60 protein-coding genes, 1 tRNA gene and 1 riboswitch (2 of these 62 cut by a window edge) are annotated in these 55,238 nt (G+C 66.4%); of the genes, 30 read left to right on the top strand and 31 right to left on the bottom strand.

All coding sequences use genetic code 11. The features are described 5' to 3' along the window. The 6 genes from FOH10_RS29600 to FOH10_RS29575 form a co-directional block, all read left to right on the top strand. Positions 1-466: the final stretch of a TadA family conjugal transfer-associated ATPase gene (locus FOH10_RS29600; RefSeq protein ID WP_143983146.1), read on the top strand. The gene continues 722 nt to the left of window position 1, outside the view; 466 of the gene's 1,188 nt are visible here — the last part of the coding sequence; the start codon falls outside the window, past its left edge; it ends in the stop codon at positions 464-466. Positions 467-547: 81 nt separating this feature from the next. Then, complete coding sequence (locus FOH10_RS29595) at positions 548-1,360, top strand: type II secretion system F family protein (protein WP_143983145.1); 813 nt, start codon at positions 548-550, stop codon at positions 1,358-1,360. Between the two features lie 25 nt (positions 1,361-1,385). Then, complete coding sequence (locus FOH10_RS29590) at positions 1,386-1,982, top strand: type II secretion system F family protein (protein ID WP_143983144.1); 597 nt, start codon at positions 1,386-1,388, stop codon at positions 1,980-1,982. 78 nt (positions 1,983-2,060) lie between these two features. Then, a complete protein-coding gene (locus FOH10_RS29585) occupies positions 2,061-2,255 on the top strand; it encodes a DUF4244 domain-containing protein (protein WP_244961427.1) in 195 nt (64 codons plus the stop codon). 65 nt (positions 2,256-2,320) lie between these two features. Beyond that, entirely contained in the window at positions 2,321-2,638 is a 318-nt protein-coding gene (locus FOH10_RS29580) for a TadE family type IV pilus minor pilin (RefSeq protein ID WP_143983142.1), read from the top strand. Further along, positions 2,635-3,012 carry an Rv3654c family TadE-like protein gene (locus FOH10_RS29575; RefSeq protein WP_143983141.1) on the top strand — a complete coding sequence of 126 codons (378 nt, stop codon included), beginning with the start codon at positions 2,635-2,637 and terminating at the stop codon, positions 3,010-3,012. The genes FOH10_RS29580 and FOH10_RS29575 overlap by 4 nt, the downstream gene beginning before the upstream one ends. Before the next feature lie 414 nt (positions 3,013-3,426). On the opposite strand, the gene FOH10_RS29570 is transcribed toward FOH10_RS29575, so the two are convergent. Next, positions 3,427-5,808 (bottom strand): DEAD/DEAH box helicase, encoded by a 2,382-nt coding sequence (locus tag FOH10_RS29570; RefSeq protein WP_143983140.1) that lies wholly within the window; start codon positions 5,806-5,808, stop codon positions 3,427-3,429. A gap of 435 nt (positions 5,809-6,243) precedes the next feature. On the opposite strand from FOH10_RS29570, the gene FOH10_RS29565 reads away from it, so the two are divergent. The 5 genes from FOH10_RS29565 (at position 6,244) to FOH10_RS29545 (ending at position 11,638) form a co-directional block, all read left to right on the top strand. After that, the gene (locus FOH10_RS29565; protein ID WP_029925108.1) at positions 6,244-6,447 is read left to right on the top strand and encodes a cold-shock protein; all 204 of its coding nucleotides are present in this window, start codon (positions 6,244-6,246) and stop codon (positions 6,445-6,447) included. A 244-nt stretch (positions 6,448-6,691) separates the two neighbouring features. Then, positions 6,692-9,628 (top strand): type I DNA topoisomerase, encoded by a 2,937-nt coding sequence (topA, locus tag FOH10_RS29560; RefSeq protein WP_425326110.1) that lies wholly within the window; start codon positions 6,692-6,694, stop codon positions 9,626-9,628. 97 nt (positions 9,629-9,725) lie between these two features. Beyond that, positions 9,726-10,229 carry a mycothiol transferase gene (locus FOH10_RS29555; RefSeq protein ID WP_143983139.1) on the top strand — a complete coding sequence of 168 codons (504 nt, stop codon included), beginning with the start codon at positions 9,726-9,728 and terminating at the stop codon, positions 10,227-10,229. A 58-nt stretch (positions 10,230-10,287) separates the two neighbouring features. Next, complete coding sequence (locus tag FOH10_RS29550) at positions 10,288-11,499, top strand: DNA polymerase III subunit delta' (RefSeq protein WP_143983138.1); 1,212 nt, start codon at positions 10,288-10,290, stop codon at positions 11,497-11,499. 63 nt (positions 11,500-11,562) lie between these two features. Beyond that, positions 11,563-11,638, top strand: a tRNA-Thr gene (locus FOH10_RS29545). Positions 11,639-11,717: 79 nt separating this feature from the next. Here the strand turns inward: FOH10_RS29545 and FOH10_RS29540 are convergent. The 17 genes from FOH10_RS29540 to FOH10_RS29460 form a co-directional block, all read right to left on the bottom strand. After that, positions 11,718-12,989: a site-specific integrase gene (locus FOH10_RS29540; protein WP_244961425.1), complete on the bottom strand. Its 1,272-nt coding sequence runs from the start codon at positions 12,987-12,989 to the stop codon at positions 11,718-11,720. A gap of 50 nt (positions 12,990-13,039) precedes the next feature. Then, a complete protein-coding gene (locus tag FOH10_RS29535; RefSeq protein WP_143983136.1) occupies positions 13,040-13,273 on the bottom strand; it encodes a hypothetical protein in 234 nt (77 codons plus the stop codon). Between the two features lie 22 nt (positions 13,274-13,295). Further along, complete coding sequence (locus tag FOH10_RS29530; protein ID WP_143983135.1) at positions 13,296-14,252, bottom strand: hypothetical protein; 957 nt, start codon at positions 14,250-14,252, stop codon at positions 13,296-13,298. Next, positions 14,249-14,659: a hypothetical protein gene (locus FOH10_RS29525; protein WP_143983134.1), complete on the bottom strand. Its 411-nt coding sequence runs from the start codon at positions 14,657-14,659 to the stop codon at positions 14,249-14,251. The genes FOH10_RS29530 and FOH10_RS29525 overlap by 4 nt, the downstream gene beginning before the upstream one ends. Before the next feature lie 38 nt (positions 14,660-14,697). After that, positions 14,698-15,681 (bottom strand): toprim domain-containing protein, encoded by a 984-nt coding sequence (locus FOH10_RS29520; protein ID WP_143983133.1) that lies wholly within the window; start codon positions 15,679-15,681, stop codon positions 14,698-14,700. A 6-nt stretch (positions 15,682-15,687) separates the two neighbouring features. Then, positions 15,688-16,065 carry a hypothetical protein gene (locus tag FOH10_RS29515; protein WP_143983132.1) on the bottom strand — a complete coding sequence of 126 codons (378 nt, stop codon included), beginning with the start codon at positions 16,063-16,065 and terminating at the stop codon, positions 15,688-15,690. Between the two features lie 6 nt (positions 16,066-16,071). Further along, positions 16,072-16,458, bottom strand: coding sequence for a hypothetical protein (locus FOH10_RS29510; RefSeq protein ID WP_143983131.1), 387 nt, complete (start codon positions 16,456-16,458; stop codon positions 16,072-16,074). A gap of 3 nt (positions 16,459-16,461) precedes the next feature. Next, entirely contained in the window at positions 16,462-16,884 is a 423-nt protein-coding gene (locus tag FOH10_RS29505) for a hypothetical protein (RefSeq protein WP_143983130.1), read from the bottom strand. Further along, on the bottom strand, positions 16,884-18,452 hold the full coding sequence (locus FOH10_RS29500; RefSeq protein ID WP_143983129.1) for a hypothetical protein: 1,569 nt from the start codon (positions 18,450-18,452) through the stop codon (positions 16,884-16,886). The genes FOH10_RS29505 and FOH10_RS29500 overlap by 1 nt, the downstream gene beginning before the upstream one ends. Positions 18,453-18,488: 36 nt before the next feature. Then, entirely contained in the window at positions 18,489-18,869 is a 381-nt protein-coding gene (locus FOH10_RS29495; RefSeq protein WP_143983128.1) for a hypothetical protein, read from the bottom strand. 30 nt (positions 18,870-18,899) lie between these two features. Beyond that, positions 18,900-19,484, bottom strand: coding sequence for a hypothetical protein (locus tag FOH10_RS29490; RefSeq protein ID WP_143983127.1), 585 nt, complete (start codon positions 19,482-19,484; stop codon positions 18,900-18,902). Between the two features lie 36 nt (positions 19,485-19,520). Further along, the gene (locus FOH10_RS29485; protein WP_143983126.1) at positions 19,521-21,539 is read right to left on the bottom strand and encodes an ATP-binding protein; all 2,019 of its coding nucleotides are present in this window, start codon (positions 21,537-21,539) and stop codon (positions 19,521-19,523) included. Further along, a complete protein-coding gene (locus FOH10_RS29480) occupies positions 21,536-22,615 on the bottom strand; it encodes a hypothetical protein (protein WP_143983125.1) in 1,080 nt (359 codons plus the stop codon). The genes FOH10_RS29485 and FOH10_RS29480 overlap by 4 nt, the downstream gene beginning before the upstream one ends. Then, positions 22,612-23,109: a hypothetical protein gene (locus tag FOH10_RS29475; protein ID WP_143983124.1), complete on the bottom strand. Its 498-nt coding sequence runs from the start codon at positions 23,107-23,109 to the stop codon at positions 22,612-22,614. The genes FOH10_RS29480 and FOH10_RS29475 overlap by 4 nt, the downstream gene beginning before the upstream one ends. Next, the gene (locus FOH10_RS29470; protein ID WP_143983123.1) at positions 23,106-23,444 is read right to left on the bottom strand and encodes a hypothetical protein; all 339 of its coding nucleotides are present in this window, start codon (positions 23,442-23,444) and stop codon (positions 23,106-23,108) included. The genes FOH10_RS29475 and FOH10_RS29470 overlap by 4 nt, the downstream gene beginning before the upstream one ends. Next, positions 23,441-23,743, bottom strand: a complete 303-nt coding sequence (locus FOH10_RS29465; RefSeq protein WP_143983122.1) for a hypothetical protein — start codon at positions 23,741-23,743, stop codon at positions 23,441-23,443. Before FOH10_RS29465 ends, FOH10_RS29470 begins: the two co-directional genes overlap by 4 nt. 145 nt (positions 23,744-23,888) lie before the next feature. Then, positions 23,889-24,119, bottom strand: a complete 231-nt coding sequence (locus FOH10_RS29460; RefSeq protein ID WP_143983121.1) for a helix-turn-helix domain-containing protein — start codon at positions 24,117-24,119, stop codon at positions 23,889-23,891. 188 nt (positions 24,120-24,307) lie between these two features. Here FOH10_RS29460 and FOH10_RS29455 point away from each other — a divergent pair, with 188 nt between their 5' ends. The 3 genes from FOH10_RS29455 (at position 24,308) to FOH10_RS35065 (ending at position 27,266) form a co-directional block, all read left to right on the top strand. Further along, entirely contained in the window at positions 24,308-25,168 is an 861-nt protein-coding gene (locus FOH10_RS29455; protein ID WP_221937893.1) for a DUF5919 domain-containing protein, read from the top strand. After that, positions 25,165-25,980 carry an inositol monophosphatase family protein gene (locus tag FOH10_RS29450; RefSeq protein ID WP_143983119.1) on the top strand — a complete coding sequence of 272 codons (816 nt, stop codon included), beginning with the start codon at positions 25,165-25,167 and terminating at the stop codon, positions 25,978-25,980. The genes FOH10_RS29455 and FOH10_RS29450 overlap by 4 nt, the downstream gene beginning before the upstream one ends. A 296-nt stretch (positions 25,981-26,276) precedes the next feature. Beyond that, positions 26,277-27,266 (top strand): hypothetical protein, encoded by a 990-nt coding sequence (locus FOH10_RS35065; RefSeq protein ID WP_186000622.1) that lies wholly within the window; start codon positions 26,277-26,279, stop codon positions 27,264-27,266. A 239-nt stretch (positions 27,267-27,505) separates the two neighbouring features. Here the strand turns inward: FOH10_RS35065 and FOH10_RS29440 are convergent, their stop codons facing one another. Beyond that, on the bottom strand, positions 27,506-28,954 hold the full coding sequence (locus FOH10_RS29440) for a serine/threonine-protein kinase (RefSeq protein WP_143983117.1): 1,449 nt from the start codon (positions 28,952-28,954) through the stop codon (positions 27,506-27,508). A 270-nt stretch (positions 28,955-29,224) separates the two neighbouring features. Between FOH10_RS29440 and FOH10_RS29435 the strand changes: the two genes are divergently transcribed. The 5 genes from FOH10_RS29435 (at position 29,225) to FOH10_RS29415 (ending at position 34,504) form a co-directional block, all read left to right on the top strand. Further along, the gene (locus FOH10_RS29435) at positions 29,225-29,683 is read left to right on the top strand and encodes a hypothetical protein (RefSeq protein WP_143983116.1); all 459 of its coding nucleotides are present in this window, start codon (positions 29,225-29,227) and stop codon (positions 29,681-29,683) included. A gap of 204 nt (positions 29,684-29,887) precedes the next feature. Further along, positions 29,888-30,517, top strand: coding sequence for a P-loop nucleotide/nucleoside kinase family protein (locus FOH10_RS29430; RefSeq protein ID WP_143983115.1), 630 nt, complete (start codon positions 29,888-29,890; stop codon positions 30,515-30,517). A gap of 584 nt (positions 30,518-31,101) precedes the next feature. After that, the gene (locus FOH10_RS29425) at positions 31,102-31,764 is read left to right on the top strand and encodes a hypothetical protein (RefSeq protein WP_186000621.1); all 663 of its coding nucleotides are present in this window, start codon (positions 31,102-31,104) and stop codon (positions 31,762-31,764) included. A gap of 299 nt (positions 31,765-32,063) precedes the next feature. Further along, complete coding sequence (locus tag FOH10_RS29420) at positions 32,064-33,203, top strand: MrcB family domain-containing protein (RefSeq protein ID WP_143983114.1); 1,140 nt, start codon at positions 32,064-32,066, stop codon at positions 33,201-33,203. A 533-nt stretch (positions 33,204-33,736) separates the two neighbouring features. Further along, a complete protein-coding gene (locus FOH10_RS29415; protein WP_143983113.1) occupies positions 33,737-34,504 on the top strand; it encodes a DUF3800 domain-containing protein in 768 nt (255 codons plus the stop codon). 878 nt (positions 34,505-35,382) lie between these two features. On the opposite strand, the gene FOH10_RS29405 is transcribed toward FOH10_RS29415, so the two are convergent. After that, positions 35,383-36,876 (bottom strand): GNAT family N-acetyltransferase, encoded by a 1,494-nt coding sequence (locus FOH10_RS29405; protein WP_143983112.1) that lies wholly within the window; start codon positions 36,874-36,876, stop codon positions 35,383-35,385. A 536-nt stretch (positions 36,877-37,412) separates the two neighbouring features. Next, the gene (locus tag FOH10_RS29400) at positions 37,413-37,904 is read right to left on the bottom strand and encodes a DUF6326 family protein (RefSeq protein ID WP_244961423.1); all 492 of its coding nucleotides are present in this window, start codon (positions 37,902-37,904) and stop codon (positions 37,413-37,415) included. A 156-nt stretch (positions 37,905-38,060) separates the two neighbouring features. Between FOH10_RS29400 and FOH10_RS29395 the strand changes: the two genes are divergently transcribed. From FOH10_RS29395 to FOH10_RS29385, 3 genes are all read left to right on the top strand, one after another. Beyond that, positions 38,061-39,200, top strand: a complete 1,140-nt coding sequence (locus FOH10_RS29395; protein WP_143983111.1) for a sensor histidine kinase — start codon at positions 38,061-38,063, stop codon at positions 39,198-39,200. Beyond that, the gene (locus FOH10_RS29390; RefSeq protein ID WP_143983110.1) at positions 39,197-39,853 is read left to right on the top strand and encodes a response regulator; all 657 of its coding nucleotides are present in this window, start codon (positions 39,197-39,199) and stop codon (positions 39,851-39,853) included. Before FOH10_RS29395 ends, FOH10_RS29390 begins: the two co-directional genes overlap by 4 nt. Before the next feature lie 163 nt (positions 39,854-40,016). Beyond that, a complete protein-coding gene (locus FOH10_RS29385; protein ID WP_143983109.1) occupies positions 40,017-40,448 on the top strand; it encodes a hypothetical protein in 432 nt (143 codons plus the stop codon). Between the two features lie 831 nt (positions 40,449-41,279). Here FOH10_RS29385 and FOH10_RS29380 read toward each other — a convergent pair. The 4 genes from FOH10_RS29380 to FOH10_RS29365 form a co-directional block, all read right to left on the bottom strand. Further along, positions 41,280-41,591 carry a putative quinol monooxygenase gene (locus FOH10_RS29380; protein ID WP_143983108.1) on the bottom strand — a complete coding sequence of 104 codons (312 nt, stop codon included), beginning with the start codon at positions 41,589-41,591 and terminating at the stop codon, positions 41,280-41,282. 210 nt (positions 41,592-41,801) lie between these two features. Beyond that, complete coding sequence (locus FOH10_RS29375) at positions 41,802-42,146, bottom strand: hypothetical protein (protein WP_143983107.1); 345 nt, start codon at positions 42,144-42,146, stop codon at positions 41,802-41,804. Positions 42,147-42,431: 285 nt separating this feature from the next. Then, positions 42,432-43,496, bottom strand: coding sequence for an NAD(P)H-dependent amine dehydrogenase family protein (locus FOH10_RS29370; RefSeq protein ID WP_143983106.1), 1,065 nt, complete (start codon positions 43,494-43,496; stop codon positions 42,432-42,434). Between the two features lie 25 nt (positions 43,497-43,521). Beyond that, positions 43,522-44,310 (bottom strand): SDR family oxidoreductase, encoded by a 789-nt coding sequence (locus FOH10_RS29365; RefSeq protein ID WP_143983105.1) that lies wholly within the window; start codon positions 44,308-44,310, stop codon positions 43,522-43,524. 140 nt (positions 44,311-44,450) lie between these two features. On the opposite strand from FOH10_RS29365, the gene FOH10_RS29360 reads away from it, so the two are divergent. Next, positions 44,451-45,098 (top strand): TetR family transcriptional regulator, encoded by a 648-nt coding sequence (locus FOH10_RS29360; RefSeq protein ID WP_143983104.1) that lies wholly within the window; start codon positions 44,451-44,453, stop codon positions 45,096-45,098. Between the two features lie 16 nt (positions 45,099-45,114). On the opposite strand, the gene FOH10_RS29355 is transcribed toward FOH10_RS29360, so the two are convergent. Both FOH10_RS29355 and FOH10_RS29350 read right to left on the bottom strand, forming a co-directional pair. Next, positions 45,115-45,348, bottom strand: a complete 234-nt coding sequence (locus tag FOH10_RS29355; protein WP_143983103.1) for a DUF6374 family protein — start codon at positions 45,346-45,348, stop codon at positions 45,115-45,117. Between the two features lie 50 nt (positions 45,349-45,398). Next, positions 45,399-45,779 carry a hypothetical protein gene (locus FOH10_RS29350; RefSeq protein WP_039808920.1) on the bottom strand — a complete coding sequence of 127 codons (381 nt, stop codon included), beginning with the start codon at positions 45,777-45,779 and terminating at the stop codon, positions 45,399-45,401. Positions 45,780-45,899: 120 nt separating this feature from the next. Between FOH10_RS29350 and FOH10_RS29345 the strand changes: the two genes are divergently transcribed. Beyond that, on the top strand, positions 45,900-46,349 hold the full coding sequence (locus FOH10_RS29345; RefSeq protein WP_143983102.1) for a DUF2752 domain-containing protein: 450 nt from the start codon (positions 45,900-45,902) through the stop codon (positions 46,347-46,349). 52 nt (positions 46,350-46,401) lie between these two features. Continuing rightward, on the top strand, positions 46,402-46,590 hold the full coding sequence (locus tag FOH10_RS29340) for a hypothetical protein (protein WP_029925138.1): 189 nt from the start codon (positions 46,402-46,404) through the stop codon (positions 46,588-46,590). Between the two features lie 55 nt (positions 46,591-46,645). Here the strand turns inward: FOH10_RS29340 and FOH10_RS29335 are convergent, their stop codons facing one another. Next, positions 46,646-47,956, bottom strand: a complete 1,311-nt coding sequence (locus tag FOH10_RS29335) for an aminotransferase class V-fold PLP-dependent enzyme (protein ID WP_143983101.1) — start codon at positions 47,954-47,956, stop codon at positions 46,646-46,648. A 46-nt stretch (positions 47,957-48,002) separates the two neighbouring features. Then, positions 48,003-48,116: riboswitch (SAM riboswitch) on the bottom strand. Between the two features lie 183 nt (positions 48,117-48,299). Here FOH10_RS29335 and FOH10_RS29330 point away from each other — a divergent pair. Next, positions 48,300-48,956 carry a biliverdin-producing heme oxygenase gene (locus FOH10_RS29330; RefSeq protein ID WP_143983100.1) on the top strand — a complete coding sequence of 219 codons (657 nt, stop codon included), beginning with the start codon at positions 48,300-48,302 and terminating at the stop codon, positions 48,954-48,956. Positions 48,957-48,969: 13 nt separating this feature from the next. Here the strand turns inward: FOH10_RS29330 and FOH10_RS29325 are convergent, their stop codons facing one another. Next, positions 48,970-49,434 carry a flavin reductase family protein gene (locus FOH10_RS29325; RefSeq protein WP_081592176.1) on the bottom strand — a complete coding sequence of 155 codons (465 nt, stop codon included), beginning with the start codon at positions 49,432-49,434 and terminating at the stop codon, positions 48,970-48,972. 188 nt (positions 49,435-49,622) lie between these two features. Next, positions 49,623-50,096 carry a YbaK/EbsC family protein gene (locus FOH10_RS29320; protein WP_143983099.1) on the bottom strand — a complete coding sequence of 158 codons (474 nt, stop codon included), beginning with the start codon at positions 50,094-50,096 and terminating at the stop codon, positions 49,623-49,625. A gap of 136 nt (positions 50,097-50,232) precedes the next feature. Here FOH10_RS29320 and FOH10_RS29315 point away from each other — a divergent pair, with 136 nt between their 5' ends. Next, positions 50,233-51,054: a crotonase/enoyl-CoA hydratase family protein gene (locus FOH10_RS29315; protein ID WP_143983098.1), complete on the top strand. Its 822-nt coding sequence runs from the start codon at positions 50,233-50,235 to the stop codon at positions 51,052-51,054. Positions 51,055-51,190: 136 nt separating this feature from the next. Here the strand turns inward: FOH10_RS29315 and ppa are convergent, their stop codons facing one another. Further along, complete coding sequence (ppa, locus tag FOH10_RS29310; RefSeq protein WP_143983097.1) at positions 51,191-51,682, bottom strand: inorganic diphosphatase; 492 nt, start codon at positions 51,680-51,682, stop codon at positions 51,191-51,193. Positions 51,683-51,833: 151 nt separating this feature from the next. On the opposite strand from ppa, the gene dacB reads away from it, so the two are divergent. The 3 genes from dacB to tilS all read left to right on the top strand — a co-directional run. Further along, positions 51,834-53,294 (top strand): D-alanyl-D-alanine carboxypeptidase/D-alanyl-D-alanine endopeptidase, encoded by a 1,461-nt coding sequence (gene dacB / locus FOH10_RS29305; protein ID WP_244961422.1) that lies wholly within the window; start codon positions 51,834-51,836, stop codon positions 53,292-53,294. Positions 53,295-53,307: 13 nt separating this feature from the next. Further along, entirely contained in the window at positions 53,308-54,453 is a 1,146-nt protein-coding gene (locus tag FOH10_RS29300; RefSeq protein WP_143983096.1) for a zinc-dependent metalloprotease, read from the top strand. A gap of 79 nt (positions 54,454-54,532) precedes the next feature. After that, positions 54,533-55,238, top strand: the 5' portion of a protein-coding gene (gene tilS, locus FOH10_RS29295) for a tRNA lysidine(34) synthetase TilS (RefSeq protein ID WP_143983095.1). It continues 281 nt past the right edge of the window; the window shows 706 of its 987 coding nt (coding positions 1-706); the start codon lies at positions 54,533-54,535; its stop codon lies beyond the right edge, outside the window.

Here is a 55,238-nt window from a genome sequence, read left to right as displayed (position 1 = left end):
GGTCCGGCTGGTGGCGCGCACCCCGAATGTCGAAGGGGTGGGCGAGGTCACGGTTCGCGACCTGGTCCGCCAGGCGCTGCGCATGCGTCCCGACCGCATCGTCGTCGGCGAGGTTCGCGGCGCGGAGGTGGTGGACCTGCTGACCGCGCTCAACACCGGCCACGACGGCGGCGCGGGCACCGTGCACGCCAACTCGCCCGGCGAGGTCCCCGCCCGCCTGGAGGCCCTGGCGGCCCTGGGCGGTATGGACCGCCTCGCCCTGCACAGCCAGCTGGCCGCCGCCATTCAGGTCGTCCTGCACGTCCACCGCCGCCCCGACGGCTCCCGTGCCCTCCGTGAGATCGGCGTCGTCACCCGTACCCCCTCCGGGACCGTCCACATCGAGCCCGCCTGGACCGCCACTACCCGCCCCGCCCCCGCGGCTCCCATCCTGACCCGGCTCATCGACGAACGTCTCGATCGATGAGCACCCCGGTACGGCGTCCGACCCAATGCCATCCGGCACGGGACGAGTGGTCGGTCGCGAGACGACGGACGGAGCGATCCGATGCGTGAACTGCTCGCCTATCCGAGCCCGGCGCTCGCCTGCCTGGCGCTCGCGCTCGTGACGTTGCCGCCGCCACCCGCACGCCGTAGGTGCGCGGCGCTCTTCGGCCCACCGGTACCGAAGCGGAAAGCGTTGTCGCCGTTCGTCCTCCGGGTGGTGGTGCCACTGATCCCGCTCAGCCTGTGGCTGGTCGGTTTCGGCACCATGCTCGCCGCGGCCGTACTCGCCGCGACCTTCGCGGTCCGCCATCACCGTCGCCGGCACGCCCGCCGCCATGCCGCCGAACTCGCCCACCTGCTCGACGGCCTGGAGGTGATCATCGGTGAGCTGCGGGTGGGAGCCCACCCCAGCGCCGCCGCCGAGATCGCCGCCCGCGAGACCGCCGGGGACGCCAGCCACGCCTTCGCGGTGAGCGCGGCCCGCAGCCGCCTCGGCGGCAGCGGCGCCAGCGGCCTCCGCCACCCGAACAGCGCCATAACCCACGACCTTTCCCGGGTCGCCGATGCCTGGCAGGTCGCCGAATCCCACGGCTTGGCGCTCGCCGAACTGCTCACCGCCGCCCGCACGGACCTGCTGGGCCGCAAACGCTTCCAGGCCCGCACCCGTGCCGCCCTGGCCGGAGCCCACGCCACCGCCGCTGTCCTCTCCGCCCTGCCCCTCCTGGGCCTGGCCCTGGGCCACCTGATGGGCGCCGCCCCGCTCCACATCCTCCTCACCACCCCGCCCGGCCAACTCCTCCTCCCCCTCGGCACCACTCTCACCTGCACCGGCCTCCTCTGGACGGACGCCATCACCCGAAAGGTCCTGCGATGACCACGCTTGGACGGAAGTCACTGCCATGAGCGCGTACTCGACGCCACTCCTGCTCGTGGCCGTCGCCTTGGTGCTGCTCCCGGGCCGGGATGTGGGGCGGCGGCGATTGGGTGGGCTGGTCGACCGGCGGCGGCCGGATCGGGGAACGGCGGTACGGGCGCGGCCGGACCCACTGGGGGTGGCGGCGGCATTGGATCTGTTCGCGGCGTGCCTGCGAGCCGGGCTGCCGACCGCGGCGGCCGCGGATGCGGTGGCGGTGAGCGCGCCCGAGCCGGTGCGCACGGTCTTGCGGCGGGCGGCGGATCTGCTCGCGCTGGGAGCCGATCCGGCGGTGGCCTGGGAGCGGGCGGGCGCCGGAGTGTGCGATGCGGCGGTGACGGCCCTGACCCGGCTGGCGCGCCGGTCCGCGCGCTCGGGAGCTTCCCTGGCCGTCGCCGTCGGCGAGTTGGCGCAGCAGCGGCGGGGCGAGGTGGAGGACGCCGCGGCCGCACGGGCCGAGCGGGCCGGCGTGCTGATCAGCGGCCCGCTCGGACTGTGCTTCCTGCCCGCCTTCGTCTGTCTGGGCATCGTGCCGGTCGTCATCGGGCTGGCCGGTCGGGTCATGGCGGGCGGACTGCTGTGAACACCACGACTGTGCCGGTGCGGATTCGCCGCACCGGACCGAGGAGAGGAACACCGCATGCGATCCACGGTTCGAAACATGACTCTGCGCTTGCGAACTCGTCTACTGCTGGCGGCGACGGCCGAGAACGGGATGAGTACCGCCGAGTACGCCATCGGAACGATCGCCGCGGCCGCGTTCGGGGCCGTGCTCTACGCGGTGGTCACCGGCGACAGCATCGTCAACGCGCTCACCCGGATCATCGACAAGGCGTTGAAGACCTCGGTCGGTTGACGAGATCGCGGGCGTCCTCGGGGGTTTCGCGCCCGAATCCCCGCGGATGCCGCGCCGACGCCGGGATGGCGACGGTCGAAGCGGCGCTCGCCCTGGCGACGATCCTGCTGGGCATGGCGCTGTGCATCGGTGCGCTGCTGGCCGCCTCGGCTCAGGTGCGCTGTGTGGACGCCGCGCGCGAGGCGGCCCGCCTCACCGCCCGGGGTGCGCAGTCCGAGGCCGTCCCGACCGCCGGGCGCGTGGCCCCGCCGGGAGCCGACATCACCGTGCGCGCGGACGCGGACCTGGTCGTCGCGACGGTGACCGCCCGCCTGCCGCTGCTACCCGGCCTCGAACTGCGCGCCACGGCGGTGGCGGTCAGCGAGCCGGGAGTTCGGTCATGAGCGACGTATCGCCCGCCCGACTTCGAGCCGATGCGGGCTCGGCCACGGTCACCGCCGCCTGGGCATTGGCTGCGCTGCTGACCGTGACACTGCTGCTCGCGCAGCTCGGTGTGGCCGTGGTGGCGCGACATGAGGCCCAATCGGCGGCGGACCTGGCCGCACTGGCCGCGGCGGGCGGCCTGGACCGGGGCACGGACGCGGGCTGTGCGGAGGCGAACCGAGTCGGGCAGCGCATGGGGGTACGGATTCGGGGGTGCGTGGTCGCGGGCTGGGATGTGACGGTCACCGTGGAGTCGGGGATAACCCTCGGCCCGCTGGGTACGCGGATGGTGCGGGCCTCGGCTCGTGCGGGTCCGGTCGTGGGCCCGGGTTAGCTCGGCGACCGCCCGGCGGTCGCAATACCGGGAGGTTGGTCTACAAATACCGAACGGTTGGTGATGGAAAATTGATGATCACCATCACATCCGGCGCTGTTGTGCACGACACAAGCTCATGATCAATCTCTAATTCCGGTCCGGCCGTGCCGTTCATTAATGCTGGAAATGATCAGAACGCATTACATGCGCAAACCGCGATTCGAATAAATGCACAGGTGAATACCCGTCTACATTCGAGACCGAGAGCAACGGGTCAGTTAACAGGATCACATCCCTTTTTATTCACATGCGGGCTGCGCTGTGCATGACTCGCGGCGAACCGTCCGGATCGTCCGACCCGGCCCCGACTCGCCGCCACGACACGCCGAAGCGTGCAGGTGGCGAAACGATCTCACCCCGACGACGGCCGCGTCACGATTCGGCGTGACCGTCGTCACCATCGCGCAGCTGTGCCAGCACTGCCGCCAACAGCCGCTCGGCCCCCGCCTTGTCCAGCGGGTTGTTGCCGTTTCCGCACTTCGGAGACTGTACGCAGGACGGGCATCCGTTCGCGCATCCGCAGGACCGGATGACCTCCAGCGTCGCCGTCAGCCAGTACCGCAGCCGCGCGAACCCGCGCTCGGCGAAGCCCGCCCCACCCGGGTGACCGTCGTAGACGAAGACCGTCGGCAGTCCGGTATCGGGATGCTCCGCGGTCGACACGCCGCCGATATCCCACCTGTCGCACGTCGCGACCAGCGGCAGCATGCCGATCGCCGCATGTTCGGCGGCATGCAGCGCCCCCGCGACACGCCCGGCGTCGATCCCGGCGTGTTCCAGTAGTTCCGGGGTGACCGTGTAGAGCACCGCCCGTGTCGGCAGCGGCTGCGCGGGCATATCCAGCGGCACCATGTCGAGCACCTCGCCGCTGGGCAGTCGCCGCAGATAGCCCACCACCTGCCGGGTGACCAGCACGCGCGCCAGCGCGGTCGTCACCGCACCGTGAATCCGCTGGTCATCGACAGCTTCCACCTCGACGGTCGTGACCGCCCGGGCACTGGTGGTCCAACTCGGCGTCTCGGCGTGCACCAGCGCCACCCCGCCGTCGAGATCCAGTTCGTCCACCACGTAGCTCTCGCCCTGGTGCAGGTGAACGGCCCCTTCGTGCAGGGTGGCCGGGGCGCGTCCGGCATCGGTGGTGCCGAGCAGCCGCCCGCTCTCCCCGTCCACGACCGCCACCGTGGTGCCGATGCCGCCGCGGACGTCGACCGCGTCGTGCGGATGCGCGTCGGCGGTCACGAACCAGCGGGCGCCGCCATCGCGCGCCGCCCGGGCGCGCCGCCGGATCAGCCCCTGTTCCGCCAGGTCGGACAGCAGTTCCCAGGCTCCGAACGCATGGACTTCGGCATCGCTGAGCGGCTGTTCCATGGCCGCGCACAGCAGATGCGGCCCGAGTACATAGGGATTGTGCGGGTCGGTGATGGTGGCCTCGATGGGCTTGCCCAGCAGCGCTTCGGGATGGTGCACCAGATAGGTGTCGAGGGGATCGTCCCGGGCGATGAGCAGCACCAATGCCCCCTGGGTGCGCCGCCCCGCCCGCCCGGCCTGCTGCCAGAAGGAGGCCACCGTGCCCGGATAGCCGGTGACCACCACGGCATCCAGCCCGGCGATGTCTACGCCCAGTTCCAGGGCGTTGGTGGTCGCCACGCCGAGCAGTGAGCCGTCGGAGAGGGCGGCCTCCAGCGCCCGCCGATCCTCGGCCAGATATCCGGCCCGATAGGCGGCGACACGCGAAGTGAGCTGGGGATCGACCTCCGAGAGCAGGTGTCGCGTGTCCATCGCGACCAGTTCCGCGGACCGCCGCGACCGCACGAAGGCGAGCGTGCTCGCCCCCTCGGCCACGAGTTCGGCCATCACCCGCGCCGCCTCCGCGCCCGCCGAGCGTCGCACCGCGGCCCCGTTCTCCCCGGTCACGCCCTCGATCAGCGGTGGCTCCCACAGCGCCACGGTGCGAGCGCCCTGCGGCGAGCCGTCCGCGGTCACCGCCGCGCACGGTGCGCCGATCAGCCGCGCCGCCGTCGCGGCCGGTTCGGCGGCGGTGGCCGAGCACAGAATGAAGACCGGATCGGACCCGTACCGCTGGGCGAGTCGCCGCAGCCGCCGCAGCACCAGTGCCACGTGGGAGCCGAAGACACCCCGGTAGGTGTGGCATTCGTCGATCACCACGTAGCGCAGATTGCGCAGCAGCCGGGCCCAGCGCTGATGTCCGCGCAGGATGCCGAGGTGCAGCATGTCGGGATTGGTGAAGACCCAGCGGCTGTGCGCCCGCACCCACTGTCGGATCTCGCCCGGCGTGTCGCCGTCGTAGGCGGCGGGATGGATATGACGGAGCGGCCCGTCGGTCAGCTCGGTGGCACAGCGCAGCTGATCGGCCCCCAGCGCCTTGGTGGGGGACAGGTACAGGGCCGTCGCCTTGGGGTCCGCGTGCAGCGTGGTCAGGACGGGCAGTTGGTATCCGACCGATTTGCCGGAGGCGGTGCCGGTGCTGACGACCACGTTTCGACCGGAAAAGGCCAGCTCAGCGGTATCGGCCTGATGGGTCCACGGCGTGTCGACACCGGACGCCTGTAGCGCTTCGACCACGTCCGGCGATGACCATTGCGGCCATTCCGTGACCTGTGCCGCACGGGACGGTAGCTCGCTGATATGGGTGAGTCTGGCGTCACCGTTTTCGAAGCCGATCAGGACACGATTCAGCAACGATCTACCGTAGCTCGTACCGTCGATGTGCACTGCTCGAGCTGCCGGTTTCATCGAACATGCCCCGCGACACGCGGGCGGGGTGCGAACGGTGTGTACGTCTGTGGGTCTACCTGCCATTTCACTACAGAGTAGCGACCCGCGTCACAGCCTGTTTGCCGGATGCTCGCTCGGTTATCACGAAGCAAACCTACTTCAAGTACGGATTTGGGCATTATGCCCCTCACCTGCGCATTCGCAAGATCAACTTTTTTGCAAATTGTGGGTAACTCCGCTGTTGAATTCACCGAAGACATGGTTCACTGGTTCCTGGTCGCAAGCTTCTGTGTTCGAGGGACGGATCCAAAGTCCAAACCATCAGCAGGATCGATGTTGCGAACGGTGTGCTTGGTGCTTTCCTGCAGGGGGAACAAGAGTACAGCGCTCGGAACGGACCCGGTGGACGAACCTCGTTGTCCGCCGTTCCGGTATGGAAAGAGAAGGAACAGAATGGCACAGGGAACTGTGAAGTGGTTCAACGCGGAGAAGGGGTTCGGCTTCATCGCGCCCGAGGACGGGTCCGCTGACGTCTTCGTCCACTACTCCGAGATCCAGGGTTCGGGCTTCCGCACCCTCGAGGAGAACCAGAAGGTCGAGTTCGAGGTCGGGCAGGGCACCAAGGGCCCGCAGGCCACTGGTGTTCGCGCGCTCTGATCTGAGCGGGCCTACCCAACAGGTATCCGTCCCCCACCGCCACCCGGCGGTGGGGGACGACCCATATCCGGACCCATTACACTCGATCACAACCCGGGGCCACATCGCCGCTGCGCCCGAGACGCAGCGCTTCAACACGGTATAAACGTTGCTGGCAGCGATATATGTAGTCGCAGCCGCTTGCCCCAGCCGCGTATCGCGCGCACCAGCGCCACGCGGATCGACAGGAAAGGTGTGTTCGCCGGTGGCAACACGAGACCGCGGTGCAGCGCCGAACTCCAACGCAGCGCCCGACCGGGGGCGCCCCCTGCGTCGTCTCGTGATCGTCGAGTCGCCGACGAAGGCCCGCAAGATCGCCCCCTACCTCGGTCGCAACTATGTCGTGGAGGCGTCGGTCGGTCACATTCGGGACCTGCCGCGCGGCGCGGCGGATGTGCCCGCCAAATACAAAGGACAGGACTGGGCGCGCCTGGGCGTCGACGTCAACAACGACTTCGAGCCCATCTATGTGATCAGCCCGGATAAGAAGGCCAAGGTCAGCGAGCTCAAGAGCCTGCTCGCCGACGCCGACGAGCTCTACCTCGCCACCGACCCCGACCGCGAGGGCGAGGCCATCGCGTGGCATCTGCTGGAAACCCTCAAGCCGAAGGTTCCGGTCCGGCGCATGGTGTTCCACGAGATCACCGAGCCCGCCATTCGCGCGGCCGCCGCCGACACCCGGGATCTGGACCAGGATCTGGTCGACGCGCAGGAGACGCGGCGCATCCTGGACCGTCTCTACGGCTACGAGGTCAGCCCCGTGCTGTGGAAGAAGGTCATGCCGAAACTGTCGGCGGGCCGGGTGCAGTCGGTGGCGACCCGCGTGATCGTGCAGCGCGAGCGGGAGCGCATGGCGTTCCGTTCCGCGGAGTACTGGGACATCGCCGCCAAGCTGGACGCCGGCGGCGAGAGCGAGGCCGGGAACCCCCGGGTGTTCGGCGCGCGGCTGGTGAACGTGGACGGGGCGCGGGTGGCGTCCGGTCGCGACTTCGGGCCGGACGGTCTGCTCAAGACCGCCTCCGGTGTGGTCGTGCTCGACGCCGATCACGCGCGGCGCCTGGCCGAGGGGCTGCAGGGGGTGGACCTGGCGGTCACCTCCGTCGAATCCAAGCCCTACACGCGCAAGCCCTACGCGCCGTTCATGACCTCGACCCTGCAGCAGGAGGCGGCGCGCAAGCTGCGCTTCGGCTCCGAGCGCACCATGCGGGTGGCGCAGCGGCTGTACGAGAACGGCTACATCACCTACATGCGTACCGACTCGACGACCTTGTCGGAGTCGGCGATTCAGGCGGCGCGGGCGCAGGCCACGCAGTTGTACGGTGCGGAATTCGTGAGTCCTACTCCGCGCCAGTACAACCGGAAGGTCAAGAACGCGCAGGAGGCGCACGAGGCCATCCGCCCGTCGGGCGACACCTTCGCCACGCCGGGGCAGCTGCATTCGCGGCTCGACAATGACGAATTCCGTTTGTACGAACTGATTTGGCAGCGGACCGTGGCCTCGCAGATGGCGGACGCACGCGGTACCACGCTGACGGTCCGCATCACCGGTGTCGCGAATACCGGTGAGGAATGCGTGTTTTCGGCGTCGGGCCGCACCATCACCTTCCCGGGCTTCCTGAAGGCGTATGTCGAGAGTGTCGACGAGGAGGCGGGCGGTCAGTCCGACGACGCCGAATCGCGGTTGCCCGCGCTGTCCGAGGGGCAGGGCGTCACGGCCGTGGAGCTCAACCCCGACGGGCACACCACCAATCCGCCGCCGCGATTCACCGAAGCCTCGCTGATCAAGGCGCTCGAAGAGCTCGGCATCGGTCGCCCGTCGACCTATTCGTCGATCATCAAGACCATTCTCGATCGCGGGTACGTGTACAAGCGCGGCAGTGCGCTGGTGCCGTCCTGGGTGGCGTTCGCGGTGGTCGGCCTGCTGGAGGCGTACTTCGGCCGTCTGGTCGACTTCGACTTCACCGCGGCCATGGAGGACGATCTCGACGCCATCGCAGGCGGGCGGGAGCAGCGCGGAAACTGGTTGTCCAGCTTCTATTTCGGCGGCGATCACGGTGTCGAGGGTTCGGTCGCGCGCAGTGGCGGGCTCAAGAAGATGGTGGGCGAGCAGCTCGACGACATCGACGCGCGACTGATCAACTCCATCAAGCTGTTCAGCGATGCCGAGGGCCGCGACGTGGTGGTCCGGGTCGGCCGGTACGGGCCGTATCTGGAGCGCATGGTCGCCAATCCTGATGACCCGCAAGGGGATCCGGTCTCGCAGCGGGCGAATCTGCCCGACGAGCTGCCGCCGGACGAGCTGACCCCCGAGGTCGCGGAGAAGCTGTTCGCCACTCCGCAGGAGGGCCGCCGCCTCGGCAAGGATCCGGAGACCGGACACGAAATCGTCGCCAAGGAAGGACGTTTCGGGCCGTACGTCACCGAGATCCTGCCGGAGCCCGAGGCCGATATCGACACCGGCGGCAAGAAACCCGCCAAGAAGGCGGCCGCGCCGAAGCCGCGCACCGGGTCGCTGTTCAAGTCGATGGATCTGAGCACCATCACCCTCGACGACGCGCTCAAGCTGCTGTCGCTGCCGCGGGTGGTGGGCGTCGATCCGGCTTCCGGCGAGGAGATCACCGCGCAGAACGGACGTTACGGGCCGTACCTGAAGAAGGGCACGGATTCGCGGTCGCTGGCGGGGGAGGAGCAGATCTTCACCGTGACGCTGGAGGAGGCGCTGAAGATCTACGCCGAGCCCAAGCGGCGCGGCGGGCAGGCGGCGAGTGCGGCACCGCTGCGTGAGCTGGGTGTCGATCCGGCGTCGCAGAAGCCCATGGTGATCAAGGACGGTCGGTTCGGACCGTATGTCACCGACGGCGAGACCAATGCCAGTCTGCGCAAGGGCGACGAGGTCGAGTCCATCACCGATGAGCGCGCCTCCGAACTGCTCGCGGATCGGCGGGCGCGCGGGCCGGTGAAGAAGGCCGCGAAGAAGTCGGCCAAGAAGGCCGCGGCGAAGAAGACCACCGCCAAGAAGACCACAGCGAAGAAGGCCGCGGGCACGACGGGCGAGGGCGCGGCGGCCAAGAAGACGGCCGCGAAGAAGACCGCCGCCAAGAAGGCTCCGGCGAAGAAGGCGACGGCTGCCACGAAGTCCTGACCGATGCGTCCTGACCCCTCGTTTCGGGGGGTTCTCGCTGTCGGTGCGTTCCCGTAGCGTGTGAGCACGCCGAAGCGCACCACCGGAAGGACTCTCGATGACCGTCGACCGCGAGCGTGAAGACCTCATCGCCAATCTCGCCGAGCAGCGGCGGCTGTTCGGCATCACCCTGCGCGGTATCGACGACGACCAGGCGCGGCAGCGGACCACGGTCAGCGAGCTCACCCTGGGCGGGCTGCTACATCACCTCGTCGACACCGAACGGCATTGGGTCACGGTCGCCGTCGAGCGCGACGAGAACGCGAAATTCGATCTGTCCGACATGGATTCGCGGTATCGGCTGGGGCCGGACGAGACGGTGGCCGGGCTGCTCGCCGAATGGGATGTGGTCGCCCAGCGCACCGAGAAGCTGATTCGCGAGGTGGACAGCTTCGACACCCCGATCCCGATTCCGACCGCGCCCTGGGCGCCGGAGCGGGAGTACTGGCCGGTACGCAATATCCTGTTCAATATCTTCCGCGAGATCGCCCAGCACAGCGGGCACGCCGACATCATCCGTGAGGCGCTGGACGGGGCGAATACGACGTATCAGCGGGTCTGACCGCTGGGTGCCGCGATGACGGCGAAGGCTGTCGGCACCAGCCGCTAGGGTGTACGACGTGGCGGGTGTCTTCGATCGACTGGTGGGCCAGGACGCGGTCGAGTCCGAGCTGACGGCCGCGGCCGTGGCAGCACGGAACGGGACCGGATCGTCCTCGGCCATGACGCACTCCTGGTTGTTCACCGGGCCGCCCGGTTCGGGACGCTCGGTGGCGGCCCTGGCGTTCGCGGCCGCCCTGCAATGCACCGATCCGGAGCGTCCCGGCTGCGGGAAGTGCCACGCCTGCACCACGACCATGGCCGGAACCCACGGTGACGTGCGGCGCGTGGTGCCGGAGGGCTTGAGTATCGGCACCAAGGAGATGCGCGCGATCGTGCAGGTCGCCTCGCGGCGGCCGAGTACCGGGCGCTGGCAGGTCGTGGTGGTGGAGGACGCCGACCGCCTGACCGAGGCCGCCGGAAACGTCCTGCTCAAGGTGGTGGAAGAGCCGCCGGAGCGGACCGTCTTCCTGCTCTGCGCGCCCTCGGTGGATCCGGAGGACATCTCGGTGACCCTGCGTTCGCGCTGCCGCCACGTGCATCTGGTCACCCCGTCGGTGGACGCCATCGCCCGGGTCCTGGTGGAACGCGACGGGCTCGATGCCAAGACGGCCGGGTGGGCGGCGTCCATCAGCGGCGGTCACGTGGGCCGGGCACGTCGGCTGGCGACCGACGACGAGGCGCGCGGCCGCCGCAAGCGGGCGCTGGCACTGGTCGGCGCGACCGCACGACCCGGTGCCGCCTACGCGGCCGCCGATGCCCTGGTGAAGTCCGCCGACGAGGAAGCCAAGCAGGTCAGCGCCGAACGCGACGGCAAGGAACGCGAGGAACTGGCCACCGCGATGGGCGCCGGTGGCACCGGCAAAGGCACCGCCTCGGCCACCCGCGGTTCCGCCGGAGCCCTCAAGGACCTGGAACGCCGCCAGAAATCCCGCGCCACCCGCACCGGCCGCGACGCCCTCGACCGCGCCCTCATCGACGTCGCCGGTCTCTATCGCGACGCCCTCGCGGTCCGCCTGCGCGCCACCACCCCCGACGCCCAGGGCGTCGCCCTCACCCACCCCGACATGTCCGACCAGATCCGCGAACTGGCCACCGAAGTCCGCCCCGAGGGCCTACTCCGCTCCATCCAAGCCGTACTCGAATGCCGCGAAGCCCTCGATACCAACGTCAAACCCCGCTTCGCGGTCGCCGCCATGGTCGCCACCCTCATAGCCGCCCGCTCCACCTAGCCCCCGACCACCGGTTTTCGCGATCCAGCCGCGAGACGATAGACTCGCACCGCCGAAAGGCACGCCGCCTTAGCTCAGTCGGTAGAGCGCTTCACTCGTAATGAAAAGGTCGGGGGTTCGATTCCCCCAGGCGGCTCCAAAGCAGCAGGTGGCGAGCAGGTTCCTCTCGCCACCTGCTGCCGTTTCGGGGTTCGAATCCCACCTATATCCCAACAAAGTCACTCGACGTGCACCGCCTTGTGCAGTGCTTCGGCTGCTGCGGGGTGCACTCGGCCGCGGGCCATGTATCGGCGCTGGGTCATCGACGGGTCGGCGTGACCGAGGACATCGGCGGTGACTCGCGCGGACAGGCCGGCGTCATCGAGGATGGTGGCGACCGCGCCGCGGAAGCTGTGAGCGGTGATGTCGTCCGGAATACCGAGCGCGTCGCGTACCCGCTGCCATTGGTGCTGGACATTGTTCGGGTCGCGCAGTGTCCAGTTCTCCGAAGGGAATACCAGGTCGTACTCGGGGGGCTTGGCGGGCGGGTGCGCCTTCTTCCGGTTCTCCAGCATGGCCTTGCGTTGGGTCAGCATCACAACGGCGAAGTCCGGCAGGGCTATCCGGCCCTTGCGGTTCTTGGGATCGTTCTCGATCTCCTGCCGGACGAGTCCTACGTTGGTGATTCTGACCACTTTTCCGGACGTCCGTAGCGTCTTGCTCTCGAAGTCGATGTCGGACCACAAAAGGGCGAGTATCTGGCTCCGGCGTAGGCCGGTGCCGGCGAGCAGGGTAACCCAGTCTGTGAGGTCGGCCGATGTGCAGAAGTCGGCGACGGTCGGCGGGGCGTAGGACCTGATCGGCGTCGGGCGCTCGCGCTCCTTCTTCATGAGTCTGCGCGGGCAGGGCAGGATCGAGGTTCTGACCGCGGCGAGGATGAACCGGAGTTCGTCAATGGTGATGTCGCGTGCTCCGCCAGCCCGCCCCTTGGGCTCGAGGTTCTCGGGCAGCTCGACCTCTCGGACGGGATTGACGGCGAGTGGAGTCTTGCGGACGGCGTACTTGAACATGCCGGACAGGACCGATCGCGCGGTGTCCATGGATCCGGGCCCTTGCGTCTTGCCGACCTCGATGAGGAACTTTTCGGCGGCGGCCGTCGTGACCTCATGTAGACGGAGGTCACCGAATGCCCTGTTGAACATCGTCGCGACATCGTCGTAGCGGTCCAGTGTGCTGGCGGCGCGTTCGAGCGCGACCAGATGATTGCGGTAGAACTCCCAGAGCTTCCGCACCGATATCGAGTCGGTCAGCTCTCCCTGGACTGCAACACGGATCTCCCGGGCTGCGGCGAGTACGGCTTCACTGGCGCGAGAGCCATTGCGGTCCGGCACCTTTCGCCCGCGTGTGTCCAGCCTGAGCGGAGATCGGCGCGTGACCTCGCGCCGCTTACCGGAGCCGTCGCGGACCAGGACGCGAGCCTCGAAGTGGCCGGGCGCAAGCTCGGTGAGCATGACGGCGCCCGGAACTCCGATGGGCCGCGGCGGTCGGCCACGAGGCATGGTTACTGGCCTTCGTCTCGGTCGACCTGGGCGTCGATAGCTGCATCGAGTTCGTCCAGGTCCCAGAGGAGGTTCTTGCCGACTCTGCGTGGCAGGGGCAGCCAGGGATGTTCGGCGCGCTGCCGATGCCAGCGGCGCAGTACCTCTGGGTGCCTGTGGATATGTGCCGCAGCGTCTTTCGTGCTCGCCCATCGGCGGGTATGGGCCTGACCGCTGCTGTTGGTGGCGGTGGTCATCGTTTCTCCTTTCGCGGATCGCTCAGTGGTGCAGGGAGTTCGAGCCGGCCATTGCTTGGCCTGGTTCTGTGGTGTCGCCTGAGTTGGTCTCGCCGGGTGTGGTGTCGGTGCTGTCGGGTTGGGCGACGATTTTGGCGACGGTCGAGTGGTGGAGGCCGAACGCATCGGCAACGATGCGGGTGGACCGCACGGTGCGGTACATGGCGCGGATGCTGTTGTCGCGGTCGCTGTCGGCGGACTTGTCGCCCACTGTCGCCTTCGCGTCGGCTGTCGTGTCGCCGGTGATGCCGACGGCGTCGGGTACCGAATCCCTAGTGTCGGGTGGGGTGTCGACTACAGCGGACGTGGTGTCTCGGGTGTCGCCTGCGGTGTCGGCAGGGTCCGGATCGGGTTGTGCCGGTGTGGATTCGGACAGCAGGGCGAATCCGCAGATAACCATGAATCCGTCGATGGCGAGTGGGCCGACGCGGGCGCCTACGCTGTCGTAGCCCCAGGACAGTAGGACGTGGTAGACGTGTCCGTAGCTGATGATCGCGGAGCCGAGGGCCACGGTGCCCGCTCCGGCGTAGCGCGCGAGTTTCCACCACAATCCGGGGAGCCAGCGAACGCGCAGCAGGACTTCGACCGAGAGCATGAGCACGATCGGCCAGACCGCGGAGCCGATCTGGGGTGCGATGCCGGGACTCCAGCCGTCGGGTTGGGTGTCGGCGGGCAGCCAGGTGTAGAGCCAGTTCGCCATCACGGACAGCACGGCGCCGAATCCGAAGCCGAGCCAGGCGACCGTCCGGCCGCCGGTGGGTGCGTGCGGGTGTCGGGTCTCCTGTCGGGTGAGGCGACGCTGTCGCCTCGGTGGTGTCGGGTCCGCGACGGCGTCGGGCGGGGCGGCGGTGTCGGTGTCGGGGGTGTCGGCCGGTGGGCGGCTATGGTGCACGGCGTCGTTGCCGTGCACCACGAGCGAACCGGCGCCGTTGCCGGTCACGCCTCACCTCCGCCCGCGGTGGTGGGGGTGTAGGCGGCGGTGTAGAGGCGGGCGCGGTCGTCGGCGGGGTCGGTGCCGGTGTAGGTGACCGACAGGGTCGCGCCGATTTGGAACTCGGCGCCGGCCTTGCTCAGGGCGGTACCGATGGCGCGTTCCATGCGCGGGGTCGGGTACAAGTTACGCAGCCCCGCCGGGGTGTCGAGGGTGATGTACAGCTGCATCACCGGGTTGCCCTGCTTGTCCTTCTGGACCTCGCCGGGGGCGCCGTTGAACTTCAGCCGCGGCTGTTCACCGATTTCGGTGATACGTCCGTACACGGTGGTGCCGGGGGTGGCGTTCTTGCCGAACGCGCTCGGCGGTTTGGCGGCGGCGGCCTTGAAACGCTGTCCGTAGTCGATTCCGGTCATGATGTGGATTCCTTCCTGATCTATCGGGGATAGGTGGGTCAGCGGCTGCGGGTGATGGCCCGTGTCCGCTGTGGGGGTTGGCGGTAGTGCCGATCCAGGTAGGGGACGCGTTCGAGGGCGTCGATGCCGTGGCCGGCGTCGAGGTGGTCGGACAGGTCCTTGCCCGCGGCGGCTTGCAGCACCCGGATCTCTCCGACGTGCCCGTGCAGGGTCTCGGCGACGCGGGCGGCGTGCCGGTAGCCGGGCCGGTCGCGGTCGGCGACCACGATCACCCGCCCTGCTCCGTGCAGCCATCGGGCGTGTTCGGGGGTCCAGGAGCCGGCGCCCATGGCGTTGCAGGTCGCGATCTGTCCGGTGTCGAACGCGCGCACAACGTCCTTCTCGCCCTCGCAGACGTAGATCTCTCGCCCAGCCGCGACGGCGTCGACGAGTTCGGGCAGCCGGTACGGGATCGGGGCGAAACCGGTGTGCTCCCATTGGTTTCCGGTCCAGCGGGCCTGCCAGAACCCTTTGCTGTAGCCGCGCTGGTGCGGGGTGCGCTGACGGGCGACGGCGCCTTCGACGCGCCCGTCCGGCCACCGGTAGACGTAGGTGCACACCGTTTCCACCGGTCCGACCGCCTCACCCAACTGCGGCTTGTGCGGCGGCGGGAACTGGGCGTAGTCGATAGCCTTGTCCACCAGCGACATTCCCGCCCCCTGCGGCCGCGGCCGTGGTGTCGGCGGCTGGTTGCGGCGGTGCGGGTCACGCTGTGGGAGTTGGTCCCACATGTCGCGGACCCGCAGGTTCAGGCGCGACAGGACGTCCTGGTCGTCGCAGCCGGCCCAGCACCGCAGGATGGTCTTTCCCTGGGCGGGGTCGTAGCGGACACCGAGCGACGGATTGTGATGCTGGCCGTCGTTCTCATGAACCGGGCAGTAGTAGTTCGTCCATTTCGGTCCCGCCCTGCCTGGCCCCATCTGCGCGGTGAGGGCTGAGGTGATCAGCTCCCACGAACGCCCGTGTGTCGGTTGCGGTTCCATGCCCGATCACCGCCCCCGCTCGATTCCGGGCCGGTGGGTGCGCTGCTGGGAGCGCTCCCAGTGGGCCAGGTCGCGGGCCTGGTGCAGGCTGCGGCGTTGGATGTCGGTGACGCCGGTGTCCCAGCCCTGAGCGCGGTTGTGTTCGACGTCGTCCAGGAGCCGGTTCATCGTGTCTGGGCGGGCACGCCAATCGGAGTAGGCGTCGGTGAGGTACTGCCAGTGTTCGGCGTGCGGGCCGGTCTGCCACCGCTGGTCGCATTCGTTGGCCGTGCGATAGATCTCGTCCAGCTTGGCCTCGGTGACGTCGGGTTCGTATGCCGTCCGCCACCGTTCGGCCTGGGCGGCGAACTCGGTACGCATGGCCTCTTCGTATTCACGTTCCATGGCTGCTCACCGCTCCCGCTGCACCGGAAGCTGCTGCGACGGGCTGTGGGCCCGGATCGCGGAGCGTTCCTCGTTGGCGATGTTGCGGGCCTGGTCCAGGCTGCGCCGCTGGATGTCGGTGAATCCGGCACCGTGGTAGACGTCGCGGTGGGCATCGATGTCGGCGACGAGCTTGGCAGTGTCCTCGGGGTAGTCGCGCCAGTCGGTGTAGGCCGCACACAGGAAGTTCCATTCCCGGGCATGCGGGCCGGACTGCCACCGCTGGTCGTACTCGTTGACACGGGCGTGGATCTCGTCGGTGTCGATGGTCGTGCTGTGCCGCATGGTATGCCAGGACAGGGCGATGCAGTCGGAGAACTCGGCGCGCATGGCTTCTTCGTGTTCGTGGTGCATGGCTCACCGGTTTCTTTCGATCCGGTGGCGCAGGAGCGTGGTGGGTGGCCAGGTGCCGTTGCCGGTCAACTCTCGGGCCTGCTGGCAGGTGCGCCAGTCGATCGGCAACATCCCCGGCTCTCGACCGCCTTCGGTGACCTGGTCGTGGAGGCGGTGCATGAGCTGGGGTGTCCGCTCCCACCGGCTTACAGCGTTGTCGAGCTGCTCCCACGGGCCAGTCACCCCGGCGGGGCTGGCCCACCGGCGCGCGATCCGGTCGGCAGCGGCGAGCAATTCGGCGCGGTGGGAGTCGAACTGGACTCGCGCGGCGATCTTGCGGGCGTTGCGAACTACGGCATAGTCGGCGCGCATCTCGGCTTCCAGCGCGAACGCGCCCCGGTCGAGGTAGTACTGCGGCTGCACGGGATCGGTGGATTCGACGTTCATCACCGGCTCCGCTCGATCGGGTCGCGCTGCGGACGCGGTGTGCCGTTGCCGTTGCGGTGGTGGCCGTTAGGTCCCGGCATCGGCTGGGTGTCGCCGGGCTGGGTCTGGTTGCGTTCGGCGTCGACGCGGGCCTTGCTGCCGTAGCGCTTGTGCTCCGGGGTGGCCTGGGCCAGTTTGCGCACCGCCTCGTCGCGTTCGGTCTTGTACTTGTCGCGCTCGACGCCGGTCTGAATCGCCTTCTCGCGCAGGTTCTTCAGCTCGGCGTCCTGACGCACGTTGGTGTTGCGCAACGCCTGGACCTCGGCCTCGGCGGCTTCGCGCTGGCGCTTCTGCTCGTCGCGGTCGGCGGTGACCGCGTCCAGGCCGCGGCGCAGCACGGCCACGTCGCGAGCGAGGGTGTCCCGGTCGGTTCTCAGTTCGGTGAGCTGGCGTTCGACCTCCGAGAGCCGCTGATCGGCGATGTTCGTCGTGGGCGGGGAGGCGGTCGCGCCCGGTGGCGGGGTGGGTCCGCGGTCGCGGTCGCGGCGGGCCTGGTCCCGGTAGGTGGTGAGTTCGTCGGCGACGAATCCGGGCGTGCCGGCGACGGTGTAGCGCGGATCGTGCTGGCCACGTTCGGTGACGGTGACTTCCACTCCGGTGGTGTGGTTCGACGTCAGGGTGTGGGTGGTGCGCTGTGCCCACTCGGCGGCCTCGGCCTCGTTCGGGTGCAGTCCGAGCCGATGCCGCTGGGTGCCGTCGCGTTCGGTGACGCGCAGCAGGGCAGCGATGCGCGAATTGTCGGCGGCGGTGTTGAACTCGCGGCTGATCTCCTCGTTGGTGAGTCCGGCCGCCTGCGCGCGGCGGGCCGCGGCCTGGCGTGCGGCATCGAGCTGGGCGCGGGCCTCGACACTGAGCTGCGCCGCGTTGCGCGACCACTGCCCCTGGATGTGCCGGATGTTCTGGACGGCTTCGGCGCGGGCGATGTCGCTGCGCTCATCGGCCCCCGACGTATCCGGTTCGGGTGCGGCGGTGCTGTTGGTGGTCTGCCGCTCGGCGGGGCGGGTGTAGGCGGGGCGGCGTTCGATGCCGGTGGCGGCGTGGGCGCGGGCGACCTGTGCCCGATACCGCAGGGCGTCTACGCCTTTGACCTTGTGGGCGTTGCCGAACAGGTCGCCGAGTTCGTACTCGGGGAACTTGGTGGCTGCGGCCATCCCGTCCAGCGCGATGCCCTGTTCGGTCGTGGTCAGCCCTTGCGACCGCAGAATGCGTTCTTCCAGGTGGTCGTAGTGGCGGACCAGGGCCGCGTGGTCGCGGCTGCGCTGCTCGGCGCTGGTGTCGGGAGCGATGGCGCGGCCGGTGACCGCGGCCGAGTGCTGCCGGTAGGCGTCGATGGCCTGGGTGGTGCGCGTGAGTTCCAGTGCGCGCAGCTGTTGCTGTTCGCGGATCTGCTCGCGTACTAGCTGGGTGATGTTCTTCTTGGCGCGGCGCCGCTCCAGCCACGATGTGGCGTGGGTGAGCTGGGTCAGCAGCTGTGCCATCCGCGCGGTGAACTGGCTGGTCTCGCGGGTGATGTCGTCCATCTCGGACATGAGCGGGTGTTCCTTTCGGGGATAGGGGGTTTGGGGCTATCGGGTGCGTTCGATGGGGTCGCGGTGGTCGCGCTGCTGGATCTGCTGCCAGCGCGCCTCGGCGGCGGCATCGGTGAGCTTGAGCCGGGTGGCGTACCGGCCACGGGTGTCGTTGAGACGGATGTCGGCGCACGAGAGGTGCTCATCGGCGCGCTGCAAGGCGTGCATGACCTGCTCGGTGGCGTGGACGGGGTCGATCGGGTCGCCGAGGTCGTCGACGGCCAGGTCCTCGGGCTTGCGGTGCAGGCGGCCGTAGTCGATTCGAATCCGCGTCATCTCCCGCCGCAGTTCGCCGATCTGCTCGCGCAGGTCGAAGAGTCGGTGGTAGAGATCGCTGGGGGCGGGTGTGATCCAGTCGGGATGGGTGCGGTCGGACATGGGTGGTCACTCCTGTCTGGTGGTGGGGGTCTATGCGGTGGTGCGGTGGGTTTCGTGCCGGGTGCGGACCGTTTCCAAGCGGGTTATGGTCCGGCGGGTCGCGTGGCAGATGCCGCGTACTGTGGCGGCGATGCCGCGGCTGATTGCGGTCGCGATGACGGCGAGTACCTGGGGGATCGGTGGGCGCCAGGCGGCGTTCCACCACAGGTAGGCGATCCAACCCAGTCCGTAGGCGGCCAGCGGGATCACGACTGCGGCGGGCTGTCCCCATCCGGCGAAGACGACGGCGGCCAGCACGGCCAGGGAGCCGCCGAGTCCGGCGCGTAGTAGCCGCGGCCGCAACCGTCCGTCCGCTGCGGGGCTCGGCGAGTAGTCCTGGGTGTCGTCGGATTTCACCAGTCGCAGAACGGGTTTCACCGGTCGTGGTGCGGCGGGTTCGGTGGGTGCGTCCTGGCCGATCGGAAACGGCGCTCCAGCGCAGGCGGCTTCTGCGAGAAAGTCGCTGATCTCGTCGGCGAGGATGTCTCCGAGGGCTTTCGGGTCGCGCGATTCGCGGTCCTTGTCGTGGTCGTCGTCCTCGTGGTCGTCGTGGTCGTGGTTGCGGATGATGCGCATTGCGGTTGTGCTCCAATCGGTCTCGGTGGAATGGGGTTATGCGGCGGAGGTGGCGGGATCGCCGGGTGTGGCGGCGGTGTGGTCACGGCGCAGTGCTTCGGCGGCGGGAGTGCCGGGCAGCGGCGACAGGTCGGTGAGGTCCACGGGGACGATGCGGCCGAACCAGGCGCGGCCGGCCTTGGCGTAGACGAACTCGCCGGTGGCGAAGCGGCGGACCCGGTCGGGGTCGACCAGCCACCGCTCACCCACCGACACTTGGCCTTCGTCGCCGGTGCGCTGGCCCTTGATCAGGTGCCGTGACGGCAGGATGGCGCGGACGGAGCCGACGTGTTTGCACAGGTCGCCGCCGTTTTCGCAGTAGCCGATGAGGACACCGCCGGCGCAGGACTTCAGCAGCCGGTTCAGCATCCAGGCGTCCGGGGCCAGGCTTTCGGGCGATTGCCCGGAGAAGTTGAGCGCCACGCCCTTGGAGCGGCCGCGTTCGGCGATCTCGACCAGCCCCAGAGATCCCTTCTTTGTGGTCAGGGCCGATGCCTCGTCGAGGTTGATGGTCACCGAGCGGCGACGGTGTTTGGCGGCGCGGCCGGCGCGCTGCATCACCATCCGTAGCGTGGCGGCGACCTGGGCGCGGGCGGCGTCCTTGTCCAGGTCGGGCACGGTCATGAACAGCACGTCGAGGTCGTCGATGTTCTTGCCGCCGTCGAAGACGACATCGCCGTTCTGGTCCTTGAGCAGTTCGAACAGGTTGCTGCACTTGATCAGTGCGTCGTCGATCTGCGGGACCTTCTCCGCCTGCAAGGCATCGACCTGGCGCACCACATCGGGGGCGTTGCTCCAGATGTCCTTGAGCGTCTGGGGATTGAGTCGGGCCAAGAATTCGGTGGAGTTGCGTGGCGGTCCGATCGGGGCGTTGATGACCAGGGACACGATGCGGGTGCGCATGTCGTCGAAGTGCTGGCCTTCGCTGGTAGTGGCCTCTCCGGCGTTGAGCAGGTCGCCGATGATGGCGCGCAGGTCGCGGGCGGGCATGTTGTTCCAGATGTCGAGGCGGTCGCCTCCGGGCATGACCAGCGCGATGCGGGCGGGGTCGATACCGAGGGTCGTCATGACGGCCCGCATTTCCAGACCGAGGTCGCGGTCGTCCTCTCCGCCCTTGCAGGCGATCATCACCATCTGTGGGCGCGGGTGACGGTTCCGCATGCCGGGCACGTCTTTCCATTGCTGCCAGGCTCGCCATTCGTAGTCGAACACGGCGGTGGCGTCGCGCTTCTGCAACTCGGTTTTGCCCCCGCCGGTGGTCGCGACGGTGACGCGGTGGCGGCGGATCTCCTTGTGCGGCACCGTCAGCCAGTGCTGGTGCCGGTCGGTGAGTTCCCGCCACAGTCCCGGCGGCTGGGAGGTGGTGCGGTCCGCGAGGGTGCCGAGCACGATCGACGCGCCCGCGCTGTAGGGGGCGCCGAGCTTGGCCGCCCGTGCCGCGGCCCGGAATCGGCGGGCCTCCAGCGCATCCTGGACGCGTTCGGTGCGGCCGAGCGATTTCAACCCGACCGTGTTGGTTTTGAGTACGAACCGTGCCCACCAATAGGTCGCGGCCAGCATCGCGACCGGTGCGCCGAGGGCGAGCATCATCCGCAGCCCGGCCAGATTCCCGGCCGCGATCTGCTCGGCTCCGGCCCAGAACAGGCTCGCGGGCGTCGACCACGAACCACTGGTCAGCGCCGACAGCACGGGCAGTCCCAGCGCCGCGATCGCGAAGTTGCGCAGCCGGTGCGGTGTCAGCGGCCAGGACGCGGCCACCGTCATGATCATGATGAGCATCGCGACGACCACGACGCCGGCGACCAGCGACACCCCCGCCACGTGCGTGAGCTGGGACAGGTCCGGCGCCTGCCAGCCCGCGGGCACGACCTCCGGAATTCCGGGCGGTGCCTGCGGGCCAATCTGGTCGAACCCGCTCGTGGGCGGTGCCGGTGTCGTGGGTGAGATGTCGAAGATGACGGGCGGGTCGACAGGTCCGCAGTCCTGCGGGGTGATCAAGGGTGTGCAGTTGCTCATGACGCTTCCTGAGGGAGATGAATCGCCGTGCGGCGGAGTCGGTTTGCCTTTTTCGCGGCGCGCAGCTCGCGACGGCGGGTGATGAATTCCTGCCATTCCTCGTCCAGGTCGCCGACGGCGAACAGCAGCTTGACCTGGGCCAGTTCTCGGGGCAGCCGGGCATGTGCGGCGTCGACCGCGCGCATGACGGTCTGGGTCCGGCACAGATACAGCAGCCCGATCAGCTGGTGCGGCTGCGCATCTCGGGCCGCTCGGACCGCACCGCGCAGGGCGGTATCGAGGTAGGTGGGGTCCTTCTTGGTCAATTCGACCTCCAGCGCCCACCAGCCATGGGTGCCGTCCACGACGCCGAGAAACCAGCCGTCGTGAATGTGGGGGCGGTCCGGCCGTGGTTCGTGCCCGCTGCTGAATTCCAGCGCCGGTTTCGTGCGCAGCCGTTCGGCCTCGGCGCGGGCACGTTTGCTGGCCTCATGGCGCAGTACGCGTTCGGAAACCCACAGCTCGGGGTCGGAGCCGACCAGCATGATCCGCGCCTGCACGACGGCGCGGTCGTGGTTGGCGTACATCAGCGAGGGCTGCCAGTCCTGCGGCCGCCACCCCAGATAGCGGGCAGCGACATCGCGTTTCGGGTACACCCACGCCCGGCCGCGCTGCACCTTCGCCAGCGGATGCACCGCCCCGTGGTCGATCAGGGCCTGCACGATCGCATACGCGGTGGACTCGTAGACATTCAGGAACTCGGCCAGCAGATCGATCTGCATCCCGCGCATGTGCGATACTGCCGACAGCACCTGAGACTGGCGCTCGGTCAGCATGCGCCGACGCGGCGGGGCCAGGATTCGGCCCATCGAACCGGCGGGTACACCTAACTCCTCGGCGATCTCGCCGACTCGATAGCCCTGGGCGCGTAACTCGGCCGCCTCACCCAAGCAGGTCTCCACCTGCCGCAACGAGATGCCGAGCAGTTCGCGGATCTGCCCATAGGTGAGACCCGCACCCCGCAAACCGGCGATGATCTGCGGCCGATAGCGGCGATCCAGTGCCGCATAGCGTTCGGACTCGTTCGTAGTGGTCATCGCGTACGCCTCCGATCGGTTGCGGGTGTGTTCCAGCGGTCCTCGACCTGGGCAAGTCGCCGATCGAGTTCGGCGGCAGACATCGCCCGCGCCCACTCCGGCAGCGGCGGTCCCCACCGCCCCATGCGCCGCCGCTCTGTGCGTCGGGCCGCGATGTCGCGGCGGGCAGCCAGCACCACCGCGCGCAGGTCTTCGGGGGTGTCCGGGTCCGGTTCCCGGCGCGGGGTCACACCGCACATCGGGCAGCGCCGCGCCGCTCCCCCTTCGCGTTTGAGCTGCCGCTCCCGGCTACGGGTGCCTGTCCAGGTACGGGCCAGAGAGAAGCCGATACCGGCCTCGCGGATCACGGCCATCAGCCGCGCACCGTTGCCACTGCGGTGATCCGCCAGCCGCGATTCCAGATCCGTGGTCCAGCCGGTGTAATGCTTGGCGTGCCCGTAGGGGCGGTCGAAGTGCAGCAGATACACAGTGCCGTCGACGTTTTCGCGCTTCATCGCGACCGCTCCACACGTGCGCTGATCTCGCGAACCTCGCGGGATTGACTGGCGATCCTGCGGCGGGCCTCGGCCGTGGATTCGACGAAATAGCGGTCAAAGGTGTCACGCTCGCGGTCGCTCGCGGCCCACTGCTCGTTCCACACCGACGCGTGCACCTCATCCCAGTGCCGCAGCTTCTCCCGCTCAGCTGCGTCGTTGACGTAGCCCTTGCTCCGCTGCACCGCGCTGGCGGCGTCGAGCATGTCCGTCAGGACAACGTCGATCTGGCGCAGCCGGCTGCGCTCAAGGCTGAGAGCGTGCAACTCCTGGCGTAGGTCGTCCGCAGTACTCATCGCGTCACCTCGCTGCCCTGGGCAGACGAGACCGCTGGGGGCGGAACGCAATCGATACGGCGGCCGACCTCCTCGGCACGGCAAACATTGACGCTGGCAGGGAAATCCGGGGTCTGTCCCTCCAGCTGGACGCCGAACACGATCCCGGCGCCGAACAGCAACAGCCCGACAGCGAAGTGCAGACGCCACCGAACCGGGGTCGCCTGAAAACCGGCCCGCAGCAACCCATTCGGGTCGTACTCGGGCCGACCGAACGCCGACAGGCAACTGTGCTCACGGGCGTATGACTGCTGGTTCATCGCGACCGCCCCAACCAGCCGCGCCGGGGGCGCACCAGCATGAACCCGAAGATCAACAGTGCGGGAACCAGCACCACCTCGGGTGCGACAACGAGCGCGAACGCCATCGACATCGCGAAAAACAAGTACAGAGCGGTCCTGGCTCTCATGCCGCACCGTCCGTGTCCGTGGTGATGACCGGGCGGGCCAGCGCGAGTACCTCATGGAGGTTGACGCGCCACATGTTGCCGTTCAGCTTGTAGCCCTGGAGCAGCCCCGCATCGATCCAATGCCGGATCGTCTTGCGGTCGACATCTACGAGGGCCGCAGCCTTTTTCAGACTGATCAGTCCGCGCTCACTACGGACCTCGGCGGCGGAAGAATGCCTGGTGGCCAACTGAAATCACTCCTCTGGGTGGATGAATCCGGAAAATCTGTCCACTCAGGGTGTTTTTTGGCGCGGTCCCGCCGCGTCCCCAGCAAGGCATGACCAATCCCAGGGATGCGCCTAATAGTCTCTTCTGTGTCTCCTCAGCGTGTTAGAGTCTTCTCAAGCCTCCGAAATCTCTTGCAAGGCAGATGATTATGGGCACTGTCCTGAAGGCACTTCTCCAGCAACGCCATCTCCAGACGGTCTCGGCGTTCAATCGCGAATACAACCGGCTCGCGAAGAAGCTCGATCCGGCCTTGATCAACTGCGGTCCAAAGAAGGCGCAGTTCTACCGGTGGCTATCTGGTGAGATCTCCGGCGTGCCTTACCCGGACCACTGCCGAATTCTTGAGGCGATGTTTCCGGACTGGTCGGTATCTGAGCTGTTCGAGGAGTACTCGGGTAACCCGGCGGACCTCGCACGCGAACCGCGCGCCTCGGTCTCCGCGGCGCGCCCGACGACCGGGGCCAACCTCGCCGATGTCGAGGCCGTCTACGCGACCAGGCTCGACTTCCTCCGAGCGATGCCGCCCCAAGAGCTGTTCAAGACGGCACGGACGATCGACATGGCCGGCCTGTCGCTGAACATGCTGTGCCAGCAGTACTCCGACACCGACGTCCTGCGACTGCTCGAAAACGGAACAGTCATCCGCTGCCTGTTTCTCGATCCTGCTGGGACCTTCATTCGTGCCCGAGAGATCGAAGAGGATCACTCGCCAGGTCTGCTGACCAACCTGACCGGGACCAATATCCAGACGCTTGAGCGAGTCATGCGGCGGGTTACCGAGCAGACACCGGGATCGTTGCTGATCCGGGTTTACAATCAGCCCATCCGGTTCAACATCACCCTCATAGACTCGACAATCTGTGTCATGCAGCCCTACCTGCCCAAATCCAGGGGTGTCGAGTCACCGACGTTCGTCGCCCGCAAGTCCGGTACTACGGGACTGTTCGATACTTTCTCGGAGGTATTCGAAAGCATGTGGGCAGACGGCAAAGAAAGGGCAACCGAATGAATGGTTCAGACGGCTTGCTGGAGATCGCCCGCGGCGCAGCAGCCGAAGGTAGCCGACTGCTCACTACCGCCGGGCCTGGAGAAGTGCGTTCTAAAGGAGATCGCGACTTCGTCACCGACCTTGACCTCCGCATCCAGAACTCAATTCGGACAAGTCTTAGCCGCGCTACGCCGGACATAGGGTTTCTCGGGGAGGAGCAGGACGCGAGCGACGGGGACGCCGCCCTGGAGTACCGGTGGGTCTTGGACCCGATCGACGGGACTTCCAACTTCATCCATGGGCTTCCCCTCTGCGCCGTCTCCCTTGCCCTCACCCACGAAGACGTTCCACTCCTCGGTGTCATCGCCGCGCCGTTTCTGAACCTGGAGTACTACGCCTCGACCGGGAACGGTGCGTTCTGCAACGGCCACCGCATCAAGGCCAGCCATACACAGTCCCTTGGGCAGGCAATCGTTTCGATCGGCGACTACGCCGTAGGCGAGAACGCAGACGAGAAGAACCGGCGCCGGCTGGCGCTGACGACGGCGCTCGCGACGCACGTCGAACGCGTACGCATGTTCGGGTCGGCCGCTCTCGATCTCGCTTGGGTCGCGGAGGGGCGAACCGATGCCTGCGTACTGTTGACGAACAAGCCGTGGGACATGGCCGCGGGCGTCATCATTGCCCGCGAGAGCGGGGCTGTGGTAACCGATTCCGGTGGTAAGCAGCACAGCGTGAACTCGCGGCACACAGTCGCGACCTCTCCAGCTCTCGCAAAACCGCTACTCGATCTGGTGGCTGGCGCGTTAGCTGGCTACGCTGGCGAGTCCTGACAGCGTGTATCGGTCGGTCTCCCTGGGTTGAGATCCGTTGACATCGGCAGATCTGACGTCATCGGTGAACGTGCCCGGCGACGTGGGGCGTTTCTTAGCGCACGCTCACGCCGATGCCCTTGCGTCGTCGCCAAACCGGAGAGTGGGGAGTCAGCCGGTAGCCAGGGCCGCTCACCGCCACGGCCATCTAGGCTTTGACCATCCGCTCTCGCAAATCCCTACGGCCGGTCCCTAACATTCCAATTAGTATGTGGCCTAAGCCTGCTGGCGTCCCCGAGTCCCTAAGGATCAATCCGGTGCCTCATGACAAATTCGAACACGTTCCACCCCGCGAGTCCGATCTTATCGAGGCAATTGTTAGCGCATTGCGTTATAGTGGAGCTGATCGGGTGTACCAGGAATTTCCGGTCGGTCCGCAATCCAGGGTAGATGTCGCAGTGCTCTACGGTGACCAAATAGAATTTATCGAAGTCAAGCGGACCACTCCGCAGACACGGCAACGGCTAGAGGATGCCCTGGCTCAGATTCGGCAGTATGGCGAAATGTACGCGGAATACAATGATGGAGTAGAGCCGCGGCTATCTCTCTTCTTTCCTGGCCCAGTTTCGCAAGGCAGGCTGCGAGGCAGTCGATCACATGACATCCGTATACTCGACATGGACTGGTTGCGTTCAGTATCTCAAGCTGCGGACCGGATGGGCTCTATCGGAGAAACCCTCAATACCTCGAAGGTGACGACTGCTTTCTCAGACACCTCGTCACTCGCAGCGGATCTGCTAACAAAGTTGCAGGGTATTCCGTCAGGTAGAAAGCACTGGCAGCAGTATCAGAAACTTTGCGTCAACATTTTTGACTATTTATTCTCTCCACCTCTAAGTCCCGGAATATATGAGCTTAGCAATTACACCAAGATTAACAGGAGAGACATTATCATGCCAAACTACGCAACTGAAGGCTTCTGGAGATACATGCGAGAGAAGTACCATGCTGATCATATTGTGATAGATGCAAAGAATTATACTGACAAAATCTCGAAGGATTTGTTTCTGCAGATGGCTAATTATCTAACCGAACAAGGTCCTGGACTTTTTGGTATAATTGCTAGCAGGGTTGGGGAAAGCGACTCCTCGGCCCATATCGTGAGGGAGCAATGGATGATGCATCGCAAACTCATAATAACGTTCACAGACGATGATATCGCGCAGATGATTGATACAAAGAAAGCTGGCGAGAGGCCTGAGGCTCTAATACAGCAGAAGATTGAAGACTTTCGACTTAGTATATGACGCTGCGCGGAATGGTGGAGCGCTGTAATTTCGCATGCGCTGATCTAACCGAACAGCTCGGCCGGTCGAAAGGCGGCCGACCGAGGCTATCTGAAGTTGCTCGAACTTCCGTAACTCCCGAATCAGGGTGACGCCGAAGACTGGTCGAAGACGCTGCGCGGCACCAATTGTTCAATCTCTAGCGCCGCCAGCAGGCTAGTGTGAAGCCTCTCCCGGGTGTCCTGCTGTATTGTGGTAGATCACCAGCGTCCAGCTTTCTCCAACAGGTCCACGAAAGGTGCCCACAGTCGCTCAGGTGTCAGCGGCAGATCGTGGTAGAGAAGCCCTTGCAGGTCCCGTTCTTCGCCACCGATTTCGGCCCAAAGGTTGTTGTCGGTGGGGTCGGCAGCGTTGAAATGCGCAATCGGGGCAACCCATATCCGCTGGACCCACTTGCCCTGACCATGAGGTGCGGGTGTGAAGAATAGGTTGGAATGTGCGCGCTGACTCATTGGCACAGAGTCGGTTTTCGCTACTCGTGGTCCAGCGATAACTGATCCGACGACAAGCGGGAATCCGGGTTGCATGTGGAAATGAGAGCGCGACTCGACCGTGACCTCGAGAAGGTAGTCACCGAATCGTACCTTCCATGACTGAATAGAATTGAGTTGATGGACGGTCATCTGAATCTCATCGCCCAACACCGTCGCTGCCGCCGCTGTCATAGCCTTCATCGAGTCATGAAGGTCCAAGATCGCGCTGGTGCAGAGGTCTTCGGCGGCAGCTTGGGCCGCAGTCGCACGCTCGCGTTCGGCGACCTCGTTGGCACGTGCACGGGCGATGCCACCCGCAGCCGATGCCAGTCGATTCTGCCACTGCGTCAACGGAGTTCGAACTCGGTCTAGCGCTTCTTCCACTGCTCGTGCATCGCTGTACCGGTGGGCGGGGTCCTTGGCCAAGAGGCGCAGAACAACTCGTTCAAGCGCAGAATTCACCGTGGACGGCAATGGTGGTGGTGGGTTCTGAAGTACAGCCTGCCGGAGTGTATCCCCATACGAATCGAATGGGCGCTTTCCCGAGAGCATCTCGTACAATACAACGCCTAGTGCGTATAGATCAGATCTGACGGTCGCGATGCCGGACAGCATATATTCGGGAGACATGTACGGGGTCGATCCCTCACCTTTCCGCGTCCAAGTCGCAGTCGAGTCGGCTAGATCGCGAGAAATACTGAAGTCGGCGAGGACCCATCGACCGTCAATTCGAAGTATGTTGCCGGGCTTGATATCCCTATGAACGATTCCAATCCCGGCGAGTTCGCTTAGCCCAGCTGTGATATCCGCAGAGATCGAGAGCGCTTCGTCTAGGCCCAATCCGCTGCCATGCTGCTCAAGATGGCGTTCGAGGGTTGTTTCAGCGCGCGGCATGATAATTACGACTGTACGTTCGATGATGGCGACACCGAGATTTACCAGTAGGTGCCGTGCGTCCGGAGCAGCAGCGACCGATCGACCGATCTCGATTTCCCGACTGTGGATTCGCAAGGCGTCTTTGCCGTTACCGATGTCGACCACCTTGACCGCGACTGCCGTTCCATCCTCACCGAGCCCTTCGAATACCTGTCCTGCGCCGCCCTGCCCGAGCATCTTGCCGGTGTCGTACACCCAGGTGTGTCCCTCAGAGTCGGTCAGTTCCGCAACTCTGCTCACGCGCTCTCCGATCGTTCACTGAGCTTCCGCACTGTCAGGAGAAACTACATGTGCGTTCGCGCTAGACAGCCCAGTGGCGGAGAAGTTCTTCGAATCGGCCTAGCCGATGGAGGGCGACGCCTAGATCAGCGCAGCGGCCAGCTCCCTGGTGTCGAGGCAACGGCTGAGTAGATACCCGACGGATCCAACGCCGGCATGCCGTGAGGTATGCGGGTTGAGTCGGACACGGAGCGCCTATCAAATCGATCTTGGGCATGAGATACTGAACCCGTGAGCGCATCCCGTGTTGGGGGTGTCGAGCTGTTGGCCAGCCACCCCGAGGATGACCCGCTACTTCGTGTCTGGGTCGCGGTTGACGGTGGTGACGACGCATTGGCGGTTTTCGTGGCGTTTCTTGCTGTGGAAGGCACACGCGAGGCGTATGACCGAGGTGCCTACACCGTCATACGCGCCCGCCGCCGCGGTCACTGTAAGGAACTTATCGAGCTTGCTCGCCTGGAGTTGACGGCGGAGCAACCTCCGGTCCAGCTGAGGTTCAGCGGGAAAGCGACGCCCGCAGGTTACGCGGTAGCCCATGGCCTGGGTGCCACTCCGCCTCCGTTCATGAGGATGCAGCTGCCAGAAGGGCAGGAGTACAGCGTAGAGAACCAGGAAGATGCGGACGCGTTCGGGTTCGAGGCGCTGTGCGCGGCAGCCAGAAGACTGGGGTTGCCAGTACCAGAACTCTGAGTGCGGCAGTCTCGGCGGCACCTGACACGGCGTCCGACAGTCTCGGGCGTTGTGAGGATTCACCGATCAACGCCGTCGTGATTCGCCAATGCAACCAGGTTGACTGACGCGGACATCGTTCCGCCGCCCACTGGGTCTGGGAGACTGTGACTACGCCCTGCAACAAGTAGGTGAGCGCGACAGTCCGCAGACTTTGGAGGAACGATGAATCCGACTGCCAGATCAGCGGTTCGATCACTGCCTGCCGAAGTCCGCCCGCCGATGGCGGATGCGCTCGATCAGATTGCCGAAGGAAGCTGCGCGGGTGTGACGGTCATCTGCGGATTCCCCGCCTCCGGCAAGTCCACAGCCGCCAAGTATCTCGCTGCTGTGATCGATGCGGTCATCATCGACAAAGACTCATTCGCGCCCGACCTCGAAGAATCGGTGATGACCGAGCTGACCGGCAACCCACACGACAAGGACAGCGCCACCTACATGCGCGTTGTCAACCCGCACATCTACGCGGCCTTCGTCCGCCAGGCTCTCATGATCGGGCACCGAGTGCCGGTAGTCGTCGACGCGCCGTTCCTCGGACACGTCCAAACGGCTGCGGCTCGCGGTATCTCTCTTTCCAGGCAGATCATTTCCAGTGCCTCGATCTCCGCACCGCCGGTACGAACGGTTTGGGTCTCCACTCACCCCAATCAGATTAGAGAGCGTATGACACATCGCGGCGCGCACAGGGATTCCGGAAAACTGTCGGGGTGGGACGACTACCGAGCGAACGTACTCGAATCCGGTATCGAAGACGCTGCGCGAACGATGGTCGACTACGTCGTCCGGAACTACTGAACCAGGCTGCTCGCCTGTCGGCGTCCGTCGGTTACTGGCCCAATCTCCTCTTTGTGGTCCTTCACTTCGGTGACATCGACGCAAGCTGGAGCACTGCACTGAGCGCGTCCTGACGCGCGAACACGACGCCACAGGCGTCGGACATCCCAACTTGCTCACCTGTCCTACGCGAGGTCTGCACCCAACCCCTACTTTGTGGTCCTGCTTCTTGTGGTCTCCTTTCCTTGTGGTCCTCCTTCCTCTCCACCCCACGTGCCGCTTCACTTTGCCTCCCAACCTGCACGACTAATTTGCTTCTCGCTCGTACGGCCGACACTCTCTGTGATCAGCGAAGCCGCAGAGAGTGTCGGCCGTACGAGCGAGAAGCCTGTGCCGAAGGCGCAGGTCAGACCCGCTTCGGATCGAGTTCCAATCGGAACCGCATTCCGATGCATTCCGAATCGATTCCGCATTCATTCCGCATTGGTTCCGCATCAGTTTCCGGGCAGACAACGCTGGCCAGAACTATCTGGTCTGGGCGGATTGCCGGCTGCTGGACCCGGATAGCGGCACCTGGCGGGTGCTGGCAATACGAGCGCCAGTTGATGAAAACGATTGTCTGCGAGGGTGGTTCGCAGCAATCCGTCTCCGATCCCGGCTTCATCCAGGCACAATGCATGTCCGTGAGCCCCGTTGTTCAACAGCTTCTCACGCTTGCTGCCGTGGTTCTGGGCGCGGCTGGTACCTTCTCGGCGACCATGCTGATCGAGCGGTCGAAGTGGAGGCGGAACCTGGACACCAGATGGGACGACAAGCGCTTGGCCGCGTACGAGGGGTATGCGAACGCGTTGAAGAAGACCCACGATGTGTGTCAGCAGTTGTCGGCAGCCAAGGGCTACCCGGCTGATCGGCGGCCAGTCGACCTTGATTCTGGTCTCCGAGCCTATGCGGAAGCTGATGCGGAGCGAACGCTCAAGTGGGAGGCGGTACTCCTCTTGGGATCTCCAGCCGCTATCGCTGCTGCTCGGCAGTGGCAGAAGGCCATCTGGGAATTTCGCTACTTCGTCCTGGAAGACGAGACCGATCACGCACGTTATGTGCGGCTGTTCGAGGCCATGGGGCGCTTGCGGAACGAGTTCTACGAGTGCGCCCGAGCTGATCTCGGTATCAAGAGCGGTTCTCTCCCCACAGAATTCGGAGCTTGGTTTCCGCCTGGGTACAGCCCGCCTGCGCCTGACGGCGCCGACCGTCCAGGCCATGGAGCGTAGCAAGCAACTACCTCTGCCAGGGTGGGGAGTACCAGGATAGGTGACAACCTGATCTTGTTTCAGCCCCTACGGGCCGGCGCCCATACTAGTGCAAAGATAGTTGAAGTTCTGCTTAATGAGGGTGGCGTACTCGCGGTTCAGACACTGAAAGGCTCACCGTCAGCGCCACAGTGGCGAGCGGATGAGCCCATCGGTTCCTGTGGATCCGAGGGTAGGGGTTCAGGTGTTTCCTGCACTGGCGCAAGCGGTTTGACCCTGCCAAGGGGCAGTGTCAGTGGGGTGTTGTAGCGTTCGCGATCATGTTGAGAGACTTGCTCAGCGAGGTGTTGAAGCTCCAGTCCAACAGAACTGCGGTTCTGGCCGATCCCGCGATGAATCGGCGCTCGCAAGTGGTCGAACACGAGATTCCCGCAGTCATACAGCCGTGGGTGTCATCGAGCTTTCCGCAGTGGAGCACCGCCGGCAGCGGGGGCAAGGGGAGTGCGTCCGAGGTGCCGTGGACTCGGGTCTTCGATGCCGAGCTCAGCCCGAGCGCGACCGTCGGGTGGTATCTGGTTTATCTGTTCGATTCGGCCGGCACCGCGGTGTACCTCTCGCTGATGCAGGGCACCACAACCTGGAGTACGGCTATCAAGGACTTCGTCTTTCGGGACACGAAAGATCTGGTTCGCCTTGTGCACTGGGCTCGATCGGTCCTCGAGAAGGACGAGACGAAACCCGCAGCCTTCAAGGACATTCCAAGCTTGGGTAGCAATCGGTTGGCGCGCGGATACGTGACCGGTACCGTGCACGCGATCCGGTATGCGGCAGACTCCATTCCTTCCGATGATCAACTGCGCGCCGACCTGGTCGCCATGGGCGGATGGTTGGCCAAGGTCTATGCGGCCGATGCAGCAACCGCGTACCTGCCCGGGGACGAGGCTCCGGAAATCGCCGATGCCAACCGCGCTGTGGATGAGGCTGCCGGGAATATTCGTCATCGCCCGAAGGGCGGGCAGGGCTACCGCCTCAACACCGCCGAGAAGTTGGCCATCGAGAAGCACGCAGTCAAGATTGCCAAGGAGATCTTTGAAGCAGACGACTACAGCGTCCGCGATACCGGTTCCACCCGACCCTATGACCTGCTGGCAACCAGGATATCGGAAAAGATCTACATCGAGGTGAAGGGCACGACATCCCCAGGGGGAGAGGTCATTCTCACTCGAGGTGAGGTCGAGCATCATCGTGAGCACTATCCGAATAATGCGCTGGTCGTGGTGCATTCGATCCAACTCGACCGTTCGGGCCCGGTTCCCGTCGCGTCGGGAGGTATCCCGGTAGTGCATTGCAAATGGAAGATCGAGGAAGAGGCGTTGACTCCGATCTCCTTCCGCTACTGCGTCCCCAACACCGAGAGCAGCGAGACCAATGACAAAGCAGGAGTTGACGGAACCGCCTAGCAGCATGAGATGTGAACGCTGATGAGCATCAAGAGTCGGCGCCCGCTTGGACCATTGCAGGAGCGGATTATCGCCTACCTCGACGATCAGGACTTCGCGGTATCTATCGACGAGATCGCTTGCGCAGTGCTGCATGGCGACTGCTTAGAGCCTCCGAGTGATCGCGAATGGCGATCGGTCTATCAGTGCTTGAAGCGCTTAGAAGAGCGGCAGCTCGTGCTCGGATGGAGGACATGGATCAGAGATGAGCGCGTAGTCACAGTCTGGCGATCGATCACAGACCGTTCGGGACGAGTGCTTGATCCGGGTGGATGAGACAGCGACCGTCGAGGTCAAGCACAGATCCTCACGAGCATGCCAACTTCGTAATGTGCGTTGTTGTCTCTCGTTCGCTGGGGAACAGCCCGCAACCACAGCGTCAGCGGGCTTCGGGGTACCGCCAACGGTCGAATTCCGTTCTGGCCCCGATACGTGGTTTCCAGACCGTAAGCGAATGACCGTCACATCCATGATCAGGAGAACGATAGACTTAGATGACGGCAGCGCAGGTGTGTCCGATCCAGGCAGAGTTCGCGTACATCGATGAGACGGGCGATACCGGGCCTGTGTCCAAAGGCGGGTCGAGAACTTACACACTCGGATGCGTCCTGGTTCCGATCTGCACCTGGACCGATTCGCTCGACCATCTCGTCACTCTCCGACGGAACCTCAGGGACTCCTATGGCCTTGCCATGAAGCAGGAAGTCAAGGCGAACCACCTGGTGGGGGTTAAGAAAACCTACAGTGACCTTGGGCTCGGTGACGGCCAGGTCAGGGACATCTATCAGCGCCACATCGATTCAATAGTGGATATGTCGAGTGGCGTCTGCTCCATCGTGATCCACAAGTCGGAGATCATCCAACCGGACATGGATGTGTTCAGGTGCGCCTGGGAGTACTTGTTCACCCGGCTCCGGAAGCGTACCGAGTCAGGACAGCCAATCCTGATCGTCCACGACCAGGGCGAGGACGACAAGGTGAGGAAGCATCTGCGCCGCTTCCGGCGTCACAACTGGCAAGGAGCAGGAAGCGGGTTCGGTGAGGCACGCATGCTGGTTGAAGACGCTGTCGCACGCGATTCGCAGCACAGCTACTTCATTCAACTCGCGGATCTGGTCGCCTACGCAGCGTCGCGCCATGCGGTGCCGGCAAACGGCAAGACGAGAAAGATTTGCGACACCACGATGTGGGACAGGCTTGCGGCGATTCAGATCCAGGAGGTCAGCGACCGAGGGGACGGCATCTACAAGTGGCCCCGTTAAGCACAAAAGGGAAGGCACCCACGGGTGCCTTCCTTGACGTCTGACCTACCCCGGTCAGGCAACCGGATCAGCCAGCAAAACCTAGTATCTCATATCCTGGGTGCCGACAGGGGCGGTTGATACTGCTGAGATCTTTCGTACCGAACTGTCTCGCATCGTTCGAAGAGAGAAGTACAGTCTGGGACCCAACGGCCACGGCGTCGGCATCACCGCCGCATCACTTCGGGGCTGGGTGAGGTTCGCGCTAAGCAGGATGGGGCCACGGCTTGATGGTCGTAAACACCGTGACGTCTCTCGCGGCGACTGTGTGGGTAGGGCCCCAGGCGCAGGTCTGAGCTGGCCGACTAGCAGGTGTCTGGTGGACTGGAATGTTTGGGGTTGTGTGTACGAGATCGGCTTCGGCTGCTCTGGCCATTTCTTTCGCTCTTCAACCTACATGGAGAGAAGGCTCAACTGCCGTTCATGATGGTTCAGACTGATTGTTTGACCGTCATCAGTGGTGAATGCCTCGGGTACAGAGTCTTGGATGTACTGATAGCTCTGTGGGGGGCGAGCGATGCCGAAATCTTCACACAATGACAAAGGTTCCGATGGTGTGAATACTTGGCCAACCTCTATCCCGACCCCGAGAGCGTTGTCCGCGTAATAAGCGAAGAAGTCCCGCTTAGATATTCCGGCAACGGCGCGAAACTGTCGCCACAAATCAGTAGGCGATGATATTTGTTGACCGCGAACTTCGAACGCTGCGATGACAGCCTTCACTGGGACGGTCGCGTAAACGACTACGTGTGTGACGTCCTGGGCAAGGGGGCGTTTTCTGAATTCGACTCGCTTCGTTCCATTCACGATAGCGTTTGCGTATCGTGGATGTATTGACATCAATGCGATGCGCCCAACTTTGATTGAATCCATTCGATGCCCTTTGGTGAGATCTTGGAGATGCTTTGCGGTGTTCGCCCTTTTATCACGCCAACTCGGAGGAGATCGTCGATTTTCCATACAGGAGATAGTATTCGATCCAGCCGAAAAAGCAATACCAATACTGCTCTATTTGGTCGTGTCATGTCGTATATTTCTGTCGCGGTATAGACGGTGCGCGTCCCGACTTGTCCAATGATTTCTTTCCAAGATGTACATGCCGATACTGATTCGGCTACACCAATGACTGTGGCCGCCGCTGGGCCGCGGCCTGTACGAATGAAGACCAAGGCATCGCCCGGCATGACCTTCCTAGATGGCGAGTGGCAGAGATAGGCCTTGCGGATGGCGTTGCCACATGCCTCGCCACCCTGGAACAGGTCGCCCTGCTCATCTGCCTCCGGGAATAGTCGATGGTGCCAACTATCGCGTATCGGTATGAAATGAGCGCGCGTAGGTCTTATCTCTCCCGGCCCGAACCTCTTTGCATATTCCAGCTCGGGTAGCAATAGCTCGGAGGGGGAAGGCGACAGTCTTTTGAGGAGAACCATCTCGTTTCTGGCAGTCGAGGCTGTATCCACGACCGAGAATCCGAAATTCGCTAGCCAGTCGATAAGATCGATTTTGTCGGGCAGAACCTCCAGGTACATTCCATTGAGTCGCTGCCGGCGCGCGTACGACACCAAAGCTTTCAATAGAAGTTCGCCGCGTTTAACGCCCCTGAAGTCGTCAGCGACTTTGAATGTGCAGATCTTTAGTACTGGTGAATCCAGGCCGTGCGGCCTGTCCTTCTCTATTTTGAGAACTGCTACGCCCTCCGGACTGGTCGGTGACCCGAGGATAATCACGTCCCGCCATTCCCGGCATACCTTACGGAGCCACCATTCGCTGAAGTCATCGTAGTCGGCCCTTAGTGAATTGAAGATGTCTGCACTCAGGTCAATTGTATGAGCTTCCGTCAGTTCTGCCGCAGGTGCCTGTAATTCAGGCGACGCTAGTGGCCTCAGAAGCTCAATCGCCGCATCGATGGAAAGCGTTTGAGGAAGGTCTGACCGCGCTGCTCGACTCCTCATCTTGCGATCGTTAGTAACAAGCCAGTCGGCGCCGGAGCGCTTGAAGGTCGACAAAACCTCAAGATCTGCGAGGTTGTTGTCGGTAAGGATGTCGGGGAACACGCCTCTTATTTGTTGGTCGGTCTTGACGTGTTTCAGTACGACGTATTTCTCAAGGGCCTTAAGTCGTTGGCTCCGGGTTGGCGGCGGAGCTCCTAGTAGGTCTGACACGGTTCCGTGGCTGAGGGCAAGCCGGTAGTGGAGCTTCTGGCTCAGCCGAAGAAGCTCGGCGGCTTGTCTGCCGAATGGATGCCCGGGCGCAGTGTGGTCCTCGGCCGCAATGAAGACGTTGGAATCGATCAGGAGGGTGAGCTCCTCCCCTCCGCGTGGACTCTCTGCCATGGGGGCTCCCCTCCCGCGACCAATAGCTCGCCAGGCCTGAAGTCGTCCGACGACTCCTCTTAAGGGTAGCGACCCGTGTTACCTCGTCGGCTTCAGTTGCGCAGATTCGAGCATCATCCGGCTGGACAACCTATCTCGTGCTCCCCTGCTATTAGTCGGACTCGCCGGCAGCTTCAAGGTCACTACCGCCTAGGAGCATGCCATCGGGGATACGTTCGCAGGCTGCGTATTTGTACCGTAGGGGGCCAACGAAGTCCCAACAAATTCGATGGCTGTCAGGTTGTCTCGGCATGCTCTCGATAGCTCTGGATTGTCGAAGATGCGCTACATCCACAGGTAGGCGACAGGATTTGGATGTCGTTGACAGTGCCCGGTCGTATGGAGTAGTCACACCGGGCCGTAATGAAAAGGTCGGGGGTTCGATTCCCCCAGGCGGCTCCGGAACAGCAGGTGGCGAGTAGCTTTCTCTCGCCACCTGCTGGCGTTTACGGGGCGGTGGTGACTCGCGCGGCTAGGCCGGTGTCATCGAGGATGGTTCACGCTTGGTGTTGGGCGCGAACGGGATCACGGTGCGGGCTGGTCGACATGGTCACCGACGCTGTGGTGCGGGGCCAGGTCCAGGCATACCGCAGAATGACGGCGAGCAGGGCCAATTCCAGTACGACGCCGAGTCCGTAGAAGTACAGCCAGGACTCACCCAGCGCGTTGAACGCGGTGACGGGGGCGTAGAGCGCGGCCACGATGAGGTTTGCGATGCGATTCACCCTGGCGGGCAGCGTCATCGACAGCATGACCATGAGGATCGGGACAGCCATGAGGGTCAGCGCCGTGGTCGAGAAGGTCTGGGAGAGGTCGAACTCGAAGACCTTGCCGTCGAGGATGTCTTCGACGACGCCGGGTGTGAAGAAGTTGAGAATGTCCACGTAGGCGTACAGGAACATGACGCTTGTCCACGTTGCGGCGAGCTTGGCTCGCACCGGCATCGGCTGTTCGTCCAGTGTGGTAGCGGGTTGACGTGTTCTCATCATGGGCTCCGTTGTGGTGTGGATCGATAGGTCCACGATCACCGAGCCCGGCGGCGGACACACCGGCCCGGAGGCCGGAGTTGACCTGGCCGAAGGCATGAGCCCCATCTCGTACTTTCGGCTGGTATGCCGAGGCTCGCCGATCCCTAGGATGAAGCCGTGATCACTGCCCGGCGCTCCATCTGGCATGAGCCGCGGCCTGCTGATGTCCCACCCATCGGTCGGCTCGACTGGCTGCTGGTGGGCGTGTTCGCGGCCGCCGTCTTGGTCGAGGGCATCGTGCGGCCGGGCTTGGCCTGGCGACCCCTGGTGGTGGTGCTCGCCCTGGCACTGCTGCCCGCCCTGCTCTGGCGGCGGGGTCGCCCCCTGACTGCCGCCCTGGTCGGGTGGGGTGTCGCCGGGCTGCTCTCGGTCCTCCAGCTGACCGCGCACCCCGGGGACCTCGGCCTCTACGCCATGATGGCCGTCCTGATCCTGCTCTACTCCCTGGTGCGGTGGGGTTCGGGACGGGAGATGGCCTTGGGGGCGGCGTTCGTGACAGTTGTTGTCGCGCTGGGGATGTACGCCGCCTCCGCGGGCTGGGCCGACGTTTTCGGCGGAAGCGTTCTGCTGCTGTTGCTCGTCGCCCTCGCAGCGGTGTTCCGCTACCGTGCCGACCTCTGGCATCGCCAGCAGCGCGAGATCCGCAACCAGGAGCGGGTGGCGCTGGCACGCGAGCTGCACGACACCGTGGCCCACCATGTCTCGGCCATCGCGGTGCAGGCGCAGGCCGGTGGCGCGGTCGCCGGCATTCAGCCCGAGAAGGCTGCGGAGGTCTTGACCGCGATCGAGTCCGAAGCGTCGCGAACCCTGGCGGAGATGAGATCCATGGTGCGGGTGCTGCGTGCGGAGGAATTCGTCGGCTACTCACCGCAGCGGGGTGTCGCGGACCTGCCTGCTCTGGCGCGCGCCGACGCGACGCCCACCGTCGAGGTCTCGCTGGACGGTTCGTTGACCCGGCTGGCACGCCCCGTGGACGCCGCGCTCTACCGGCTCGCGCAGGAGTCGCTGACCAACGCCGTCCGGCACGCCCGGCGCGCGACCCGCGTCGGAATCGACGTATGCCGGGAGGGCGACGCCGTCAGGCTGCGGGTCAGCGACGATGGACAGATCGAGCCGGGGCCGGTCCCGGAGCCCGGATTCGGTCTGCTGGGCATGGCGGAACGCGCCCAGCTCCTCGGCGGGTCGCTCTCCGCAGGGCCGGGACCCGAGGGCGGCTGGGTGGTCGAGGCCGTGCTGCCGGTGCGGGCGCTGCCATGAGCATCCGTGTTGTCGTCGCCGACGACCAGGACTTGGTCCGGACCGGTCTGGTGATGATCCTCGGTGCGCAACCCGGCATCGAGGTCGTGGGGGAGGCGGCGGACGGGCTCGCGGCGCTCGACCTGGCGAACCGGCTGCGTCCCGATGTCCTCCTCGTCGACATCCGGATGCCCGGGCTCGACGGCGTCGAGGTGACCCGGCGTCTGGCCGGGCCGGACGTGACCGACCCGATGGCGGTCGTCGTGATCACCACCTTCGACCTCGACGAATACATCCTCGGTGCCCTACGCGCCGGTGCCAGCGGCTTCCTGCTCAAAGACGCCGGGCCGCAGCTCCTGGTGCAGGCTGTTCACGCGGCGGCCAACGGGGACGCGCTGATCGCACCCAACGTCACTCGTCGGCTGCTGGCGACCTTCGCCGATCAGGCGCCGACGGTACCGGTCCAGCCCATCGACCCGCTCACCGAGCGCGAGCAGGAGGTGCTGGCGCTGGTGGCGCGGGGCCGGACCAACGCCGAGATCGCCGCCGAGCTCTTCGTCGGCCTGAGCACGGTCAAGACCCACGTCGCATCGTTGATGACCAAGCTCGGCGCCCGCAACCGCGTCGAGATCGCGATATGGGCGTACGACACCAGACGCGCGAGAGCCGATTAGCGGGTACGGATCGCAGCGTGGGTTCGGTCCCTCTACGCGGTTCCGAGATCGAAGGCCCAACCCGGTACGCCGGGGCGGACCTCATTGTTTCCGCCCTCGGGGGTCCTGCGTCACCCGCATCGTGTGCCATGCTGCTGGAATGGCGCGCGCGGGGATGTGGACGGTGGGAATGGCATTCGCGCCGGTGGGGTTCGGGGTCGGTGTGGTGGTGGCCACCAGCATCCTCAATGAGGTGGCCGATCGGTCGGTGGCCACCGATATCGCCGGTAACTGGATGGTCGTCATGGTGTTCGGCGCCGTGTTGTTCCTACCGGGGATCGTGTTCGCGCTGTTCGGCGCCTCGATGCTGTGGAGCCGCACCGGCACGGTGACGGCGATCCTCGGACTCGTCTTGCTGTCCCTGCCGCCGTTGCTGTTCGCCGCGGCCGGAATCGAGGAAGCGGTTGGACCGCAGCGTGATCCGTACTCACCGAGTTGGACCGCGCGCTTGTCCCTGTCCGCCGCGTTGGTCTACGCGCTCCCGTTCGTCGCGTTGGTGCACGGCAACGCGTTCGCGACCTGGACGGTCTGGGCGGGGCGGGCGGCTCGGCGATGATCGGTGCCACCGTGGTGATGCCCCGACCAGTACCGGCTGGGTGTCAGGGATGAGACAGGCCGGTCTCCGCGTAACGAACATCGCCGGCGGACTACTCAGCCCGGATCGCTCGATGTAATGCGTCGCCGCGCTGCCGGGGAAGACCGTGTCGGCGGACATGTGAGCACGAGGTCGGCTCATCGGCCGGAGATCCGGCCGCAGTTGGGTCCGCCGGGGCGCATGGCCTCGCGTTCGGCGAGGATCTGCACCTGCAATCATCGCTCATCACTGCGGCATTGGGCGGCGATCCCGGCCCATACCTCGACGCGGCGGCCGAGCAAGCCGACAGGCTGAGTGACGCCGCACCTTCGGCCTCGGTGGTCCGCAACAAGACGTTCGTGTCATCGAATGTCCAGTTGTGGCGGATGTCCGCTGCCATGGAACAACGCGAACCCGGTCGTGTTCTCGCCTTGCGCCGACCCTCTCGCCCGACGACCTGCCCGTCCAGGGCCGTCGAGCACAGCATTTCGTGGAGATCGGCCGAGCCCACGCGATGCAGCGGAACTACCGCGAGTCGCTCCACTCACTGCTGCGCGCCGAACACACAGCGCCGCAGCATGTTCGGAGTATGACGCATGTGCGCGAACTGGTCGGCCACATGATGCGCTCGGCGCGCAGGGACCTCACGACCGGCGAACTCGGCCGACTCGCGCAGCGGGTCGGGGTGGTACCCGTCTAGGGCATGCCGCACATGTTTTGGCCAGTGCGAGGACTTTGTGCATGAGATCGTGCGGGTGCTCGCACACGAGGAAGCCCGCAGCACCGAAAGCCTGCGGCGTGGTGCGGAATCATCTAGACGCCGGGCAGGCCCTTGGCTGCGGCCGGTGAAAGGAACTCGACCCGCACGTCTCGCGTGTAGCTCTTCCGCTCGTCGAGGAAGACCCGAGTGTGTGGCTGCCGCTCGTGTTCCTCGAATGCCTCGCGGTCGGCGTAGACCTCATAGAAGATCCGTGCCAAAGGGTCGCCGTCTACCGCGTGCGTCGCATATACCAATGTGCCGGGCTCGAGCTCGGCGATCGCCTCGACCGTCTTCGCCACGAGGCGGTCGAATTCCACTGCTGCCGCGTTGTCATTCAGATCGAATCGCACCACAAGCGCAAACATCTGCCCGAGCGTACGCGGGTTCCTCCGCACAAACGCCTGCGCATGTCCGACTGCGCCTCGGCATGGCGGTCTAGGATTCGGCGCGATGGACCCTGTGTTCGAAACCGCGCCCTACACAACCGAATGCATCGGCTGCGGGGCCAAGTGAGCTACCGATCATCGACAGATCAGTGTTCGACCGTCGCGGTCTGGCTGGCCGGAAGAGTCTTATCAGCGGCAGTTGCGGACGTCGGCAATCTCGTCCGGAATCTCAGTCGATTGGTCGGCGTGAACGGGGCTGCTGTCGGCATGCTTCGCTCGGAGTGCGGCTCGTCGTTCGGCGTCGCGGGCCGCGCGGCGGTCGCGGGTTCGTGCGGTGCGGCGGGAGGGTGATGGCTGCTGCTGTGGTTCAGCGTGCTCAGGGGGCTTTCGGGAGGTGCCCATCAGCCGGGATATGGCCGTGCTGATCGCGTCCCATGCGAAGGCCGCGATCATCAACAGGACGAGGCCTCCGATCGCGAACCATTTCAGGTCGCCGATCAGAAGATCGAATCCGAGCTTGACGAAACCGAACAAGAGAATCCCCCACGGAAGGCACGAACGTGCCAAAACGACTGTAACCGGAGCAATAGTAACCCTTCGGGGCGTCGTTCACCGCGCCATCGGAGTTCGGTTGCCCGGGCGAATGGTGTTTCGTGCCAGCAGCTTCGAGCCGACCCGTACGCGGGTTCGACCGGCGGCCCCGGGACCGTGCTGCTGGGTGGCGGCGAGCAGGCGGAGATCATGGCTTCCGGCGCTGATCTTCCTGTACGACGACGAGAGTCGCTGGCAGCAGTGCGGTTCCGGGTCGGGCGGTACAGCTCAGGACAGCAGTCCGCGACCGGTCGTGAGCGGCAGGTCGAGGGCGGTGAGCAGGCCCGGGCGTGCTTCGATCACCGCGGGGACGGCGCTGACCAGTCGGGCGGCGGTGCCGACCACGCCGGCCAAGGCGTGGTCGCCGTCGCTGTAGAGCTGGAGGTCGAGACGGTAGTCGGGATCGCCCTCGATTTCGACTCGGTAGCAACCCTTTCCGGCTGGTTGGGGCCAGTCGGGGGCGAGGTCGGGATGGAGCCGGGTGACGTGTTCGAGGGTGAGGATCTCGCGGCCCGCGCGAACGCCGTGCACCTGGAAGCGCAGCGCCGCCGCAGTTCCGGGGGCCACTGTGCGGCCGCCGACGACGAGTTTCTCCGTCGCCGGGAGCCGCTCGAAATGCTGTGTCACGGAATCGAGTTCGACGCCCAGTCCGGCGGCCAGCTGCCGGACGACGCTGCCCCAGGCGAGGGTGAGTACACCGGGCTGCAGCAGCATGGGCAGGTCGTCGAGGTCGCTACCGAAGCCCATGATGTCGAACACGACCTTGGGGTTGTCGTAGGTGGAGTAGTCCATGATCTCCGAGCAGACGATGCGGTCGATGCGCTCGGAGCCGCTGGACAGCACCAGCGGCAGCCAGTCGTTGGCCCAGCCGGGGTCGATCCCGTTGACCCACAGCGAAGCTCCTCCCTCCTCGGCCGCGGCGGCAATCGGCGCGATGGCCTCGTCGGGGAGGACGCCGTAGGGGTACTGCAGGAAGACCGGACTGCTGGACACCACGTTGATGCCCGCGCGCAGGAAGCTCTTCAGGTCTTCGACCGCCTCCATGAGCCGGTCGTCGGCCATGGCGGTGTGGACGATGCAGTCCGGTCGCAGGGCGAGCAGTGCCGCCGCGTCTTCGGTGGCGGTGACGCCGATCTCGCGGTCGAGCCCGGCGAGTTCGCCGGCGTCACGGCCCGCCTTCTCCGGGCTGGACACCCAGACGCCGACCAGTTCCAGTTCGGGCCGGGCGATGATGGATCGCAGCGCGCGCCGTCCTACATTGCCGGTGCTCCACTGCACTACGCGATAGGTCATATCGATGTCCTTGTGCCGTAGGTGATCACAGGTCGGGCAGGCCGAGTTCGAGGTTGGGCCGTTCGATGCCGCCGTCCACCTCGAGCACCTTGCCGGTGATGTAGCCGCCGGCGCGGGAGCTGAGATAGACGATGGCGGCGGCGATCTCCCAGGGCTCGCCGAGCCGTCCGAGCGGAGTGACCGACTCCATGGCCGATTTGATCTCCGGTTGCCGTGCGACGACATCCAGCGCGGAGGTGAGAACCGACCCGACCGCGATGGCGTTGACTCGGATCTTCGGGGACAGATCGGTCGCGGCCAGCCGGGTCCAGTGTGCGAGTGCGGCCTTGGCGGTGCCGTAGGCGAGGAAGCCGCGACCGGCGGTGCGCCCCATCATCGAGCTGATGTTCACCACGGATCCGCCGCCCGCGCGCAGCAGGTGCGGGACCGCGGCCCGGGTCAGGGCATGCGCGGTGGAGACGTTGAAACGGAATGCCTCTTCGAGAAAGTCGGTGTCGGTGGTCATGAAGGTGTTGGGCATGGTGCCGCCGACATTGTTGACCACGATGTCGAGGTGGCCGAGTTCCGCGGCGGCGGTGTCGGCGAAGGTTCGCACCGCGTCCAGATCGGACAGGTCGCAGGGGACGGTGACGGCGCGGCGGCCGAGGGCGCGGATCTGTTCGGCGACCGCGTCGAGCTGTTCTTTGGTACGGGCGGCGATGGCGACGTCCGCGCCCGCTTCGGCGAGCGCGAGGGCGGTGGCCGCGCCGATGCCGCGGCCCGCACCGGTGACGACGGCGACGCGGCCGTCCAGGCGGAAGGTGTCCAGGATCATCGAGAAAGTCCCTCTCCGAGCTGACCGTTGTGACTGTAGTCACCAGCAGCATTAAGAACTTGTACTTAACTGTCAAGAAGAATTTCTTTATCCCCTGGTGGGGCGCTACTGTGCTGGAAGGCGAGTGCGGAGGGTGGAGCATGGCGGCGGCGGATGCGCGGAAACGGATCATTCTCGCGGCGGAGCGGCTGATCGCGGAGCGTGGGCAGGAGGTGCCGCTGCGGGATATCGCGGCGGCCGCGGGTCAGCGGAACAATTCGGCGGTCCAGTACCACTTCGGGTCCCGTGACGGACTCATCGCGGCCGTGGTCGAGATGCGGCTGGCCACGCTGGAGGCGCGGCGGCTGGAACTACTTGCCGAGCAGGCGGGTTCGGGCACGCCGCCCGGTGTGCACGGGTTGCTCGAAGCGCTGGTGGTCCCCATGTTCGAACTCGGTGAGCGGCACGGCGTCCACCACTACGCCCGGTTCCTGACCCAGATTCACACCCATCCGGCGGTGACGGACGCGGCCAATCTCGACAGCGCCGCGCGGACGTCGGTGCGGGTCATCATGCAGGGTCTGGACCGTGAGCTCGTCGACCTGCCGCCGCGGCTACGGGTGCGCAGGCTGCGCGCGGTGACCACGATGCTCTTCGCGCTGCTCGCCGACTTCGAGCACGCGGTCGAGGCTGGAAAGGTGCGCTCCGGGGATGTGGACGCCTGGGGAGAGATCATCGACATGCTCGCCGGGGCGCTTACCGCGCCGGTCGCCGATCCAGCCGGTGTCCGGGTGCGCGGCTACCGCTGACGGTCGACGTCGGCCATCAGCCGGGCCACTCGTCCATGCGTCCGTGGAAGGTGGAGCGGTCCGGTGGGGGGTCGGCGGGGGTGGGGTGGGATTCCTCCAGGTAGATGCGCATGCCTTCGGCGATTTTGCCGGCGGCGTGTTCGAGTTGTTCGGGGGTGATGTATTTGCCGAAGGCCGCCGCGTCGAGGAGTTGTCTGCGGACCTGGTCGAGGTTCATGCGAGCCCAATCGAGGCGGGACAGTTCCGGCATGGATGGGGAGATTACCTCGAGTCGAACAAACTTTCGATAGTAGGGGAGGGCTACGACATGTTCGTGAGGATCGGGAGGGGCTGGGTTTCGGTGGCGGAGGCCAGGGTGTCGATGGCGGCGGTGAGGCGGATGGTGGCCGCGCCGAGGGTGGCGGAGTAGGAGCGGCGACCTTCGGCGGCTTCGTCGGGGGTGGTGGTGTCGACCATGTCGAGGGCTCGGGCCCACCGGGACAGGTGCGCGTTCGCCTCGGCGGCGGACAGGTCGGGGTGGATGGTTCCCCGGAATTCCGGCTGGTGCGCGGCCGTGAAGCGGGCGCAACAATCCCACAGCCAGGTCGCCGGGGGGAGTGGTTCGCCTGCGGTGTCGGCGGCACGGGAGTTCACCAGGTCGGAGACGGCGTCGATGGCGGCCATCATCAGCGAATCGGTCACGGCGATAGCGTGTCACCTGCGGTGATGGGTGGCCGGTAGGTGACACGGGCGTGTCGACACCGACTCTGTTCGGGTGGGCGTGCCTGGCGCACCCGGTGCCACGCCACTACCGTTGATCGCGTGGACGCCACCCTCGCGCATACGCCCGAAACACCGCCCCGCTCCCGGTGGCGGGCCATGGGGCTGCCGCTGCTCGCCGGTGGCGCGGTCGCGGGAATCGCCGCCGCCGTGCACTTCCGGGACCCGCATCAGGAGGGGTCGTGGGGGATCTGCCCCTTCTACGAGCTGACCGGTTTCTGGTGCCCCGGCTGCGGTGGCCTGCGCGGACTGCACAATCTCACCGACGGGCGGGTGCTGGACGCGGTGCAGAGCAATCTGCTGCTGTTCCCGCTGCTGCTGGGATTCGTTGCGTGGTGGGGATATTGGATGGTGCGCAGTTGGCGCGGGCAACCGGCGCAACTGCTGCCGCGGGGGCTGCCGCGCCCCCTGCTCTGGGTGACGCTGGCGTTCCTGGTGGCCTACACCGTGTTCCGCAATACGCCGTGGGGGAGTTGGCTGGTTCCGGTGTGACCGGCGGCGTGGCCGAACGGGTGGACGTCGCCGATCGGGGCATGCTGTCGGTATGGGTGATTCGCTGAAGAAACGAGTGCGCGAGAAGCTGCTGCGGCAGCTGAACGAGGACGGTGCGCCCGATCCGGACCAGGACGATACCCGGCAGGTGTCGGTTCTCACGGATCTGGAACTGCTGGACGCGGTGGCCGAGGACGACCCCGTGGTCGAGGAACTCGCCGCCCGGTACTACGTGCCGTGAACCCGAAACTCCGTCCCCCGAGCCCGGCTCGGGGGACGGAGTCGTGTCCGGATGCTCAGACGCAGGGCGCTGCCCCGGCCGTGTCACCGTCGAACGGTCGCGTCTCCGGCACCGGGTTCCAGTGCCCGTCGGTGCACGCGTACTCCCAGCCCGGCCCCCGCTCGACCAGGGCGGCGACGGCGTCGACGAGCCGGTCCACATCGGCGGACGTGGTGCCGAGGCCGATGCTGGCGCGCAGCGCGCCGTCCACCCCGAGCTTGGCCAGGAGCGGGTGCGCGCAGAAGCGGCCGTCGCGCACCCCGATGCCGTGTTCGGCGGAGAGGTAGGCGGCCACCCGTCCGGGTTCGAAGCCGTCCAGGGTGAAGGCGACGATGCCGACGGCGTCGGTGCTGTCCCGCCAGATGCGCAGGAACCGCACGCCCGGAACGGTTTTCAGTCCGTAGCGCAGGCGGTGTGCGAGGTAGAGCTCGTGTTCGGTGACCGTGGTCTCGTCGAGCGCGGCCAGTGCGTCGCAGGCGGCGGCCAGGGCGGCCACGCCGAGGACGTTGGGGGAACCGGCCTCGTGCCGCTGCGGTGCGCACGCCCACTCGGTGTCGTCGGCGGTGACCTCCCGCACCGCGCCGCCGCCCGCCAGATACGGGTCGGCGGCATCCAGCCAATCCCGGCGGCCGACAAGCACTCCCGCGCCGAAGGGGGCGTAGAGCTTGTGGCCGGAGAATGCCACGTAGTCGATATCGCTGGCGCACAGGTCGATCCGCCGGTGCGGGGCCAGCTGGGCAGCGTCCACCAGGATGCGGGTGCCGCACTGGTGCGCGATCCAGGTCAGTCGTTCGATCGGCAGCAGCTCCCCGGTCACATTGGATGCACCCGTAATGGCAAGCAACGCAGCGGGTTTGGTGCACAGCTCGGCGACGACGCGCTGAATGGTCTCCTCGATGGTGTCGGCGGCCCGGACCACGCGCCGCCCGTGCCGGGTCCACGGCAGGAAGTTGGCGTGATGTTCGATATCCAGCACCACGGTGTCGCCGGGTACGCAGGCGGCCAGCAGATTCAGCGAGTCGGTGGTGTTGCGGGTGAAGACCACGCACTGGTCGTCGGCGGCATTCACGAACCGCGCCACCGTCTTTCGCGCGGATTCGTAGCAGTCGGTGGAGATGCGGGAGGCGTAGCCCGCGCCGCGGTGCACGCTGGCGTAGTAGGGCAGCAGGTCCCGCACCCGCTCGGTGACCTGCTCGAGCGCGGGGGCGCTGGCGGCGTAGTCGAAGTTGGCGTAGGCGGCGGTGCCGCCCTGTACGAGCGGCACCCGCAGATCGCATCCGGAGACGGTGGCGAGGGCGGCGCAGCTCTGGTCGGCGAAAGCAGTCATGACGAAATCCCGTCGGCTCAGGGACTCGTGATCGTGAGGTGATCGGAGTCCGCGCTTGCCGTGTTCGTATGAATCACGGCCCGGTCGTCACCCGGAGCACCCCACCGCGGAGGAGGGTTGCCGACCAGCTAGCCGGGGCTTAGCGCTGGTACTCATGACCTGATTGCAGAGGTTGGCAGACGGGCGCGGAACTTGTCAACCCCGCGCCGAGAATCATCCGAAAGTTGGATCGGGTGGGCCGCAAAGTAGGAACCGGGGGTTCGCCGGGGCCGGTAATCTCGACTGTGAAGTTAGGGTAGCCAAAGTATGGGCGGCCCGGGATCGACACCGAGGGAGCACGACCATGCTGGACACCGCGACGCCGTTCTCGACCCTGATCCGCACCGCGACCGAGCGGCAGCACACCGAGGCCGAACACTCCTCGTTCATGCGCGACATGCTCACCGGCACCCTCGGCGTGCGGGCGTTCTACCGCTACACCGCCCAGCTGTGGTTCGTCTACGACGCCCTGGAACGGCATTCCGCCGACCTCGCCGCCGACCCCGTCGCCGGACCGTTCGTTCGCCCGGAACTCGCCCGCCTCGCCGCCCTGGAAACCGACCTCGCCCATCTCGGCGGCCCGGACTGGCGAGCCGACCTGCGCCCCCTGCCCTCGACCCGCACCTACGCCGACCGCATCGCCGAATGCGCCCGGGACTGGTCGGCCGGATACGTCGTTCACCACTACACCCGCTACCTGGGCGACCTCTCTGGCGGCCAGGTCATTCGCGGCACCGCCGAAAAGCTGTGGGACCTGCCCAAGAAGGGCGACGGCGTGCGCTTCTACGTCTTCGACCGGATCGGCAACCCGGCCGCCTTCAAACGCGAATACCGCGAACTCCTCGACGCCCTGCCCATCGGCGGCGACGACACCGAGCGCGTACTCGACGAAGCCCGCCGCGCCTTCGCCATGAACACCGACATGTTCGGGGAACTGGCCGAGGAATTCGCCCGCGACTGACCGGCGGCCTGAGTCAGCGCAGGGGTTCGGGGCGGTGGTAGCCGCCGTTGTAGTAGAGCAGGGGGGCGGCGCTGGGTTCTTCCTCGGCGTCGTCGTGGACGCGGGTGACCAGGCCGACGACCAGGGTGTGGTCGCCGATGGGGATGAGGCGGTGGATGGCGGCGCGGACCCAGATGGGGGTGCCGTGCAGGACCGGTTCGCCGGTGTCGAGGGTGGTCCACAGGGAGCGGTCGGTGAAGCGCTGGGCGGCGGCGCGGCTGAAGCGCTGGGCGATGTGGCGCTGGTGTTCGCCGAGGAAGTGCACGACCACGGATTCGGCGTGCAGCAGGGCGTCGATGCTGGAGGAGGTCTCGGCGATATTGAAGGTGATCAGGGGCGGGTCCAGCGATACCGAGGCGAATGAGGTGGCGGTGAAGCCGACCGGTCCGTTGTCGGACATGAGCGTGACGACCGTGACGCCCGCCGGATAGTGACGCATGGCGGCGCGGTACTGGTGAGCTGCGATACCGCTCAGATCATCGGGGACCCGTAGCTCGGATGGAGAATCGGTCACATAGGCAAGGTACGCCCCGAGCGCCCGAGGTATTCCGGTTGCGCTCGAGTCGAACGGAACATCGATCGCGCGCGGGGACGACCGAGCCGAGCCGGAACGCGGGGCCGCCGGATTCAGTCGACGTCGATGGCCAGCCCCGCCGTGATCCGCACCAGTTCCCCGAATGTGGTGCGGAACAGCGTATTCGGATGCCCGCCCGCCGCCCACAGCTCCGGATGCCCGGCCAGAGCGTTGTCGATATAGGTGGGGAGATTGACGGGATGGCCGACCGGAGCCACCCCGCCGATCGGCTGGCCGGTGACCTCCCGCACCATGGGCGCGGGAGCCCGGGTCAGCGCGCCCTCCAGCCGCTTGCCGGTGCGATCCAGATGCACCTGGTGCGCGCCGGACACCAGCAGCAGCACCGGATCCTCGTCGAGCAGGAACACCAGCGATTTGGTGATGGCACCCACCGGCACCCCGAGCGATGCGGCGGCGGCCTGCGCGGTGTGGGTCGGTTCGGCCTGGGTGATGATCACGCCGTGATGGCCGCGCGCGATCAGCGTATCGGAGACCTTGGCAGCGACGGGCGGTAGGGACCTGCGCATGGCACCAGGGTAGAGCGGTTGCGGTGAATGTGCGGGGGGATCGGAAACGGTGCGGAAACCGGTGCGGCGCATCGGATTCAGCCCCGCCGCAATGCTGCCCTGTCGGCCCGCCGCCGCCCCCCGATACGCTGGGCGAATGACTGAATGGAAGGCTTTCACAGTCGAGAGCAAGGACCGGGTGGCCCAGGTCACCCTGACCGGACCCGGCAAGGGCAATGCCATGGGACCGGACTTCTGGCATGAGCTACCGCAGATCTTCGGTCAGCTGGACGCCGACCCGGAGGTGCGGGCCATCGTCCTCACCGGTTCCGGCAAGCACTTCTCCTACGGCCTGGACCTGCCCGCCATGAGCCCGCTGTTCGGTCCGCTGCTCGGCGAGCGCGCGTTGGCCGCGCCGCGCACCAACTTCATGAGGCACATCCGTGAGATGCAGGCCGCGGTGACCGCGGTCGCGGACTGCCGCAAGCCCGTCATCGCCGCCATCTCCGGTTGGTGCATCGGCGGTGGGCTCGATCTCATCGCCGCCGTGGATGTGCGGCTGGCCAGCGCCGAGGCCAAGTTCAGCCTGCGCGAGGCGAAGGTCGCCATCGTCGCCGACATCGGTTCGCTGCACCGCCTGCCCGGCATCATCGGGGAGGGCCACGTGCGCGAGCTGGCGCTCACCGGCAAGGACATCGACGCCGCCCGCGCCGAGAAGATCGGCTTGGTCAACGACGTGTACCCCGACCAGGACGCGGTGCTGGAGGCGGCACACGCCATGGCTCGCGAGATCGCCACCAATCCGCCGCTGGTGGTACAGGGCATCAAGGATGTGCTGGACCAGCCCAAGGCGGGCCGCGTGGCCGACGGCCTGCGCTACGTCTCCGCCTGGAACGCCGCCTTCCTGCCCTCGGAGGACCTCACCGAGGCCATCCAGTCGGTGTTCGAGAAGCGCGAGCCCGAATTCCGGGGCAGGTGATCGGCTGACCTGAGGAGCGAGACCGCCTGTCCGGCAGCTGGTCTCGGCCGGGAAAGTCGGCATCCGACGCGCGAAGCGGGTGGCACGGAATACCGTGCCACCCGCTTCGTCATGTCGGCGACGCCGAACCGGGACCTCAGTGGCCGCCCTGCTCCTTCAGGCGGGCGTACGCCTCGGTCACCAGCGACTCGGCCTTCTCGCGGCCCTCCCAGCCCTCGACCTTGACCCACTTGCCGGGCTCCAGGTCCTTGTAGCGCTCGAAGAAGTGCGCGATCTCCTTGCGCTGGAACTCCGGGATGTCCTCGACGTCCTGGATGTGATCCCAACGCTTGTCACCGGCGGGCACCGCCACGACCTTCTCGTCCCCGCCCGCCTCATCGCTCATGAGCAGCACGCCGACCGGACGGGCCTCCACGATGACGCCCGGGTACACCGGCTCGGGCAGCAGCACCATGCAATCGAGCGGATCGCCGTCGGAGCCGAGGGTGTCCTCGATGAAGCCGTAGTCGGCCGGGTACATCATCGGGGTGTACAGGTAGCGGTCCAGCTTCACGCGGCCGGTCTTGTGATCGACCTCGTACTTGTTCCGCTGACCCCGGGGGATCTCGATGGTGACGTCGAACTCCACGTCATCTCCTCTTTTCTGGTGCCTATGGCTGCCGACTCGCCAGCTCGTTCGAAGGAACGACTGCGCAACGAGGATAGTGTGGTGCGCGAGCGTGTGGGTGCGGCAGGGACGCCGGACGATCCCACCACTGGTACCAGGGAGACAGCGGCACGTGGTCGGTGCGGACAAGAAGAACATCGGTGGATTGGCCGCCAAGCGGCGTCGCAGAAACTGGATCATCGTGGCATCCGTGCTGGTCATGGTGCTGGTCGCGGTGACCTCGGTGGCGTTGATCCTGAAGCCGTGGACCGAGGAGTTCCGGCACGGGGGCTTGACCATCGCCGCCGCGCCCGCCCCCGCCACGGTGTCGCCGCGGGTGGCGCCCGCCCCCGCCGATGCGCCCGCACCCTCGAAGGCCGGTCTGGCGGCGGCGCTGGGGCCGGTGGTGAACAACCCCGACCTGGGTGTGTTCGCCGCGGTGGTCTCCGACGGCGATACCGGTGAGGTGCTGTTCAGCCTGGACCCGGACAAGCCGCAGATCCCGGCCTCCAATGCCAAGATCCTGCTGGCCGCCGCCGCACTGCTGGCGCTGCCGCAGGACCAGCGGGTGACGACCGAGGTGGTCACCGGGGCCGCGCCGAACGAACTGGTGCTGGTGGGCGGCGGCGATCCGACGCTGACCGCGCAGCCCGACGGCAAGGGCTACTACCAGGACGGGCCGAAGCTCTCGGATCTGGTGGCGCAGATCAGGGCGTCCGGGCGGACACCGGACACCATCGTGGTGGACACCTCCCGCTACACCGGGCCGAGCATGGCCCCGGGCTGGCTGACCGAGGACATCGCGGGCGGCTCCATCGCGCCCATCGACCCGGTCATGCTCGACGGCGGTCGCCTGGAACCGCTGCGCGCGTACTCGCCGCGCACCCCGACGCCCGCGCTGGACGCCGGGCGGCGGCTGGCCGTGGAATTGGGCCTGGATCCGGCGCGGGTCCGGCTGGGTACCGCTCCCGCCGGGGCGACGCGGGTCGCGGCCGTCCAGTCCGCGCCGCTGCGTGACCGGCTGCGGGACATGATGGTCGACTCCGACGATGTGCTGGCCGAGACCATCGCCCGTGAGATCGCCGCCGCCACCGGTGCGGAACAGTCCTTTACGGGTGCGGTGACCGGTCTCACCACCACCCTGCGCGCCGCCGGATTCGACCTGACCGGCGTCACCCTGGCCGACGGCGGCAGCGGACTCTCGGTCGACGACCGCATTCCGGCGAGGGTGCTCGACCGGATCATCACTGTCGCGACACTCCCGAACAGCGCGGGGAGCCAAGGCGATTCGAGTGTGCGGGGGGCGGCTTCGGTCACCGCCTCACCACTGTCGGCGCTGCTGGACTACCTGCCGGTGGCCGGTGCGACGGGGACGCTCACCGACCGCTACACGGTGCGCGATCGCGCCGGCGCGGGCTGGGTACGTGCCAAAACCGGAACTCTGGACGTGGCAAGCTCGTTGGTGGGGTATGTGCTGGATCGCGATGGGCGCGTACTCACCTTCGCGTTGATGTCGAACGAGCGGCTGCCGGGAGCGAGCCGCCCCGCGTTGGACGCCATCGCGGCAACACTGCGTAATTGTGGATGCTCCTGACGGGTGGATGACTATGACCGGACCCGAACACCATTCGGCCGATGCCGCCAACCCGGGTACCGGTGAGTCCCGTGCCCAACTGGTGATCGACCCGAAGACCGGGGAATTGAGCCGTAAATCCAAGCCGGGGCTGACCGGCGCCGTGGACTGGCAGCTGGCCGCCCGCACCGGAGCCCTGCTGGTCCCGGCCGGGCCGCGGACCACGCGGTACTCGGCGGAGCAGGCGGTGGCCGAACTGGCCGATGCCTCGGTGCGCGCCGAGGCGCCCGTGCGCGAGGTGAGCCGGCTGCAGGACGGTTCGGTGGTGCCCGCGGCGCGGGTCGTGGACCGGCCCGGTTGGATTCAGGCCGCCGCCGCCTCCATGGCGGCGCTCACCGGCAACGAGCCGGGCGCCGACGATCGCGGGCGGTTCGTCGGCAAGCCCGCCGGGGTGCAGGCCGGGGCCATGCTGGCCTTCCTGTCCACGGCGATCCTGGGACAGTACGACCCGTTCAGCGGGCCGAACGGCACGCTGCTGCTGGTCGCGCCCAACATCATGGGCGTGGAGCGGGCGCTCGGCGTTCCGGCCAGCGACTTCCGGCTGTGGGTGTGCCTGCACGAGGTCACGCACCGGGTGCAGTTCTCCTCCGCGCCCTGGCTGGCCGACTACATGAAGCGCAATGTGGAACTGCTCGGCGAGGTCGGCGACGAACCTCTCGCCGATGTGCTGGCCCGGCTGGTGGAGGCGGTGAAGGAGCGCCGCCGCGGTGTCGAGGACCCGTCGTCCGGCGGCGTCATCGGCCTGCTGCGCGCCACCCAGGCCGCACCGCAGCGCGAGGCGCTGGACCGGCTGCTCATGCTCGGCACCCTGCTCGAAGGCCACGCCGACCATGTCATGGATGCCGTCGGCCCCGCCGTGGTGCCCTCGGTGTCGCGCATCCGCTCGGCCTTCGATCAGCGTCGCCGCCGCCCCGGCAATCCGATCCAGCGGCTGCTGCGCGCCCTGCTCGGCATGGATGCCAAGGTGGCGCAGTACGTGCGTGGCAAGAAGTTCGTGGACGAGGTGGTCGGCATCGTCGGCATGGACGAGTTCAACGCGATCTGGACCGACGGTGACACCCTGCCGCGCACCGACGAGATCGGCGAACCGCGCCGGTGGGTGGATCGCGTCCTGGCGTGATCGCCCCCGACCGCACCCGAGCGCCGCGCGGAGCGGGCGCCGAGCTGGTGCGGTGATGCGGCGTGCGACCATCGGGGACATGAACCGTCCACGGCTGCCCGAGACGCCGGCGGCGTTGGAAATGCGCCGTGCGGTGCGGGATTGGCTGGGGGAGTACGCGGTCGACGGGGTGGTCGCGGTCGCGGTGTCGGGCGGGGCCGATTCGCTGGCGTTGACCGCCGCGGCGGTGGTCGAGGCCGATGCTGTCGACGCCTTGGTCGTGGATCACGGTTTGCAGGAGGGGTCGGCGCGGGTGGCGGCGGAGGCGGCCGCCGTGGCCATGCGGCTCGGATGCCGGTCGGCTCGGGTGCTGACGGTCGAGGTGTCCGGCGGCGGGGGGATGGAGGCGGCGGCGCGCCGGGCTCGGTACGCCGCGCTGGACGAGGCGCGGGGCGCGGCCCCGGTGCTGCTCGGGCACACCCTCGACGATCAGGCCGAAACCGTGCTGCTCGGGTTGGCGCGCGGGTCGGGGGCGCGGTCCATCCAGGGCATGGCGGCCTTCGCCGAGCCGTGGGGACGGCCGCTGCTGGGGGTGCGGCGGGAGGTGACCCGGCGGCTGTGCGCGGAGCTGGGGCTGACCCCGCACGAGGATCCGCACAACAGTTCCCCGGAGTTCACCCGGGTGCGGCTGCGCACCGAGGTGCTGCCGCTGCTGGAGGAGGTGCTCGGCGGCGGGGTGGCGACCGCACTGGCCAGAACAGCGGCTCAGCTTCGTGAGGACGGCACGGCCCTGGACGGTATAGCCG

The organism is Nocardia otitidiscaviarum, assembly GCF_007362295.1.
Taxonomy (GTDB): domain Bacteria; phylum Actinomycetota; class Actinomycetes; order Mycobacteriales; family Mycobacteriaceae; genus Nocardia; species Nocardia otitidiscaviarum.
The sequence above is the reverse complement of the archived record's forward strand: the minus strand, read 5'-3'. Positions and strand labels throughout refer to the sequence as shown.

Bases quoted from the DNA above. Each gene is read 5' to 3' on its own strand.
- FOH10_RS29595 (WP_143983145.1), top strand. From the start codon at position 548: ATGCGTGAACTGCTCGCCTATCCGAGCCCGGCGCTCGCCTGCCTGGCG.
- FOH10_RS29590 (WP_143983144.1), top strand. From the start codon at position 1,386: ATGAGCGCGTACTCGACGCCACTCCTGCTCGTGGCCGTCGCCTTGGTG.
- FOH10_RS29585 (WP_244961427.1), top strand. From the start codon at position 2,061: ATGACTCTGCGCTTGCGAACTCGTCTACTGCTGGCGGCGACGGCCGAG.
- FOH10_RS29580 (WP_143983142.1), top strand. From the start codon at position 2,321: ATGGCGACGGTCGAAGCGGCGCTCGCCCTGGCGACGATCCTGCTGGGC.
- FOH10_RS29575 (WP_143983141.1), top strand. From the start codon at position 2,635: ATGAGCGACGTATCGCCCGCCCGACTTCGAGCCGATGCGGGCTCGGCC.
- FOH10_RS29570 (WP_143983140.1), bottom strand. From the start codon at position 5,808: ATGAAACCGGCAGCTCGAGCAGTGCACATCGACGGTACGAGCTACGGT.
- FOH10_RS29565 (WP_029925108.1), top strand. From the start codon at position 6,244: ATGGCACAGGGAACTGTGAAGTGGTTCAACGCGGAGAAGGGGTTCGGC.
- FOH10_RS29555 (WP_143983139.1), top strand. From the start codon at position 9,726: ATGACCGTCGACCGCGAGCGTGAAGACCTCATCGCCAATCTCGCCGAG.
- FOH10_RS29540 (WP_244961425.1), bottom strand. From the start codon at position 12,989: ATGCTCACCGAGCTTGCGCCCGGCCACTTCGAGGCTCGCGTCCTGGTC.
- FOH10_RS29535 (WP_143983136.1), bottom strand. From the start codon at position 13,273: ATGACCACCGCCACCAACAGCAGCGGTCAGGCCCATACCCGCCGATGG.
- FOH10_RS29525 (WP_143983134.1), bottom strand. From the start codon at position 14,659: ATGACCGGAATCGACTACGGACAGCGTTTCAAGGCCGCCGCCGCCAAA.
- FOH10_RS29520 (WP_143983133.1), bottom strand. From the start codon at position 15,681: ATGGAACCGCAACCGACACACGGGCGTTCGTGGGAGCTGATCACCTCA.
- FOH10_RS29515 (WP_143983132.1), bottom strand. From the start codon at position 16,065: ATGGAACGTGAATACGAAGAGGCCATGCGTACCGAGTTCGCCGCCCAG.
- FOH10_RS29510 (WP_143983131.1), bottom strand. From the start codon at position 16,458: ATGCACCACGAACACGAAGAAGCCATGCGCGCCGAGTTCTCCGACTGC.
- FOH10_RS29505 (WP_143983130.1), bottom strand. From the start codon at position 16,884: ATGAACGTCGAATCCACCGATCCCGTGCAGCCGCAGTACTACCTCGAC.
- FOH10_RS29500 (WP_143983129.1), bottom strand. From the start codon at position 18,452: ATGTCCGAGATGGACGACATCACCCGCGAGACCAGCCAGTTCACCGCG.
- FOH10_RS29495 (WP_143983128.1), bottom strand. From the start codon at position 18,869: ATGTCCGACCGCACCCATCCCGACTGGATCACACCCGCCCCCAGCGAT.
- FOH10_RS29490 (WP_143983127.1), bottom strand. From the start codon at position 19,484: ATGCGCATCATCCGCAACCACGACCACGACGACCACGAGGACGACGAC.
- FOH10_RS29485 (WP_143983126.1), bottom strand. From the start codon at position 21,539: ATGAGCAACTGCACACCCTTGATCACCCCGCAGGACTGCGGACCTGTC.
- FOH10_RS29480 (WP_143983125.1), bottom strand. From the start codon at position 22,615: ATGACCACTACGAACGAGTCCGAACGCTATGCGGCACTGGATCGCCGC.
- FOH10_RS29475 (WP_143983124.1), bottom strand. From the start codon at position 23,109: ATGAAGCGCGAAAACGTCGACGGCACTGTGTATCTGCTGCACTTCGAC.
- FOH10_RS29470 (WP_143983123.1), bottom strand. From the start codon at position 23,444: ATGAGTACTGCGGACGACCTACGCCAGGAGTTGCACGCTCTCAGCCTT.
- FOH10_RS29465 (WP_143983122.1), bottom strand. From the start codon at position 23,743: ATGAACCAGCAGTCATACGCCCGTGAGCACAGTTGCCTGTCGGCGTTC.
- FOH10_RS29455 (WP_221937893.1), top strand. From the start codon at position 24,308: ATGGGCACTGTCCTGAAGGCACTTCTCCAGCAACGCCATCTCCAGACG.
- FOH10_RS29450 (WP_143983119.1), top strand. From the start codon at position 25,165: ATGAATGGTTCAGACGGCTTGCTGGAGATCGCCCGCGGCGCAGCAGCC.
- FOH10_RS29430 (WP_143983115.1), top strand. From the start codon at position 29,888: ATGAATCCGACTGCCAGATCAGCGGTTCGATCACTGCCTGCCGAAGTC.
- FOH10_RS29425 (WP_186000621.1), top strand. From the start codon at position 31,102: ATGAAAACGATTGTCTGCGAGGGTGGTTCGCAGCAATCCGTCTCCGAT.
- FOH10_RS29420 (WP_143983114.1), top strand. From the start codon at position 32,064: ATGTTGAGAGACTTGCTCAGCGAGGTGTTGAAGCTCCAGTCCAACAGA.
- FOH10_RS29415 (WP_143983113.1), top strand. From the start codon at position 33,737: ATGACGGCAGCGCAGGTGTGTCCGATCCAGGCAGAGTTCGCGTACATC.
- FOH10_RS29405 (WP_143983112.1), bottom strand. From the start codon at position 36,876: ATGGCAGAGAGTCCACGCGGAGGGGAGGAGCTCACCCTCCTGATCGAT.
- FOH10_RS29400 (WP_244961423.1), bottom strand. From the start codon at position 37,904: ATGATGAGAACACGTCAACCCGCTACCACACTGGACGAACAGCCGATG.
- FOH10_RS29390 (WP_143983110.1), top strand. From the start codon at position 39,197: ATGAGCATCCGTGTTGTCGTCGCCGACGACCAGGACTTGGTCCGGACC.
- FOH10_RS29380 (WP_143983108.1), bottom strand. From the start codon at position 41,591: ATGTTTGCGCTTGTGGTGCGATTCGATCTGAATGACAACGCGGCAGCA.
- FOH10_RS29370 (WP_143983106.1), bottom strand. From the start codon at position 43,496: ATGACCTATCGCGTAGTGCAGTGGAGCACCGGCAATGTAGGACGGCGC.
- FOH10_RS29365 (WP_143983105.1), bottom strand. From the start codon at position 44,310: ATGATCCTGGACACCTTCCGCCTGGACGGCCGCGTCGCCGTCGTCACC.
- FOH10_RS29360 (WP_143983104.1), top strand. From the start codon at position 44,451: ATGGCGGCGGCGGATGCGCGGAAACGGATCATTCTCGCGGCGGAGCGG.
- FOH10_RS29355 (WP_143983103.1), bottom strand. From the start codon at position 45,348: ATGCCGGAACTGTCCCGCCTCGATTGGGCTCGCATGAACCTCGACCAG.
- FOH10_RS29340 (WP_029925138.1), top strand. From the start codon at position 46,402: ATGGGTGATTCGCTGAAGAAACGAGTGCGCGAGAAGCTGCTGCGGCAG.
- FOH10_RS29335 (WP_143983101.1), bottom strand. From the start codon at position 47,956: ATGACTGCTTTCGCCGACCAGAGCTGCGCCGCCCTCGCCACCGTCTCC.
- FOH10_RS29330 (WP_143983100.1), top strand. From the start codon at position 48,300: ATGCTGGACACCGCGACGCCGTTCTCGACCCTGATCCGCACCGCGACC.
- FOH10_RS29325 (WP_081592176.1), bottom strand. From the start codon at position 49,434: ATGCGTCACTATCCGGCGGGCGTCACGGTCGTCACGCTCATGTCCGAC.
- FOH10_RS29320 (WP_143983099.1), bottom strand. From the start codon at position 50,096: ATGCGCAGGTCCCTACCGCCCGTCGCTGCCAAGGTCTCCGATACGCTG.
- FOH10_RS29315 (WP_143983098.1), top strand. From the start codon at position 50,233: ATGACTGAATGGAAGGCTTTCACAGTCGAGAGCAAGGACCGGGTGGCC.
- FOH10_RS29300 (WP_143983096.1), top strand. From the start codon at position 53,308: ATGACCGGACCCGAACACCATTCGGCCGATGCCGCCAACCCGGGTACC.